This is a genomic window from Streptomyces rubellomurinus (assembly GCF_000961885.1).
Taxonomy (GTDB): Bacteria; Actinomycetota; Actinomycetes; order Streptomycetales; family Streptomycetaceae; genus Kitasatospora; species Kitasatospora rubellomurina.
The window spans coordinates 1-55,968 of the sequence record NZ_JZKH01000024.1; the positions used below are offsets into that span (position 1 = coordinate 1).

Consider the following 55,968-nt stretch of genomic DNA (forward strand, 5'->3'; position numbering starts at 1 on the left):
CGCCGGCCGCGCCGCCGCCGGCGGGAGCCGGGGCGGTCGTCCCGCCGATGCCGCCCGGCGCGGGCGCCGTGCCGGCCGGAGCGGCCGGGGTGGTGGCCGCCGCCGAGGTCGGGGCGCCGGCCGGGGTGGTGGCCGCCGGCGGCTGGGTGGCGACGGTGTCGCCGTTGGACGCGTCGTCGTTGCAGGCGCTCAGGGAGAGCGCGCTGACGGCGGCCAGGGCGGCCACGGCCAGGGTGCGGCGGGTACTGCTGATGGGCTTCAAGATGACGTCCCCCGTTCAGGGGCCGCAGGATCGCGGCCCTTCCGAGGGAACTTTCTAGCGCAAACGGAGCGTTGTCCGCCACGGAGGGCGGGCCGAATCGACGTCGTCGTGACAAGTCTCTCGCCGCTCTGTCGCCGCTCCGTGACAAGGGATGCCGAGTCGTGATCCGCGAGGTAACGGCCGCCGGGGCGGCTCCGGCGAGTACGTGCGAGGCTGTCCGCCGTGACCGAGCAGACGACCGGACAGACCGATGGACAGGCCCCCGAACTGATGATCGCCCAGGCCGGGCGGGTGGCCGCCGAGCGCTTCCCCGACGCGCTCGCCGTCCTGCTGGCCGGCTCCGCCGCCACCGGCCGCGCCACCGCCACCAGCGACCTCGACCTCGCCGTCCTGGTCCCGGACGGCGGAGCCACCTACCGGGAGACGGTGCGGTACGAGGGCCGGCTGGTCGAGCTGTTCGTGCACACCGGGGCCGGGCTCGCCGAGCTGCGCGCCGCCGACGCCGCCTCCCGTCGGGCCGTCATCCAGAGCATGTACGCCACCGGCCTGCTGCTTTCCGACCCGCACGGCCACGGCGCCCGCGCCCGCGAGCAGGCGCTGGCCGACCTGCGCCAGGGCCCGCCCGCACTGGCCGCCGACACGGTGGAGACCATGCGGTACGGGCTCACCGACCTGCTGGACGACCTGGCGGACGCCCGCGACCCGTACGAGCGGCTGGCCGTCGCCGGCCACGTCCTCACCGCCGCCGCCGACCTGCTGTGCGACCACCGGCGGGCCTGGCTGGGCGGCGGCAAGTGGCTGCCGCGCCGGCTGCGGGAGGCGGACGGCGAGCTCGGCCCAGAGCTGCTGGCGGGTCACCGCCTGCTCTGCGAGACGGGCGCGGCGGGGCCGCTGTCCGCCGTCGCCCGCCGGGTGCTCGACCTGACGGGCGGCCCGCTGGCGGAGGGCTACCGGCGGGACTGGGGCGGGGCGATCGTCCGGACGGTCTAGCCGCCCGGAGCGGTCGGAGCAGGAAGTCGGCCCGGCCGACTTCCTGCTCCGGCTGGTCACCTGGCCGCCGCCACCGGATTGCGGCCGGGCGTCACGGCTTCTCACCTTGGGCTAGGAGCTGCGGCCCGGCAGCCGATCCCGAGGAGACCCGACCATGACCCGCTTGACCATCCCCGCCGCACTCGCGGCGCTGGTCCTCACCGCCGGTGGCACGACCGCCGGCGGCATGACCGCCGCGGCGCAGGCGCAGGCGCCGGCCGGTGCCGCCGCACCGGCCCCGGCCCGCCAGCCGTCCCCGAGGCACTTCGGGGTCCGGGGCCCCGACGTCCTCGTGCCGGCCCACGACAGCGCGATCGCCAGGGCCGAGTGCCCGGCAGGCTGGGAGCCCAGCGGGGGCGGCGGAGTGAGCGGGGAGCTGGGGATGTTCCTCAACGCCTCCTCCATCAACGGCTACCTCTGGGAGGTCAGTTACAGCAACGAGACCGGCACCCCGGCGTACGCCTCGGCGTACGTCGTCTGCAGCCAGTTGGTCCACGAGAGCTTCGACTCGCAGCGGATCTACCTGCCGCGCCACTCGCCGTGGACCGATGCCGTGACCGCGACCTGCCCCCAGGGCTACGTGCCGAGCGGGGGCGGTTTCTGGACCGACGCGGGGGACGCGCTCACGCTGGGGACGTATCCGACGTACACCGGTTGGCACACCAGGGGCGTCAGCGCCACCACCGATCCGCGGGAGCTCAGCTCGTTCGTGGTCTGTATCACCGGAGCGCCGCACGTCATCCACGCCGGCGCCGTGGTCGACCTGCCGCCGAACGGGGAGGCCATCGCCAGGGCGTTCTGCCCGGCCGGCGAGGAGGTGACCGGCGGTGGCGGCCGCGCCTCGTTCAACGGCACCGACCCCGACCATTACGCCCTCCTCATGTCGTCCTGGATCGGCTACGACGGCGGATGGGAAGTCACGGCCTACAACACCAGTGACATCGAGCACCGCAACCTCGTCGCGAACGTGATCTGCACGCCGGCCGTGCAGGTGGGGGTGCAGGGGGCGTCCTCCCGGCGGTGAGAGCCGGGCGCCGGGCCCGGTCCGGCGCCTGCCGGGCGGAGCGGGACGGCGGTACGCTGCGCCGCGGGAGTGTCGGAGTCGGGGTCGCCGGGGGTCCGGCGGCCGCGGGGGAGGGGGCGGCGCGATGAGGCACCTGATCGGGTTCCTGGTGTCCGGGGCGGGCATGATCGGCCTGCTCGTCGCCTCGAAGGGCGTGCGCGGCTGGGACAACTGGAGCCGCCGCCAGCGGATCGGCGCCGCCGTCTCCGGCGTGCTGATCCTGGTCGGCCTGATCGTCAAGGAGTAGCGGGCGGCCCGCTCCCGTGCCGCGTCAGGCCTGCTCGGCCGCCGGGCCGGTGGCGGGCAGGGCCCGGACGGAGCGGGCGATGTCGGAGCGGAGCCGGTCGAGGGCGCGCTCGGGGTCGCCGCCGGGGCCGTCGTCGGGGCCGAGGATCATGCGGCGGAGCTGGGGCATGGCGAGGCTCCAGCCGACCAGGCCGAGGGCGAGGAACAGGCGGGTGCGGGAGTCCTCGCCGCCGACCGCCCGGACCTTGTCCCGGTAGTGGCGGGTGCGGGCCTCCTCGCCGGGGACGGGCCGGTCGCCGAGTTCGAGGGCCTCCCACAGGAGCAGCCGCAGCGCCTCGGGGTGGGCGCGGTGGTGGTCGAAGAGGCGTTCGGCGTAGGCGGGCAGGTCGTCGTCGCCGGGCGGGACGGCCTCGGCGAGGTCGGCCATCAGGCGTTCGAGGACGGCGGCGAAGAGCTTGTCCTTGTCGCCGAAGTAGTCGTAGATGGCCCGCTTGTTGGCCCGGGCCTGGGCGGCGATGCGGTCGACGCGGGCGCCGGCGACGCCGTGGGCGGCGAATTCGGCGGTCGCCGCGGTGAGGATCCGCTCTTTGGTCGCCGTGGAGTCGTACGCCATGGGGCGATCGTAACGAACCGGTTCGTTGGGCGCGCGGTCGAGGTCGGTTGACGGCCGCGCGGGCGGTCTGCGACGCTCTCCACGGAAATCCGAACCATCTAGTTCGTTCGGTTGGAGTCACGCATGTCACGCACGCCCCGGACCGGGATCGATCCCCCGCCCGCACTCGCCACGACCGCCGCCACGACCGCCGCCCCGCCCGCCGGGCCGGACCGGCGGCTCCCGCTGCTGATGGCACTCGCCTGCGGCGTCGGCGTCGCCAACGTCTACTTCCCGCAGGCCCTCACCCCGCTTGTCGCCGACGCCTTCCGGATCGCCCCCGGCGCCGCCGCGAACGTCGCCACCCTCACCCAACTCGGCTACGCCGCCGGGATCTTCCTGCTCGTCCCGCTCGGCGACCGGCTGCCCCGCCGCCCGCTGGTCACCGCCCTGCTCGCCGTCACCGGCTGCGCGCTGCTGGCCGCCGGACTCGCCCCCACCACCGGCGTCCTCGCCGCCGCCGGCGCCGCGGTCGGCCTGGCCACCGTCGTCCCCCAGCTGCTGCTGCCCCTCGCGGCCGGCCTGGTCGCGCCCGACCGGCGCGGCGCCGTCATCGGCACCCTGCAGGGCGGCCTGATCGGCGGCATCCTGCTGGCCCGCACCTTCGGCGGCGTCCTCGGCGAACACCTCGGCTGGCGCGCCCCCTACCTGGCCGCCGCCGCCCTCACCGGACTGCTCGCCCTCGTCCTCGGCCTCGCCCTGCCCACCGTCCCGCCCGCCACCCGCGAGCGCTACCCGGCACTGCTCGCCGACACCCTGCGGATGCTGCGCACCGAACCCGGCCTGCGCCGCTCCGTGCTCCACCAGTCGACGCTCTTCGGCGGCTTCAGCGCCGCCTGGACGGCGCTCGCCCTGCTGCTCACCGGCCCGCGCTACGGCCTGGACGCCCAGGCGGTCGGCCTGCTCGCCCTGATCGGCGCGGCCAGCATGCTGTGCGCCCCGGCCGCCGGGCGCCTGGTCGACCGCAGCGGCCCGGACCGGGTCAACGGCCGCTGCACGGCGGCCACGCTCCTCGCCGCCGCCGTCCTCGCGGGCGGTGCGGTCGGCGGCGCGGCCGGGCTGGTGGCCCTCGCGCTCGGCCTGCTGCTGCTCGACGTGGCCGTGCAGTGCAGCCAGGTCGCCAACCAGGCCCGGATCTTCGCGCTGCGGCCGGAGGCCCGCAGCCGGCTCAACACCGCCTACATGACCTGCTCGTTCCTCGGCGGCAGCGCCGGCTCCTGGCTCGGCGTCCGCGCCTACGGCCGGCTCGGCTGGGCCGGGGTCTGCGGCCTCGTCGCCCTCGTCGCCCTCGTCGCCCTCGCCGCGGGCGCCGGCCTCGCCGCCCGCGGCCTCCGCTCCCTGTCGTCAACCACCACCTCGAAGGACCACTCATGACGTTCCCCGCCATGCCCCTCGCCGTCCTGCAGTTCTTCCGCGCCTCCCAGGAGGGCGACGCCGACGCCTGGGCGGACGCCTTCGCCGAGGACGGCGTCTTCCACGACCCGATCGGCACCGCCCCGATCACCGGGCGCACCGCGATCCGCGCGTTCATCGCCTCCGTCCTGCCGGGCTTCCGGCCGTTCCTGGGGCTGACGCCCGTCGAGGCGCACACCACCGGCCGCCACGTCGCGGTGATGTGGCGCGGCGCCGCCGTCGCGCTGGACGGCAGGCCCGTCAACTGGTCCGGCATCAACACCTACGAGTTGGACGACGCGGGCCTGATCCGGGAGGCCAAGGCGTACTTCAACCTCGGCGTCTTCCGGGCCCAGCTCGCCGACTGACCCGCCGCGCGCCGGGCGCTCCGGGGCGAGCGGCGGTCAGGGGAGCGTCAGGGTCCGGATCAGGGCAGGCCCGGAGGCGCGGATGCCCGGCGACCCCTATTGTCTGTGCGGCAGATGATCATGCCCTCAGGGGGAAGGCGAGCAGGTGTTCTGGAACAGGGCCGCGGCGGCGCGGACTTCGGACGTCGGCGTGGTGGACGGGGGCGACGTCGTCCGGCTGGACGGCGTGCGCAAGACGTACCGGCGCGGCGCCCAGGCGGTACCGGCGCTCGACGGGGTGGACCTCGGCTTCGCGCCGGGCAGCTTCACCGCGATCATGGGCCCGTCCGGCTCCGGCAAGTCGACGCTGCTGCAGTGCGCGGCCGGCCTCGACCGGGTCGACGAGGGCCGGGTGCTGCTCGACGGCGCGCCGCTGCACGAACTCTCCGAGCGGGCCCTGACCGAACTGCGGCGCGAGCACATGGGCTTCGTCTTCCAGTCCTTCAACCTGATACCGGCACTGACCGCACGCCAGAACGTCGAGCTGCCGCTGCGGTTGGCGGGAACGGCCGTCGACCCGGCGGTGATCGACCGGGGGCTGGCCGAGGTCGGCCTCGCCGAGCGCGGCGACCACCGGCCCGCCGAGCTGTCCGGCGGGCAGCAGCAGCGCGTCGCCATCGCGCGGGCCCTGGCGACCAGGCCCAAGGTCGTCTTCGCGGACGAGCCGACCGGCGCGCTCGACTCGGCGACGGCGCGCGAGGTGCTGGCGCTGCTGCGCGGTGTCGTCGAGCAGCACGGCCAGACGGTGGTCATGGTGACGCACGACCCGGTGGCCGCCTCGTACGCGCACCGGGTCGTCTTCCTCGCGGACGGCCGCGTCACGGGCGAGCTGGTCGAGCCGACCGCCGAGGGCGTGGCCCTGCGGATGGCCGCGCTGGAGCCCGGCCGGGGCGGGGCGCAGCCGTGCTGAGCCTCGCCCTGGCCACGCTGCGCCACCGTCTGACGGGCTTCGTCGGCGCGTTCCTGGCGCTCGCGCTCGGCACGACGATGATCGGCGTGATGGCGCTGACCCTGGGGGCCACCTTCGGGACGCCGCACCCGGGGCCGCAGCGGTTCCGGGCCGTCACGGGCTCGGTGGTCGCGCCGCAGGGCTTCGAGGGGCGTCCGATGACGGCGCCGGCGGTGCTGCCGCCCGAGGTGGTGGCGAAGGTGACGGCGGCGGGCGGGGCCGTGGCCGACCGCAGCTTCCCGGTGAACACCGCTGCCGGGGCGGCGACCGGGCACCCGTGGGCCTCGGCGGGCTTCGCGGGCTACCGCCTGGTGGACGGGCGGGCGCCGCAGGCCGCCGACGAGGTGGTGGTCGGGGGCGGTTCGGCGGAGTCGGTCGGGCGGCAGGTCCCGGTCGGTGCGGGTCAGTACCGGGTGGTGGGGGTGACGGACGGGCGCTGGTTCGAGAGCGCCGTCTTCTTCAGCGACGCGGAGGCGCAGCGGTTGTCGCCGGGCGTGAACGCCCTGGTCAGCGACCTGCCGGCCGGGCAGTTGTCCGCGCTGGTCGGGGATCGCGCCGTGGCGGTGCAGGGGGAGGACCTGACCCGGGTCGACCCCGACGACACCGGCGGCGCCCAGGCGTTGACCAGCGCCCAGGCCATGGCGGGCAGCACGGCCGGGCTCGCGGTGTGCGTCGCCGTCTTCGTGGTGATCGCGACCTTCGCCTTCGCCACCGAGCAGCGCCGCCGCGAGCTGGCGCTGCTGCGGCTGGTGGGCGCGGCGCCCCGGCAGGTGCGGCGGATGGTGCTCGGCGAGGCGCTGATCGTCGGGGTGGCGGCGGCGGTCGTGGGATGTGCGCTGGCGCCGCTGTGCGTGGTGCCGCTGCGGTCGTGGATGGTCGACCACGAGGTGGCGCCGTCCTGGTTCACGATTGCGTTCAACCCGCTGCCGTTGCTGGTCGCCTTCGTGATCGGGGTGGCGGCGGCGCTGGCGGGCTCGGCGGCGACGCTGGTGCGGGTCTCGCTGATCCGGCCGATCGAGGTGCTGCGGGAGAGCGCGGTCGAGCGGCGGGGGATGACGCCGGTCCGCTGGCTGCTGGGCGTGGGGATGCTGGTCGGGGCGGTGGTGACGGGGGTCGTCATCGCCCGGACGGAGCCGTACCTGGCGGCGAGTGCGCGCAAGTACCAGATGGTGCCGGTGCTGTACGTCGGGGCGGTCGCGCTGCTGGCGCCGGTGCTGCTCCGGCCGGTGACCGGGCTGCTGACCTGGCCGTTGCGGCGCTCGCGCAAGGCGGGGCCGCTGCTGGTGCGGGAGAACATCCTGACGGCGCGGCGGCGTACGGCCGCGACGGTGGCGCCGATCGTGGTCGCGGTCGGGCTGGCCGGGACGCTGCTGACGATGCAGAAGTCCGGGGACGCGGCGGTGCTGACGCGCCAGCAGCAGGAGGTGCACGCGGCGGACGTGGTCGTGCCCGGCGCGGGCGGGGCGGGGATCGACGCGCGGACGGTGGAACGGCTGGCGGCGGTGCCGGGGGTGCGGGTGACGCCGGTCGCGTCGATGAACATCCGGATCGGGAACGAGAAGGGGGAGCAGATCGACTCGTTGAGCACGTACGCGGTGCCGGCGGGGGCTCTCGGCTCCACCGTCACGCCGCCGGTGGTCGGCGGCTCGCTCGCTTCGGCGCCGGAGAACTTCCTGGTCATCGACGCGCACGCGGCCCAGTCGGACGACTTGGCAGTGGGGGACAAGGTGGTCACGCTGCTGCCCAGTGGCGAGCGGGTGCAGACGGTGATCGCGGCGGTGGTCGAGCGCGGGCTGCACGGTGATGACACGTACGTGTCGTCGGCGCTGGTCGGTTCACTGCCGTCGAGCCTGGTCTACCTGGATTCGGCGGCGGGGGCGCTCGACGACCAGCAGACGGCGGCGGTGCGGCGGGCGCTGGACGGCTCCGGGGCGAAGGTCGTCACGTACGACGCGTATCTGGAGGCCCAACGCGCGCGTGCGGCACGGCAGACGGACAACGCGGCGGTGGTGATCCTGGGCATCGCGCTGGCCTACGCGCTCATCGCGGTCGCCAACACCCTGGTCATGGCGATGGCGGGGAGGAAGCGGGAGTTCGCGCTGCTGGGCCTGGCGGGCGCGGTGCGCGGCCAGATCGTGAAGGTCGCGGCGGCGGAGTCGGCCGTGGCCGTGGTGGTCGGCACGGCCCTGGCGGCGGTGGCGACCGTGCTTGCGGCGGCAACGCAGTACGCGTCCCTGAGCGAACTCGTCCCCAGCGCCCGGACGGTCGTTCCGTGGACGCCCGTTCTGGCGACGGTCGCGCTGTGCGCCCTGGTCACCGTGGTCACGGCCTCGGGAGCGGCAGGCAGGACGACCCACCACCGGGCGATCGAAGCGGCGGGCACCCGCGAGTAGGGCCCGTCCTGGCTCTGCCGCCGGCGAATCTGCGGCGGGCAGAGAAGCGGCGTCCCGGGGCTCCGCAGCGGTGAGAGTGGACGTCGACGGCATTCCTGCCTCGACGAGACGAGGAGATCCGATGACTCCGCTCACCCCGCTGCGGCCCCGCGCCGCCGAGGGCGACACCGCGCCCTCCCCCTTCGACGACCACCTCGCCGCCCAGCTGCTGGCCCAGCGGATCGTCCTGCTCGGCACCCAGGTCGACGACGTGTCGGCCAACCGCGTCTGCGCGCAGCTGCTGCTGCTCTCGGCGGAGGACCCGCGCGGCGACATCAGCCTGTACATCAACAGCCCCGGCGGCTCGGTCAGCGCGGGCCTGGCCGTCTACGACACCATGAAGCTCATCCCCAACGACGTCTCCACCCTGGCGATGGGATTCGCCGCCAGCATGGGCCAGTTCCTGCTCACCGCGGGAGCGCCCGGCAAGCGGTTCGCGCTGCCGAACGCGCGGATCATGATGCACCAGCCCTCGGCGGGCATCGGCGGCACGGCGGCCGACATCGAGATCCAGGCGGAGAACCTGCAGTTCACCAAGCGGACGATCGAGCGGATCACCGCCGAGCACACCGGCCGGAGCGAGGAGACGATCGCCCGCGACGGCGACCGGGACCGCTGGTTCACGGCCGAGCAGGCCCGGGAGTACGGGATCGTGGACCGGGTGGTGGAGTCGGTCGCCGACATCCGCCCGGCCTCCTCGCGTCGACGGATCGGACTCTGACATGGGCTCCTACACCGTCCCGTACGTCATCGAGCGGACGCCGAGCGGCGAGCGCTCGTACGACGTCTTCAGCCGGCTGCTGAACGAGCGGATCATCTTCCTCGGCACCGAGATCGACGACGGCTTCGCCAACGTCGTCATCGCGCAGCTCCTGCACCTGGAGTCGGAGAACCCCGAGCGTGAGATCTCGATCTACCTCAACTCGCCCGGCGGATCCTTCACTTCCCTCATGGCGATCTACGACACGATGACCTTCGTGCAGTCGCCGATCTCCACGTTCTGCGTCGGCCAGGCGGCCTCGACGGCGGCGGTGCTGCTGGCCGGGGGCGATCCCGGGCGGCGGTTCGTGCTCCAGCACGCGCGGGTGCTGCTCGGCCAGCCGGCCAGCGGCGGGCGGCAGGGGACGGTGTCCGACCTGAGCCTCGCCGCCAAGGAGGTGGTCCGGATCCGGGCGCAGGTGGAGGAGGTGCTGTCCCGGCACACGCGGCACGACGTGGCGACGCTGCGGGCCGACATGAACCGGGACATGGTGCTCACCGCCGAGGAGGCCGTGGCGTACGGGCTCGCGGACGAGGTGCTGAGCCGGCGGGCCCTGTTCACCTGATCGGACAGCGGGTCAGGCGACGAGGCAGAGCCCGTCGTGGCGTGCCGTGGGCGCCGTGCGGCGGCGAACCGTCTCGTACCGGGTCAGCTCCTGCTGGGCGAGCGAGAGCAGGTCGCCGAGGCCGAGTCCGAGGGCCCGGGCGGCGGCCGCGAGGACCTCGGAGGAGGCCTCCTTGAGCCCGCGCTCCAGCTCGGACAGGTACGGCATCGAGATCCGGGCGGCCTCCGCGACGTCCTTCAACGTGCGCTCCTGGGCGAGCCGTTCGCGCCGCAGCGCGTCGCCGACGAGGTCGCGCCACAGGGGTTCCCTCGGCGACGGGGGTGCCTGGGGAACCCCGGCCGGGCGCGGCGGGGTCTGCGGGCGCAGCGGGATGACGCGGGCTTCTTTCGGCGCAGGCGCTTGAGTGCTCACCCCTTCAGATTCAGGGATGGGGGACGCCGGGGGAAGGCACCGGCGTTCTGCCCTGGGTGAAGTCTGCCCGGGCCGTCGTGATCCTGGTTCGCCCAGGAGGCAACCGCACACCCGTTCCCTGACGTTTTCACTGGTGTGAAGCTCACCGGCACCCCGTTCTTCGTCCTCGCGCTCCTCCTCGTCCCGCTCTCCGTGGGGCTCCTGATGTACCTGTGGAACCGGGTGCGGGGGCCGCGCGCCGCGCGCTTCGGCGTGCGGTTGCTCATGGTCGCGTTCACCCAGTTCACGGCCGTGACGCTGGTGTTCGTGATGGTCAACAACGACAACCAGCTGTACGGCAGCTGGGACGACCTGCTGGGCACGGGCAGCCATGTGCGCGCCGTGCCCGTCCCGCCGCCGACGGACGCGACGGCGGCGGCGAACGCGCCCGACCAGCCCAAGGTGGTCCAGCAGTTCACGTCCGTCGACGACAACGCCGTGCCGAAGGACGTGAAGCGGACCGAGCTGAAGGGGCGGGTCTCCGGCGTGGACGGCGAGGTGCTGGTCTGGACGCCGCCGCAGTACGACGATCCGGCGTACAAGGACAAGAAGTTCCCGGTGGTCGAGCTGCTGGTGGGCTTCCCCGGCTCGTCGAGCGCCTGGTTCGGCAGCATGAACGTCTCCAAGCAGCTGGCGCCGCTGATGAAGTCGGGGCAGGTCGCGCCGTTCATCCTGGTCTCCCCGCGGGTGGTGCTGCTCGGCTCGCACGTCGACACCGGTTGCGCGGACGTGCCGGGCAAGGTCAACGCCGAGACCTGGCTGGCCCGCGACGTGACGCAGATGGTGCTCGACAACTTCCGCGCCGAGCCGGGCGCCGACCACTGGGCGGTGGCCGGCTACTCGGCGGGCGGGCACTGCGCGATGCGGCTCGCGGTGGGGCACCCGAACCGGTACCACGCGGGTGTCAGCATGTCCGGCTACAACGACCCGATGGGCGAGTCGGACTCGCTGACCGCCAAGGACGCGCACCTGCGCGACGTGTCCAACCCCCTGCACATGCTCCAGCAGGCGCAGACGCCGCCGCCCGTCGCGCTGTACGTGACGGGGAAGAAGGGCGACGGCTTCGAGGACGCGCTGGCGCTGCAGAAGGCGGCGAAGGCGCCCACGGCCGTGACCCCGGTCGAGGTCAACGGCCCGCACCTGACGTCCACCTGGGAGCCGCTGGTGCCGTCCGTGTTCACCTGGCTGACCCAGACGGTCGGCAAGACGGGCTGAGCGGGTGCGGCGCCACCGGTCAGCGGTGGCGCCGCACCACTGGCGCGCTACGGCAGGGCGGCGTGCTCGGCCCGGCTGGCGGCGAGGCGCTGCGTGGCGAGCGTGCGGGCCCGGTCGGGATCGTTCCCGGTGATGCGGGCGAGGATGGCCGCGAGCGGCCTGATCCGGCCCGAGCTGCCCCAATGGCCCTCGGGGATCTCGGTGGGGAACACCCAGACCCGGCCGGGGTCGCGCGGCCAGGTGCCGTCCTCGGCGTCCAGGATCGCCTCGGTGACGTCGGCGATGACGCCGGCCCGGGTCTGCTCGGCGAACTGCCCCTCGGGCACGGAGGGGACGACCCGGTAGCGGGGCGCGTCGGCGGGCTCGCCGCCGACGTAGACGGCGGCGGGGCGGTGCAGGAACACCCAGGACACGGACCGGACGGTCGGGTCGGCGGGGTCGAAGCCCTCGTGGCGGATCAGGATCTCGGTGATGCGGTTGAGCAGCGCCGCCTCGGCCCGGGGCTGGAGCGCGCCGTCCGGGATGTACACGTCGAGCATCGGCATGGCTTGGTCTCCCAACTGACTTTTGTTTCTCAACTCAGGTCGCGGCCGAGCCTGCCCGTGCTGGGTTGAGATTGTCAACCCAGCGGGCGCGGGCTCGGTATCATCGGGGGCATGGCAGACCAGGCAGACCTCACGGAGGCGCGGGAGCAGCGCCGGATCGACCCGTCGAACTGCTCGATGGCGCGCGCCCTGTCCGTGGTCGGCGAGCGCTGGTCGCTGCTGATCGTGCGCGAGGCCGTCGACGGCGTCAGCCGCTTCGGCGACTTCCGGGCGCGGCTGGGGATCGCCAGCAACCTGCTCTCCACCCGGCTCGACGGCCTCGTGGCGGCGGGCGTCCTGCGGCGCGTCCCCTACCAGGAGCCCGGCGACCGCCAGCGCTTCGAGTACCGGCTCACCGAGAAGGGCCGGGACCTGCGCCCGACCCTGATGGCCCTGCTGGCCTGGGGCGACAAGTACCTCGCGGACGAGCAGGGCCCGCCGGTCGTCGTCCGGCACCGGGTCGCCGACCAAGCGCACGGCTGCGACGAGCCGGTCTCGCTCGTCCTGGAGTGCGCCGCCGGGCACACCCACCTGCCGACCGACGAGGTCTACCGGGCACCGGGGCCGGGCGCCCGCTTCCTGTGACCGCCCCGGGCCTGTGACCGCCCCGGGCCGGCGGGTCGGCTACCGGGCGGACGGCCGCTCGTAGCGGCTGAGCCACACGGGCGGCGCCTCGCCCCACTGCCCCGGGGCGTCGCCCCGGTGCGAGAACCCCTGTCCCTCGTAGTAGGCGCGCAGCGCGGGGTTGTGCGCCACGCAGTCCAGCCGCAGCGCGTCGGCCCCGTGCCGCGCGGCCCGCTCCCCGGCCCAGTCGAGGATCAGGCCGCCCAGGCCCCTCGCCCGCCGGCGCACGGCCAGCCGGTGCACGTAGCCGGCCTCGCCGCCGAGGTCCGTCCACAGGGCGTCGGACCAGTTCAGGGTGACCGTCCCGGAGAGCTCGCCGCCGACGCTCACCAGCCAGGTCTCGCCGCGCGCGATGTCACCGGCCACCCAGGCGGGGTCGAAGCGGGTCGGCCACTGGGTGGTGATGCCGCGCGCGTGCAGCCAGCCGCCCGCCTCGTCGAGGACGCCCAGCACCTCGTCGATCCGCTCGCCGGTCGCGGGCCGGAACGACACCGGGTCGCCGGCCCACTCGATCGCACTGCCCATCGTTCCCCACCACCTCCGCTACCCCGGCGTGAGGGCCGAGACGAGATCCCCCGCCGTCCAGCGTTCCAGCTCCTCGCCCGCCGCGTCCACCGGCCCCGGGTAGAGCCGGTACAGCGTGCCGGCCGCCTTCTCCGGTGCCGGGACATCCCCGTTCACCAGGGCGACGAAGGCGCGGCGCCCGGCGAGCAGGTCGGTGAGGGGGCCGGCGACGGCGCCGTCCGGGTCGCGCAGGGCCCGCAGCCGGGCCGCGAACTCCTCGACGGTCTCCGCCGCGCCGCGCCGCCAGCGCCGTGCGCCGTCCGCGCCGCGCACCGCGACCTCGTCCGTGCAGGCCGCGGCCCGGGCGCAGGCGACGTCCCACAGGGTGGCGCGGTTCTCGGGGGAGAAGTGGGCGAGCACGTCCCGGCTGAGCGCGCCGACCTCGGCCTGGTGCCGGTAGACGCTGTGGAAGCCGCCGTCCGCGCCGGTGTTGAGGTCCGTCCAGGTGTAGCGGCGGTCCGCCAGGTCGACGATCATCGGCACCGACACCTTGGCGTCCCCCTGCAGGTCGAGCCGCTGGCGCACCGCCCTCGGGTGGTAGTGCCGGCCGCCGGCGGGCGTCGCGCCGAGGTCCAGGAAGCCGGCGAACGCCTCGTCCAGGTCCTCGAAGGGGACGTCGTTGTAGCTGAAGACGATCACCACGGCGTACCGGGCGCCGCCCCGCTCCAGCCGGTCGAGGTCCAGGTCGACGAACTCCGTCGCCCCGTCCGGGGGCGGCGCCGTCGTGAAGTCCCCCGAGTGGACGGCCGCGCGCTCGCCGTGCACCAGGTTGGTGTAGTCGCACAGCCCGTGGAAGTTCCACCGCGCGTCGTACAGCGCGACCGACAGGTCGAGGTCCACCCGCAGGTGCTCCGGCTGCATCCAGTGCACGAACAGCCGCAGCCGGTCCCCGGGCGGCAGCGGCTGCCGGCTGCCGCGCGGCACGGACACCAGCGTCTTGGCCGCCGCCCGTTCGGCGAACGGCGCGACCAGGTCCACCAGGCCCTCGTCCAGCAGCGCCAGCTCGTACCGCTCGCCGCCCGCGGCGCCGCGGCGCAGCAGCTCGGCCTCGATCAACGCGCAGACGGGGTCGCTGAGTTCGGCCGGGACGACGGTGCCGTGGTCCTCCTTGGCGTGCGCCAGCGAGACCGTGCCGCGCGGGAAGTACAGCCGCCGCTCGCCCGCCGAACGGGCTCCGCGCAGCCGCCCGTACGCGCCGAGCAGCGGGCCCGGGGCGACCCGGGCGAGCGCGGCCGCGACCGTCTCCGCCAGGCCGTCCGGCAGCGGGGCGCCCGGTGCGGTGGCGGCGTGCACCCGCAGCACGTGGTGCAGCCGGCGGACCAGCTCGCCCGGGCGCGCGGCCAGCACGCGCACCGCGCCCGCCGCGTCCCCGGCGGCGAGCCGGGTCTCCACCCGCCCGGCGAAGCCCGTGAAGCCCAGCCGGGTGTGCTCCCCGGCCTCGACCACCCGCAGCGGTGCGGGCGGGTCGGCGAACTCCCGGCCCACCTCGTGGGTGCGCAGGTCCGTCTCGCGCAGCAGCACGAACGCGGCCGTCACCCGGGGGAAGCGGCTCCGGTGCTCGTACGGGTGCAGCAGCTCGCCCGCGCGCAGCCAGGCCGAGCGGTGGCGGCGCAGGTCCTCGAACAGGGTGGCCTGCGGCAGCGCCTCCAGGATCTCCAGCAGGCCCCGGCGCAGCGGCCGGGGGACGTTGCGCAGCCGCAGCCGGCGGGCGGTGGCGGGCAGCAGGTCGGGTTCGGCGCCGGACCACGACCACAGCAGCCGCAGCACGTCGGTGGCGGTGTCGATCCGCTCGGCGAGGACGGGCAGGGCGCCCGCGCCGTCGCGCCGCAGCAGGGCGGCGAGCACGGCGGCCTTGGTCTCGCGCAGCGGGATCCGCTCGGGCAGCCGCTGCGGCAGGTCGGCGGGGGCGTGCGCGAGCAGGGCGGCCAGGTCGTCGCGGTCCTGCGGGGAGAGCGGGGTGCGGCGGGCCAGCAGGCGGTGGAACTCGGCCATGGCGGCGGCCAGTTGGCTCGCCGAGACGAGGCGCAGCGGGCGCAGGGCCTGGTCGAGGCCGGACACCTCGGCGGCCTTGCGGCCGGCCGAGCTGTCCTCGCCGAGGTAGGTGCCGGCGCTCAGGCCGGTGCCGCACAGCGGGCACCGGGCGCCCCGGCCCTGCGCCTCCAGGCCGTCCAGGCAGGGCGCGCACAGCAGGTGCGCGCACGGGGCGAGCGCGCCGATCCCGGCCTCGGTGCTGCGCCGGCCGCAGTGCGCGCAGGTCTGGCGGGGCTGGTTGAGCAGCAGCGCCCGGATCCGGCGGCTGTAGAGGACGTGCGCGTGGTCCGGCACGGCGTCCGGGAAGCGGCGGAACAGCGGCAGGTGCTCGCGGTCCGCGCCGAGCAGGTGGTCGATCCGGGCGAGCAGCCCGTCGCCCAGCTCGGCCAGCCGGATCGGCGCCAACCGGGCCAGGGTGGCGCGCAGTTGGGTCGTCAGCAGGTATCCGCGCCCCACCAGGTCGGCGTCCAGGGCGACCAGGCCCCGGGTGCTCCACGGGTCGGCGGCGGGCAGCAGTTCCTCGGGGTCGACGGCGACGACGCCGCGCCGGCGGAGGAGGAACGAACCGAGATCGAGATCGACGCGGGCGTCGAAAGGAGGAGCCGTGATGGCTCGGGGCATGCGGTGAGATCCCCCCACGGAGGCGGAAAGGAGAAACAGGCGGAGAGGGGGCGCGCTACTGGGTTTTCGAGGAAGGGTGAGAAGGAAGCGCGCCGCGGAGCCGCCTGTTCGGCCACCGTAGCGGAAGCGTCCGCGGCTGCCCACCGAATTATTCTCGGGGCGTCAGGCCGTGGGATCCCAGAGGCCGGTGGCCTCGCCGCGGGCCAGGTGGTCGGCGTAGACGGCGGTCTTCCACGCGATCAGCGAGCGGCACTCCTCCAGTGCCCGGATCTGCTCGTCGACGCGCCGCCGGTGGGCGTCGAGCAGCCGCAGGCGCTCGGCTTCGTTGCCCGGGCCCTGCCGCACCAGCCCGGCGAAGCGGCGCAGGTCCGCGAGCGGCATCCCGGACTCGCGCAGCCGCACGCAGATCCCCAGCCACTCGACGTCCAGCGGGCGGTAGCGCCGCCGCCCGCCCGCGTCGCGGTCGACCGGGCCGACGAGCAGGCCCTCGCGCTCGTAGAAGCGCAGCGCGTCGATGCTCAGCCCGGTCCGCCGGGCGACCTCCCCGATGCCGAGGCCCGTGCCTGTCATGGGGTCAGCCTAGGCCGGGGCGCGGCGGGGTTGATCTGGACCGCACTCCAGCTCCTAGCGTCCCCGGCATGACCGATCGCACCGACCGCACCGACCGCACCGCCCAACAGCCGCTCGGCTCGCCGTTCACCGCCGCGAGCACCGCCCGGGACGTCCTGGCCGGCCTCGACCTCTCCGGCCGGACGGCCGTGGTGACCGGCGGATCCTCCGGCCTCGGCCTGGAGACCGTCCGGGCCCTCGCGGCCGCCGGGGCCCGCGTCCTCGTGCCCGCCCGCCGCCCCGATGTCGTGTGCGCCGAGGGGGTCGAGGTGCTGCCGATGGACCTCACCGACCCCGGCAGCGTGCGCGCCGCCGCCGCCCGGATCCGGGCGGGCGCCGACCGGCTCGACCTCCTGATCGCCGCGGCCGGCGTCATGGCCACCCCGGAACGGCACGTCGGGCCGGGCTGGGAGAGCCAGTTCGCGGCCAACTACCTCGGGCACTTCCTGCTGACCTGCGAGCTGTACCCGCTGCTGGCCGCGGCGGGCGGCGCGGGCGGCGCGCGCGTGGTGGCGTACAGCTCCGCCGGGCACGCGCTGACCGGCATTCGCCGGCACGACCCGCACTTCCGCACCGGCTACGACAGGTGGCTGGCGTACGGGCAGTCCAAGACCGCGAACGCGCTGTTCGCCGTCCACCTCGACACCCTCGGACGGGCCGATGGCGTCCGCGCGTTCTCGCTCCACCCGGGAAAGATCATCACCGGGCTGCAGCGCGAGCTGACCAGGCGCGAGCAGGTCGAGCTGGGCTGGGTGGACGAGCACGGCGCCGTGATCGGCGCCGGCTTCAAGACCCCCGCCCAGGGCGCCGCCACCGGCCTCTGGGCGGCGACCTCCCCGCTCCTGGCCGGGCGGGGCGGTTGCTACCTGGAGGACTGCGACATCGCTCCCCTCGTCGCCCCCGGCACCCCGATGGACGCCGGCGGCGTCCGCCCCCACGCCGTGGACCCCGCCGAGGCCACCCACCTGTGGTCCGTCTCCCTCGCCGCCACCGGCGCCACCCCACCCGGCCGGACGCCCTGACCCCGCGCGCAGGAAGTCGACCCGGCCGACTTCCTGCGCAGCAGGCCCGGCCGTCCGCCGCAGGCTCTTGGTGTCCTGGCGGCGACTGTCCCCGGTTGCGGATGCCCGCCGCGGCTCGGGCGGTCGGCCCTCGCCGGGGCTGTGGCGCGGGAGGTCGGGCGGGCCGACTTTTCCTTCCTCTCGGGGTGGCCGCGGGCGGTTGGGGGCGCCGCGCAGGAAGTCGGCCTGGTCGACTTCCTGTGGAGCTTGACTGCCCGCCGCAGTGCGGTTGCCGTCCGTCGCGAGGGGCGTGGCCCGATGGGTGTCGCGCAGGAAGTCGGATCGGCCGACTTCCTGTGCAGCAGGCCCGGCCGTCAGGCGAAGGACGGCCAGCGGGTGGTGGCCCAGGCGTGCCAGGTGGGCCAGCCGGGTGGGGGTGCGTCGGGCGCGCGGCCGTCGAGTTCGGTGGGGTCGGGCTCCTCGAAGCCGGCGCGGTCGCGCAGGATGTCGGCCTCGGTCATCGGGAGGGTCTGGTCCGGGGTGGTGGTCCAGCGGTGGGCGATGCGGGCGCTCTGGGTCTCGTGGTCGACGGGGAGGTACACCAGGTGGCAGGTCGCGCCGGCTGAGGCGGCCAGTGCGCGGATCGCGGAGCGCTCGTCGCGGGACCAGCAGCCGAAGTCGACCACCACGTCCGCCCCCGCGCGCAGGGCCTCCAGGCCGAGGGTGAGCAGCCGGCCTTCGAGGATGTCGCGCTTGCCGTCCACCTCCGCGCCGAACAGCGGGATCACCCACTCGTCGGGCGTGAGGCGGACGGCCCGGCGTTCGGCGGCGATGCGGCGGGCTTTGGTGGTCTTCCCGGCTCCGGGGAGGCCGATCATCAGGAACAACTCGGGCATATCCGGATGGTGGCAGCCGCCGCGGGCCGCCGGCGAGCGGTTTTCCCGGAGGAGCAGGAAGTCGGCCTGGCCGACTTCCCGCTCCGGCGCCGACCGCCGCGGGGGCCTCAGCAGGAGAGGTTGCCGCCGCCGACGTCGGTGCCGAGGGCGCCGACGAACCGCTTGTAGAGGTTGATCCGGTCGTTGCGCTGGTCCGGGTTCTTGCCGTCGCACTCCAGCGCGCCGTTGATGCTGCGGATGGTCTCGCCGAAGCCCTTCTTGTTGACCATGGCGTCGTGCGGGGTCATCCGGCCGGCGCCGTTCTGGGTGTCCCAGAACCACAGGGCGGTCTTCCAGGCGGTGGCCGGGTTCTTCTCGACCTGGTAGGGGTCGTGGAGCAGGTCGATGTGGAGGGCGTCGCCGGCGGCCTTGTAGTTGAAGTTCCAGCTGAGCTGCAGCGGGCCGCGCCCGTAGTAGGCGCTCCGGCCGGCGGGGCAGCCGTAGGGCTGGGAACTATCGCAGTAGTGCGGGTAGTTGGCGGTGTTCTGCTCGACGACGTACCGCAGCCCTCCGGTCTCGTGGCTGACGTTGGCGAGGAAGGCGGCGGCCTCGCGCTTGCGGGTGGCGGCGTCGCCGGTGGTGGCGAAGGCGGGGTAGGCGCCGAGCGCGTCGGTGAGGCCCTTGTACGTGTAGAAGGAGTTCCGGTTCGGGAACATCTTGTCGAACTGGGCCTCGCTGACCACGAAGGAGCCGGCGGCGGCCGCGGGGGCGCTCTGGCCGGTCAGGGCGAGGGTGCTCAGGACGGCGGCCGAGGCGACCGCGGCGAGGGTGCGGGAGAGCTTCATCGGTCCTCATTCGACAGGGGCGAGGGGGGAGGAGAACGCGGTGGTGCTTCGATGGCGAACCACCGCGACCATCGTCCCGGCAGGGACACTCGAACGTGAACCAGGAGAGGCCTAAACCACTCGTAAGGGTTGTATCCAGCACGGCAGTTGGGGCGGCCGCCGGGGTGATCATCCGCCTGTCGTACGCGCGGGATAGCCTCGTGCGCGCACCACCAGGCGAGAACGACGGGGGACGGGCCATGGGACACGCCGAGGACGAGGACGACCAGCGGCTGGCGGCGGAGGGCGAGGTCGCGGTCGCCCGGCTGGCGATCGACTCCGGCGAGCTCGACCACGCCGCCGACCACCTCGCCGACGCCATCGTCGCCGACCCCCAGCTGCCCGAACTGCACGAGGCACTGGCCGAGTTGTGCGCGGCGGCGGGCGGGCCGGCCGCGGCCCGCGAGCTGTTCCCGCTGGAGGGCCAGGTGTTCCTGGGCTCCGTCGTCTGCCGCGCCCACGTCGAGGCCGCCGCCGGGGACTGGGACAGCGCGGTGGGCCTGCTCGCCTCGGCGATCCAGTACGAGCCTTCCCGCCCCTGGGCGCACACCGCCTGGCTCGCCCGCGAGGACCTGCCCGCCCTGGTCGACCCGGACGCCGTCGCCCAGGCGGTGGCTCGCGCCGCCGGCCCGCTGCCGGACCCGCTGCCCGCCGAACTCGCCGACTCCGTACGCCCCTTCGAGGCGTTCGTGCAGGCCGTCGTGGCCCAGCACGCCGACCACCCGCTGCTGCTGGCGATGGCCTCCGGCCTGACCCGCCGCCTCGGCGCCACCGCCCGCGCCGTCGAACTCGCCGAGCGGGCGCACCGGCTGGCCCCCGGCTACCTGTCCTCCGTGATGCTCGGCAACGCGCTGCGCTCGGACGGCCGCCCCGAGCCGGCGCTCGCCGTCTGGGAGGCGGAGCTCGACCGCACCCCGCCCGAGCAGGACGACTCCAGCAGCTACCTCGCCGTCGACGTCGCCGAACTGTACGGCGCCCTCGGTCGCGCCGCCGAAGGCCTGCCCTGGCTGGACCGGGTGCTCGCCGCCGAACCCGACCACCCCAAGGCCGGCCCGGCCCGCTACGCGCTGTGCCACGCCCTCGACGGCGACCCGGCGCACCTGCTCGGCCTCGCCGACCACCACCGCGCCCACCCCGACCACGAGTACGCCCAGGAGCTGCTGGAACGGCTCAGCCACCGCGAGCCCTGGCTCGGCATGGTGGCCGGCACCACCGAGGCGACCGTCAACGTGCTGCGCCAGGTGCTCGCCGACGAGGACACCGGCCGCGACAGCGAGATCGACTGCACCGTCTCCGCCCTGGAGCCGCCCAGCTCGCTGCTGGCGCTCCACCTCGCGCTGCCGCGCTCCACCGTCGCGTACCAGCAGGTCCCCGAGCCCGACCCCCGGCTGCCGCTGACCGAGCCCACCACCCGGATCTGGGCCTGGGACGGCACCGAGCCGCGCCCGGCCGTCGCCGCGCCCGCGCCGGAGAGCGCCGAACTCGTCCGCGCCACCGCCGAGATCGTCTGGCCGACCGTCCCCGCCGCCTACGACCACGCCGTCCGGCTGGCCGGGCTGGCGCCGGCGGACCTGCTCGGCGTCCTCGTCCACCCGCCGATGCCGCGCGAGGACGACCTCGGCCGCGCCCTGCTCGCCCGCCAGCCCGAGGTCTGGGTGCGCGCCGTCCAGGCCTTCGCCTGCCTCGGCCTCGCCCACCACCGCACCGACCAGCCGTGGCCGGACTCCGAACGCCGCCGGCTGCTGCGCGACCTGCTGCTCGGGCCCGAGGACTGGGTGGTCGAGGCGGCCGGCTTCGCCCTGCTCGCGATCGGCTGGACGGACCCGGACACCCGCCCCGACATCGCGGAGTTGCTCCGGCAGCGGCTGCTCCACATCGCCGAGGCGCAGCGGAGCCGGGTGGTGACGATCCAGCGCTCGTTCGCCGGGCTGGTCCTGGCCGCGCCCTGGCTGGAGCCGGACGACCTCGCCCTGGCGCGCGAACTGCTGCGGCGCACCGAGCGCAAGACCGATCGGAAGACCGCGCGCGAGACCGAGCGCACGACCGAGCGCGAGGGCGGGGCGGCCGCGCCCCCGCAGGCCCCGGCCGAGCCCGAGCCAGTGAGCGAGCCCGAGCAGCCGAAGCCCCGCCCCGGCCTGCTGCGCCGCCTCTTCGGCAAGGGCTGACGCAGGCCCGGGCCGTGGCCGGAAGCCGTGGCCGGGAGCCGGGCCCGCTCAGTCCACGCCCGGCAGCGGCTCCTGGTCGACGTCGTACCGGGCGACCCGCTCGGCCGGGTCCCGGCACTCCGGCCCGAGCCGCAGGATCCGCGACTCCGGGTCGTGCAGCGGCCGGTGGCAGCGCCGGCAGGTGACCCGGTGGCGCACGGCCTGCTCTGTGTCGGTGCCGGGGATCGGTTCGGGATCGGTCATGGGCAGAGACGGTAGTCGTCGAACGCTCAGGCGTCCCGACCGTCGTACTCGGCGCGCGCCGCCTCGACGGCCGGCACCCGCCGCTCCGACCAGTGCGCGAGCGCCGCGACGAGCTCGGCGGCCTCCCGCCCGAGCGGGGTCAGGCTGTAGTCGACCCGGGGCGGGATCACCGGGTGCGCCTCGCGCAGCACGAAGCCGTCCCGCTCCAGCGTCTGCAGGGTCTGGGCGAGCATCTTCTCGCTGACTCCGGCGACCCGGCGGCGCAGCTCGCTGAACCGGTAGCCGCGCTCGTGCAGCGCGCCGAGCACGAGGACGCCCCAGCGGCTGGTGACGTGCTCCAGCACACCCCGGGAGGGGCACATCCGGTCGAAGACGGTCGCCGGCGGCAGTTCGCGGACCTCGGTGCTTACCTTCACATCAGTACCCTACTTCGAAGTGCGTACTTTCGAAAGGTTAGTGCCATCCCTAGGGTGAGTTCCGAGGTCAGGACAGGGACACCAGAAGGAGCACTGCCATGTACGTCGTCACCGGAGCCACCGGCCAGCTCGGCCGTCTCGTCGTCGAGGGGCTGCTGGCCACCGTCCCCGCGAGCGAGGTGGCGGTCGCCGTCCGCTCGGCCGAGAAGGCGGCGGACCTGGCCGCGCGCGGGGTGGCCGTGCGGGTGGTGGACTACGACCGGCCCGAGTCGCTGGCCGGCGCCTTCGCCGCCGGGGACCGGGTGCTGCTGATCTCGGGCAACGAGCTCGGCCGCCGGATCCCGCAGCACCGGGCCGTGGTCGAGGCCGCGGCGGCGGCCGGCGTGGCGCTGCTCGCCTACACCAGCATCCTGGGCGCGGCGACGTTCCGGCTGGCCGACGAGCACAAGGCGACGGAGGAGCTGGTCCGGGCCTCCGGGCTGCCGTACGTGCTGCTGCGCAACGGCTGGTACGCCGAGAACTACCTGGACGACGCGGCCGGGACGGTCGAGCGCGGTGTGGTGCTCGGCAGCGCGGGCGACGGCCGGGTGGCCGGCGCCCCGCGCCGGGACTACGCGGCCGCCGCCGTGGCCGTCCTGACCGGCGAGGGCCACGAGAACACGGTGTACGAGCTGAGCGGCGACACCGCGTGGAGCCTCGGCGAACTGGCCGCCGAGCTGGCGCAGGCCTCCGGCCGCCGGGTCGAGCACCGCAACGTCCCGGCGCCCGACCACCTGGCGGCCCTGGTCGGCGCCGGCCTGTCGGAGGGCTTCGCCGAGGTGCTGGTGGACGTGGACGCGGGCATCGCGCGCGGCGAGCTGGCCGGCACCCCGGGCGACCTGGCCCGGCTGATCGGCCGTCCGACCGTGCCGCTGGCGGTGTCCGTCCGGGCGGCCCTGGGCGCCTGAGCGAGCAGCCGGCGGATGCCTTGCGCAACCGTCTGACCTCGGGAAACGCCGAACCCGTCCAGCATTCAAGCAATGTCATGACCAAAATCCGAAAACGGAGATGACAGGCTGCCCTCCCGCCCGCTACCGTCGCCCTTCGACACACGCGCGCGCGGGAGGGCACTCGGCCATGCCACAGACGATCCAGCAGGACAGCGGCCGAGGCCTCTGGTACGGCATCGCGGCCTACGGCATCTGGGGGGTCTTCCCGCTGTTCTGGCCGCTGCTGGAGCCCAGCGCCGCCGACGACATCGTGGCCAACCGGATGGTCTGGTCGCTGATCGCCGTCGTCGGCATGCTGGCCGCCCAGCGGCACTGGGGCTGGATACGCCCGCTGCTGCGCCAGCCCCGCCGGCTCGCCATGCTGGCCGGTGCGGCCGCCGTGATCTCGGTCAACTGGGGCGTCTACATCTGGGCCGTCAACGCCGGACACGTGGTCGAGACCAGCCTCGGCTACTTCATCAACCCCTTGGTCACCATCGGCTTCGGCGTCCTGGTGCTCAAGGAGCGGCTGCGTGCCGCCCAGTGGACGGCGGTCGGCATCGGCGCCGTCGCCGTCGCGGTGCTGACCGTCGCCTTCGGGCAACTGCCGTGGATCGCGCTCATCCTGGCGCTCTCCTTCGCCACCTACGGGCTGCTGAAGAAGCAGGTCGGGCTGAGCGGGCTGGAGAGCCTGGCGGCGGAGAGCGCCTTCATGTTCCCCTTCGCCCTCGGCTACCTGGTCTACCTGGAGGTCACCGGACACGGCACCTTCGGGCACACCGTCCCCGGTTCGTACGGCTGGGGGCACTCGGCGCTGCTGATGCTCGGCGGGGTGATCACCGCGATCCCGCTGCTGTTCTTCGGCGCGGCCGCCGTCCGGGTGCCGCTGACCACGCTCGGGCTGCTGCAGTACCTGGCGCCGATCTTCCAGTTCCTGTGCGGCGTCCTGTGGTTCCACGAGTCGATGCCGCCCGCGCGCTGGGCCGGCTTCGCCCTGGTGTGGGCCGCGCTGGCGGTGCTCACCTGGGACGCGCTGCGCCAGATGCGGGTCGACCGGGCCGGACGGGCCGCCGCAGCGGCCCGGTCCGCCCAGCCCGTCGCAGCGGCTCAGCCCCTCCAGCCCGAGGCGGCGGAGGCCGGCGTCACGCGCTGATGTCCCGGCTGGTGAACCGGGCCCAGGCCGCCGAGCCGAACACGGCGACGTAGGCGGCCTGCAGCCCGAGGTCCTTCAGGATGTTGTCCCAGTACATCGGCGCCCGCAGCAGGTCGCCGAAGCTCATCCAGTAGTGCGGGAACAGGAACGGCCGGATCGCGTCCAGCTGCGGGAAGCCGTCCAGGATCTGCACGGTGATCACCAGGCCCACGGTCGCGGCCATCGCCGCGATGCCGCTGCCGGTGAGCGTCGAGACGAACAGCCCGATCGCCACCAGGCCGCTCAGCGAGAGCGCCACCACGGCGGCCACCAGCGCGGCCCGCGGCAGCGCGTCGACCAGGCCGATGGTGTCCCCGGAGATCAGCGTGACGTCGCCGAGCGGGAACAGCACCGCCCCGGCGGCCAGCGCCGACAGCGTGACGACCACGGTGCCGGCCAGGCAGAACACCAGGCCGGCGGTGAACTTGGCGGCCAGCAGCCTGGTCCGCCCGGCCGGGGCGACCAGCAGGTAGCGCAGCGTCCCGGCGGCGGACTCGCCCGCCACCGCGTCCCCGGCGACCACCCCGACCGTCATCGGCAGGAAGACCGGCAGCGCCACGGCCAGCGCGGTGAAGATCAGGAAGACGCCGTTCTGGGTGGTCTGCGCGATGAAGCTCGGGCCGCGCCCGTCGTGCGGGCTGTCCGTGTTGAGCTTGACCACCACGCCGATCAGGACCGGCAGCAGCGCCAGGATGCCGAGCAGCACCCGGGTGCGCAGCCGGCGGAACACCAGGCGCAGCTCGTTGCGGAACAGCGCGAGGTAGCCGGAGGCCGTCCCCCGGCCCCGCCCGGCCGGAACGGGCGGAGCCGCCGCCCGCGGCACCTCCGCCCGCGACACGTCAGCCCGCGACATCGAAGCCCTCCCCGGTCAGCGCCACGAAGGCGTCCTCCAACGTGCCCCGCTCCAGCCCGAACCCGTGCACCCGGACGCCGGCCGCCACCAGCGCCGCGCACAGCCCGGGCAGCACCTCCTCGCCGAGGGCGCCCAACTCGCCGCTCACCCGGCCGTCCTCGACCGCCGGCCCGGCGACCCGGTGGGCGGCCAGCACCTCGGCGGCCTTCGCCGTGTCGGGGGTGCGGACGACCAGCCGGCCCTGCGCCCGGGCGGCCAGCTCGGCGACGGTGCCCTGCACCACCAGCCGGCCCCGGGACATCACGGCGGCGTGGCTGCAGACCTGCTCGATCTCGTCCAGCAGGTGCGAGGAGAGGAACACCGTGGTGCCCTCGGCCGCGACCTCCCGCACCAGGGTCCGGATCTCCCGCATGCCCTGCGGGTCCAGCCCGTTGGTGGGCTCGTCCAGCACCAGCAGCTCGCGCGGCCGCAGCAGCGCGGAGGCCAGACCGAGCCGCTGCTTCATGCCGAGCGAGTAGGCGCGGGCCTTCTTGCCGGCGGCCGCGCTCAGGCCGACCCGCTCCAGCGCGGCCTCGACCCGCTGCCGGCGGGTGCGCGGGTCGGCGGTGGGGTCGGCGGCGTCGAAGCGGTCCAGGTTGTCCCGGCCGGTCAGGAAGCCGTACAGGGCCGGGCCCTCGATCAGCGCGCCGACCCGGGGCAGCACGGTGGCGACGGACTGCGGCATCGACGCGCCGAGCACGCTGGCGGTGCCGGAGGTGGGGGCGATCAGGCCCATCAGCATCCGGATGGTGGTGGTCTTGCCGGAGCCGTTGGGGCCGAGGAAGCCGAAGACGCTGCCGCGCGGCACGGTCAGGTCCAGCCCGTCGACGGCGAGTTGGCCGCCGCGGAAGCGCTTGGTCAGGCCGCGGGTGCGGATCACGTCGTCCGGACCGGCGGGGAGGGAGGGGGGCGGAGCGGACGGAGCGGGGGCCGGGCGCACCTCGGCGGCCCGACCCCCGACCGACTCCTCCGTAACGTCCCCCGTTACGGGAGTCCCGGTCATCCGTCAGTTCACCCCGGCGGCGTGCTGGAGGACCGGCAGGGTCACCGCGCCGGCGAAGACCCGGCCGTCGTCGGTGAGCAGCACGTTGACCACCTTGGTGCTGATCAGGGTGCCCCCGTCGACCGGCTTGCCGAGCGACTTGGCCAGGGTCTGCGGGTTGAACGGCTTGGCCTGGTGCTTGCCCTTGCCCTCGCCCTGGGGCGCCTCGGCACCGCCGGGCAGCTTGGTGGTGACGACCGCCGTCCAGCCCTCGCCGATCACCTGCGGGCGGTTGACCTCGGAGCCGTGCCCCTCGGCGCCGGCACCCTTCGCGCCGTCGCCCTTGGCCTCGGCACCCTTGGCTCCGTCACCCTTGGCGGCACCCTTCGGCTCGGCGCCGGCCGCGTGCTCGGTGACCTTGGCGCCCTTGGGCGCGGTGAAGTCGAAGGTCTTGGCGTCCGGCTTGGCGAAGGACACCTCGGTGAAGTGGACGTCCAGCACGGTGGATCCGCCGGTGGTCTTCACCACGACCGCGAGCGGCACGCCGTTGTCGGCGGCGACGGCGATCCGCACCTCGCCCAGCGTCGAGCCGGACTGGGTGGGCTTGACGCTCAGCTGGTAGGCGTCGTGCCCGGCGACCCGGGCCGTGCCGGCGACGCTGACCGTGGTGGAGCCGGCGCTCGCGGACAGGAACTGCTGGGCGGCCTCCTGCGGGGTGGTGGGCGCGCCGGCCAGTGGGGCGGCCGGGGCCTTCGGGAGCCCGCCGTGCTCGCCGTGCTCGCCGGGCCGTCCGGGCTGTCCGGTGAAGTGCTCGGCGCTGTTGGTGGCGCTCTCCCAGGCCCAGGCCTGGTCGCCGTTGTGGACGACGGTGTAGCCGGCCGAGTCCTCCAGCAGTTCGACCCGCTGGCGGTCCGGGCCGTCCACCGCGACCCGGACGGTGCGGTCGCCGCCGAGCAGGTCGAGCAGCTTGGCCTGCGGGTCCGCCGAGGCGGACGAGCCCCCGCCGTGCCCGCTCGCGGCGCCGAGGCCGCCGGCCGCGCCGAGCAGTGCGGTGGGCAGCCCGAGGTCGGTGGCGACGGAGACCGTCCCGGACAGGGACTGCGCGTCGGAGCCGAGCGCCTTGGCCACCACCTGCTCGGCCGTCAGCGACGGCAGGTCGGGCGGGGAGTCGGCGGCCAGCGCGGGCACCAGCCCGATCCCGGTGGCGATCGCCGCGGCCACCGCGATCGGCACCCCGGCCCGGACCAGCATGCGGCGCCGCGAGCGGTACGGCACGCCGCCGCTCTCCGCGTCCGCCGCCACCGCCGTGTCGTTCGTCATGGCGTCCTCAACTCCTCTGTGGGCATGAGCGATTGACTGTGCCGTCCCATTAGATGCCGCCGCCGGCGGGGCGTCATCGCCCTGCGGGGCCAGATCGGGGGTGAACCTCGCGGGTACACCGACCCTGAGACGGCTCAGGGTTGACCGGTCCCCGCGTACGCCCCCTGGCGTAGGGTCGCGCCATGGACGGAACCCCCGTGGACGCAAGCAACCCCCCGACCGCGAACGCGATGCGGCGTGCCCTGCGCCGCGCCCGGGACGGCGTCGCGCTCGACCTGGGCGAGGCCGCCGTGCTGCTCCAGGCCAGAGGCGAGGACCTGCGCGACCTCTGCGCGAGCGCCGCCCGGGTGCGCGACGCGGGCCTCGAAGCGGCCGGCCGACCCGGGGTCATCACCTACTCCAAGAGCGTCTTCATCCCGCTCACCCGGCTCTGCCGCGACAAGTGCCACTACTGCACCTTCGCCACCGTCCCGGGGAAGCTGCGCCGGGACGGGCACGGGCTGTTCATGTCCCCGGACGAGGTGCTGGAGGTGGCCCGGCGCGGCGCCGAACTCGGCTGCAAGGAAGCCCTGATCACGCTCGGCGACAAGCCCGAGGACCGCTGGCCGGAGGCCCGCGAGTGGCTGGACGCGCACGGCTACGACGACACCATCGCCTACGTGCGGGCCATGTCGATCCGCATCCTGGAGGAGACCGGCCTGCTGCCGCACCTCAACCCCGGGGTGCTGAGCTGGACGGACTTCCAGCGGCTCAAGCCCGTCTCCGCCTCGATGGGCATGATGCTGGAGACGACCGCGACCCGGCTGTGGAGCGAGCCCGGCGGCCCGCACTACGGCTCGCCGGACAAGGAACCGGCCGTCCGGCTGCGGGTGTTGGAGGACGCGGGCCGCAGCTCCGTCCCGTTCACCAGCGGCCTGCTGATCGGCATCGGCGAGACGTACCAGGAGCGCGCCGAGTCGCTGTTCGCGCTGCGCAAGGTCTCCCGTGCCTACCACGGCGTCCAGGAGCTGATCCTGCAGAACTTCCGGGCCAAGCCGGACACCGCGATGCGCGGCATGCCCGACGCCGAACTCGACGAGCTGGTCGCCACGGTGGCCGTCGCCCGGCACCTGCTCGGCCCCGCCGCCTGCCTGCAGGCGCCGCCGAACCTGGTGGACGGCGAGTACGGGCGGCTGATCGCGGCCGGCATCGACGACTGGGGCGGCGTCTCCCCGCTCACCCCCGACCACGTCAACCCCGAGCGCCCCTGGCCGCAGATCGACCGGCTCGCCGAGCGCTCCGCCGCGGCCGGCTTCGAGCTGCGCGAACGCCTCGCCGTCTACCCCGAGTACGTGCTGCGCGGCGAGCCCTGGCTGGACCCGCGGGTGCTCCCGCACGTCCGCGCCCTGGCCGACCCGGCCACCGGCCTGGCGAACCCGGACGCCCCCGTCCGCGGCCTGCCCTGGCAGGAGCCCGAGGACCTGCCGGAGTCGTACGGGCGCACCGACCTGCACGCGACCATCGACACCGAGGGCCGCACCGCCGACCGCCGGGCCGACTTCGAGGACGTGTACGGCGACTGGGAGGTGCTGCGCGAACAGGTGCTCGCCAAGGGCGCCCCCGAGCGGCTGGCCGGGGACCTGCGCGGGGCCCTGGCGACGGCCGCCGACGACCCGACCGCGCTCACCGACGACCAGGCGCTCGCCCTGTTCCACGCGGACGGCCCGGCGCTGGACGCGCTGTGCCGGATCGCCGACGACGTGCGCCGGGACACCGTCGGCGAGCAGGTCACCTACTGCGTCACCCGGAACATCAACTTCACCAACGTCTGCTACACCGGCTGCCGGTTCTGCGCGTTCGCCCAGCGCCGCACCGACGCCGACGCCTACACCCTGTCCCTGGAGCAGGTCGCCGACCGGGCCGCGCAGGCCTGGGAGGTGGGCGCCACCGAGGTCTGCATGCAGGGCGGCATCCACCCCGACCTGCCCGGCACGGCCTACTTCGACATCGCCCGCGCGGTGAAGGAGCGGGTGCCCGGCATCCACGTGCACGCCTTCTCCCCGATGGAGGTGGTCAACGGCGCGACCAGGACCGGCCTGTCGATCCGTGACTGGCTGCAGCGGGCCAAGGAGTCCGGCCTGGACACCATCCCCGGCACCGCCGCCGAGATCCTGGACGACGAGGTCCGCTGGGTGCTCACCAAGGGCAAGCTGCCCGCCGCCACCTGGGTCGAGGTCGTCACCACCGCGCACGAGCTGGGCATCCGCTCCTCGTCCACGATGATGTACGGGCACGTGGACACCCCGCGGCACTGGCTCGGCCACCTGCGGCTGCTCGCCGGGATCCAGCAGCGCACCGGCGGCTTCACCGAGTTCGTCACCCTGCCGTTCGTGCACACCAACGCGCCGGTCTACCTGGCCGGCATCGCCCGGCCCGGCCCGACCGCCCGGGACAACCGCGCGGTGGTCGCGATGGCCCGGCTGCTGCTGCACCCGCACATCCCCAACATCCAGACCAGCTGGGTCAAGCTGGGCGCCGAGGGCGCCGCCGAGATGCTGCGCTCGGGCGCCAACGACCTGGGCGGCACGCTGATGGAGGAGACCATCTCGCGGATGGCCGGCTCCGCGTACGGCAGCTACAAGTCGGTGCGCGACCTGCAGGCGATCGCCGAGGCGGCGGGCCGCCCGCACCGGCAGCGCACCACCACCTACGGCGAGGTGCCGGCCGAGCGGCAGGCCGCCGCCCGCGCCTCGGACGGGCACCTGCCGGAGCTGCTGCCCGTCCTCGACTGAGGCGGCGTCCCGGGCCCGGCCGTCCTCCGTAGGGGCGGCCGGGGCGGGGAGCCGAGTCGGCAGGGACGCCGCCGATTCGCTCGGGCCTTCGAATACAGTGCCAGGGCGCGTCGGCGGCCGAGGCCCCGCGCGCGGCGGCCCCCGACCCCGACGAAAGGCGCCCCGTCGTGATGCCACTGTGGTCACGCGCCCAGCAGCAGGACTTCCGCAGCCGGGTGCGGGGCTGTCTGCTCGGCGGTGCCATCGGCGACGCGCTCGGCGCCGGCGTCGAGTTCGAGCCGCTGGAGGACATCCTCGACCGGCACGGTCCGCAGGGGGTCACCGGCTACGTCCCCGCCTACGGCCGCACCGGCGCCGTGACGGACGACACCCAGCTCACCCTGTTCACGGTCGACGGCCTCATCCGCGCCCACATCCGGCGCGACACCGGCAGCTGGCACCCGCCCACCGACCTGCACCTGGCCTACCTGCGCTGGGCCGCCACCCAGCGCGACTGGGGCCCGGACGAGCGCCGCCCCGACCTCGGCTGGCTCGGCCGCGAGGAGTGGCTGTACGCCCGGCGCGCGCCCGGGCAGGGCTGCCTGTCCGGCCTCACCGGCGCGGAGGGCGAGCGGCTCGGCACGCTGGAGCACCCCAAGAACCCGCACTCCAAGGCCTGCGGCACGGTGGTGCGGGCGGCGCCGTTCGGGCTGCTCACCACCTGGGAGCCGGGCCTGGTCTTCCAGCTCGCGGTGGAGTGCTCGGTACTCACCCACGGCCACCCCACCGGCTACCTCGCGGCGGGCGCGTTCGCGGTGATCGTCCAGGCGGTGGCCCGCGGCGGCACCCTGGAGGAGGGCGTCCACCTCGCGCTGGCGCTGCTCTCCGAGCGGCAGGCGCACGAGGAGACCACGGCCGCGCTGCGGGCCGCGCTGGACGCGGTGCGGGCCGGCGAGCCGTCCGCCGCCCGGGTCGAGGCGCTGGGGGAGGGCTGGGTCGCCGAGGAGGCGCTGGCGATCGCGGTCTACTGCGCGCTGGTCGCCCACGACGTGCGCTCCGGCCTGCTGCTCGCCGTCAACCACTCCGGGGACAGCGACTCCACCGGCGCGATCTGCGGCAGCCTGCTCGGGGTGCTGCACGGCGACACCGCGCTGCCGCCGGGCCTGGTGGCCGGGCTGGAGGGGCGCGCCGCGATCCTCGAACTCGCCGACGACCTGGTGCTGGAGCTGGTGCACGGCGGCGAACTGCACGACCGGCAGAGCCCGGAGGGGGCGGTCTGGGCCGGGCGCTACCCGGTGGCGGGCTGAGAGCCGCGGACGGTCGAACACCCCCGGGACGACGACCCCCGGGACGGCGGTTGCCCGCGGTGGCGCCCGCCGCCGGGGGAGGCGACGGGCGCCACCGCGGGCAACTCCCGCACGGGACGCGCCGGTCGGGTCAGGCGGAGGCGAAGAGCCCGGTCGCCGCCGCCGACGCGAACGCGCGCCAGGCATCGGCGGAGAACCGCAGTTGCGGGCCCTGCGGGTCCTTCGAGTCGCGCACCGCGACCGCCCCGGCGGTCGGACCGGCGATCTCCACACAGGCGCCCTGGCCGCCGCTGTAACTGCTCTTGCGCCAGCGGGTGCCGTGCTCGGGGGAAGTGCTCATCGGTGGTATTCCTCTTCAATCTGGGCTATCAGCGTCCGGCTCTCCGCGACCCCGAGCGCCGCCGCCCTCAGGTAGTCGTAGAGACCGGTATAACGACGGACGTCCGTCTCTTTCTCGAGGTAGAGATCGCTCGTCACACCTTCGAAGTAGACGACCGTGGAATCGGCTGACTCGGGGAACTCCAGCAGGGAGAATGTCCCGGTCATGCCGGGGTGGGCGCCGTGCGAGAACGGGATCACCTGGATGGTGATGTTCTTGCGCTGGCTCAGCTCCAGCATGTGCTTCAGCTGCTGGGCCATCACCTCGCGGCTGCCGACCTCGCGGCGCAGCACCGCCTCGTCGACCACCGTCCACAGGCTGCCGAGCTGGTTCTCGCCGTTGACGCGCTCCTGGCGCTTCATCCGCACCTGCACCCGGCGCTGGACGGCGAACGCGTCGGTGTCCGGCTGGGTGCCCTCGACGACGGCGTGCGCGTACTGCTCGGTCTGCAGCAGGCCGGGGACGAAGGAGGACTCGTAGGCGCGGATCGAGGAGGCCTCGGCCTCCAGCCCGATGTAGACGCTGTAGGGGGTCGGCATGTCGTTGAAGTCGTGCCACCAGCCGCGCTGGCGCGACTCCTTGGCCATGTCCATCAGGCTGGAGCGCATCTGCTCGTCGGTCACGTTGTACACGTCGCAGAGGTCGCGGACGTCCCGCTGGCTGATGCTGCGGCGGCCGTTCTCCAGCCGACTGATCTTCGACTGGGAGACCATCAGCCGGCCGGCGACCTCCTCCGCCGTCATCCCGAGGCCCTCGCGGAGCCTGCGCAGCTCCGAACCGAGGCGCCGGCGGCGCACGGTGGGATTGATGTTCGCGGACACGTCGACCTCCGGCCGTACCTCTGGTGAACGTGGGAACGGCAGCCCTCGGAACACTTCGGACATTGGGACCAACCCCCCTGACTCGGAGCAGCATGTCACCTTGGGCCAGGTCGGCGCCCGGGAATCCCAGTAGCGCGGGGGGACGAACCATCGGAAAAGCGCTTCTGTGAGACAGCGGGTGCTCCCAGCTGGTAATGCGGCTCGGTGGCATCGGACCAGTGTTGCTACCTGCATGCTGTACCCCGGCGGCGGCGCGCTTGCCCCTGGCACGTGCGCGGGCCGACGTCCCGACGGACCTCCGGACGGACCGGGGGGAGCGGCGGCACGGCGTCGGCGCGGCGCCGGGACGGCGTCGGGGACGGCGGAGGGGCGGTCGCCGGGCGACTTGCGTCGCGGGCGACCGCCCCTCGGTGCGGTTCGCGGTGCTGCGTGGTGCTGGGGTGGAACCGGTTGCACGAGGGGGCGTTGAGCCTCCTCGGACGGCGCGGACGGGCTGCCGGGCGCCGCCGCGCGCGCCCCGTCCGGTGCGACCGGACCCGGTCCGGCCGGCGGGCCGGCGCAGTGGCGCGCCGGCGGACTGGCTGACTAGCGGACGCCGACCCGGGTGGCGGTGACCCGCCTGCCGGTGCTCCGGCCCGCCGCGCGGGCGCCGGAGCGGCCGGAGCCGGTCCCGGAACCCTGGGGTGAACGGTTCTGCTGGGTCGGCAGGCCGTTCTGCACGTCCATCACGGCGTGCGCGACCATCCCGCCCAACGGGTCGTAGCGGATCAGGTCGCGCAGCCGCGACCGTGAGGACCTGCCCTCGTTGCCCGGGTACAGGTGCTTGCCCAGGCCCACCGAGTGGGCCAGGGCCGCCAGTGCGGCCGTCCGCGGGTCCGGCGGCACGCCGGTGCGGATCGCGGTGTCCAGCCGCTGCTTGATCGCGGCGTTGGTGCAGTCGTCGGACGCCTGGTACCGGGTCGTCGGCAGGACGCCGCACACCTGGCCCGGCACGGCCGTGACCATGCCGCAGCGCTCCAGGTGCGCCAGGTAGGTCTGCCGCAGGCCCAGTCGCGGCCCGCCGATCCAGTGCGCCGCGCGGACCGGACTGCCGCGCCGGCGCAGCAGTTCCAGTGCGTGGTCGAGGGTCGGGTCACCGGTCGGCCGTGCGAGCACGACGGCGATCCGGTCACCCTCCGGTACGATCCGTCCGGCCAGGGACAGCTCGACGAGCTGCGCCCCGGCGAGTCCGAGGTCGAGGGTCTGCGGCTGCGCCGTGGTACCCGTGGTCGGGTCCAAGGCGAGCAGCAAGAGTTCCTCAGGAACAGTTCTGCGGCTCTTGCCCATCCAAGCCTCCCCGCGTGGATGAGAGACAGAGTGACGCCTCTCACACGGGCTTGTCGAGTACGCCTCCGAATCGTGACCTTGCGGTGAAGGCGCGGAACCGGTGGCCGCGGGCACGGCGTCTGACCGGTGAACAGGCCGCGGCGCGGCCGCGCGCGGACGATAAGCGCCGGTCGGGCGGGGTGTGCGCGGCCGGATCGGCCCTCGGTGGCGGAGACTGTACAGGTACACGGGGCGGGGCGTCGGCTTCCCGAAATCGGGTTCGCCGGTGCCCCGCCGGGCGTTGAGGAGGCTGGGATACGTGGGCGAGTCCCCCGACAGGGTGCTGAGGGACGGCGAGCGGGAGCGCGAGGGCGAACGGGACGGCGCCGGCGCGGCGGCCGTCGACACGCCCGCGAAGGCACCGGACCCGAAGGCTTCCGAGGCTGCCGACCCGAAGCCGTCCGGCGCGAAGGCCGCTGACGCGAAGGCCGCTGGCGCGAAGGCCGCCGACTCCGCGGAGCCTTCCGCCGGAGGGACCGGGGGCGGCTCGACCGTGCAGCTGCGTGTCCAGGATGCGGACGAGCGGACGGCGATGCTGCGGCTGCCCGTCGACAACCGGACCACCTCGCTCAGGCTGCCGGTGGACAACCGGACCACCGCGTTGCGGCTGCCGGCGGAGCTGCTGAAGCCCGCCGATGAGGAGACTTCCGCCGACGACGCGTCCGACGTGTCCGAGGCCTCCGAGACGTCCGAGGCGTCCGGGTCGGCGCCCCGGGCCGCGGGGGAGGAGCCGGGGAAGGCCGCGGAGAAGCCGTCCGGTGCCGACCCGCGTCTCGCCATCCGGACCAGCGCGCCGGTCGCCGAGCCGGAGGCCGAAGAGGACGCCGAGGATGCGGATGGCGGCGAGCCCGACACCGAGGACGCGCCCGCCGAGCCCGTCGCCCCCGTCGTGCTGACCAAGACCGGGCAGCCTGGTCAGCGCACCGGCGGTGCCGGGAAGCTGGAGAAGCCGGAGCCGCTGCGTCCGGCCGCCGTCCCCGCGGCGCTGCCGTCCGCCGCCGGGGCCGTCCCCGCCGGGACGGTTCCCGAGCCGCCGGAGCCCGGGCCGCTGCCGGAGCCGGAACCCGCGCCGAAGCCGCTGCCGAAGCCGGCCCCCGAGCCCGCGCCGAAGCCCGGCCCGGCCCCCACCCCGCTGCCCGAGCCCGACCCGCGCCCGGTGCCGCCCGTCCCGCCGCTGCCGGCGCCCGAGCCGCTGCCCTCGCCGGAGAACACCGCCGAGGCGATGGAGGTGCTGGCCACCCTCAACTCCCGTCCGGTGTCGCCGCTGCGCCGCGCGCTCAAGCGGATCACCATCTGGACGGTGTTCCTGGCCGTGGTGCTCGGCGCCGTCGTGGTGGCCCAGCTGCTGCGCCCGCTGCCGGACGCCAAGGTGCGGATGACGGCCGCCGGGAGCTACAGCTTCGCCGGGAACCCGCTGGACCTCGCCTGGCCGGCCAAGGGCCAGTCCGCGGCCGAGGTGGTCGGCGTCGGCAGCCTCGGCAGCTCGGGCCAGGAGACGCCGGCCTCGATCGCCAGCGTCACCAAGGTGATGAACGCCTACCTGATCCTGCAGAAGTGGCCCCTGAAGAAGGGGGACGCGGGCCAGAAGTTCACCGTCGACAAGCAGGCCGCGCAGGAGTCCGGCAACAGCGACGAGTCCCGGGTCACCCTGACCGAGGGCCAGGTGCTCACCGAGTACCAGGCGCTGGAGCTGCTGATGCTGCCCTCGGCCAACAACGTGGCCCGGCTGCTCGCCCGCCAGCACTCCGGCTCCGAGGAGGCGTTCGTCAAGCTGATGAACGAGACCGCGGCCAAGCTCGGCATGACCAACACCACCTACGCCGACCCGGCGGGCTTCAACGCGGAGACCAAGTCCACCGCCAAGGACCAGCTGAAGCTGGCCGAGCAGGTCATGCAGGACGAGATCTTCCGGCAGATCGTCTCCACCCCGGAGACCAACTTCAACAACACGAAGATCCTCAACACCAACAACCTGATCAACCCGAAGACCGGCGTGATCGGCGTCAAGACCGGCTCCAGCACCCCGGCCGGCGGCTGCCTGATGTGGGCCGCCTACAAGGACATCGGCGGCGTGAAGCGGCTGATCCTCGGCGTCACCCTCGGCCAGCAGGCCACCTCCTCCGCCCCGGGCGACGGCATCCTGCCGACCGTGCTGAAGGTCAGCGGCAAGCAGATCCAGGCCGCGCAGAACGGCCTGAACGGCCAGACCGTGGTGAAGAAGGGCGACGTCGTCGGCACGGTGGACGACGGCCTCGGCGGCAAGGTCCCGGTCGTCGCGACCAAGGACCTCGTCGTGGCGGGCTTCCCCGGCATCTCCGGCACCGTCACCCTGGACGCGGGCAAGCTCGGCCACCAGGAGAAGGCCGGCAAGGTGGTCGGCTCGCTGCGGGTCGGCTCGGGCGACGACAAGGTGGAGGTCCCGGTGGCCCTCCAGGCGGACCTCGACCCGCCGTCCATCCAGTCCCGGCTGCTCCGCACCCTCTAAGGCCTGAGCGACTGCAACGCGACGTGCCGCCGTCCCGGACCACCGGGCGGCGGCACGTCGCGTTTCAGCCGATCAACGGGCGTGCGGTTGCGGCCCGTTGTCGAGCGGCGCCTTGTCGAGCGGGACCGCTTCGACCGGCGGCACGGCCGGGCCGCCCTCCGCCTCCGGGTCGCCCTGCTCGATCCGGCCCAGCAGCCGGGCGACGGCGTCGGTGCGCTCGCGCAGCACCGCGACGCGGGCCGCCCGCTCGGCCTCGACGGGCTGCTCGGCGGGCAGCACCGGGATGCCGCGCTGCCGGGCCGTCGCGATCAGGCTCTCCGCGGCCGGGCCGACGACGACCAGGGCGGCGGCCGCGAAGGACCCGGCGTCCAGGGTGTGCTGGCGGCCGAGCAGGCCGCCGCGGTGGACGATCCGGGCCGGCACGGTCAGTTCGTCCAGGCGCTGCTCGACCGAGCCGCGTTCGAGGGCGGCGAGGACGACGGTGGCCAGCGCCTCCCCGGCCTTGGTGACGGCCCACTTGCGGCCGGGCACCGGCGGGAGGAACTCGCGGATCCGGTCCACGTCCCGTTCCAGCGAGCTGGTCGTCAGCACCTCGAAGGCGTTGCGGGTGCGGATCTCGACGACCTTGTCCCAGTCGATCTCCTGGCCGTCGAAGCCGACCTTCTCCGGCCCCAGGTGCACCGCGCCGTAGTCGTCGAGGAGCCCGAGCAGCTTGTGTGCCACCGCCGGTGTGCGGGGGTGGCGGCCGAGCAGCGTGCCCACCGAGAGCTTCCACGGCTCGACGGCGGGGACGGCCGGCGGGGCGACGGAGGTGAGGGCCGAGAGCGCCCACCGCCCGCCCGCCGCCGAGCGCCCGGCCCGCAGCACCGCGCGCCGTCCGGCGTCACCCAGTTCCGCCGCCGCTCCCACCAGCCGTCCCAGCCCGCCCGTCAGACCGCCTGTCAGCCCGCCCGTGCTCAACCGCCCGCCCCTCTCGCCGTGTCCGCTGTTCGCTGTTCGCTGTTCGCTGTCCGCTGTTCGCTGTCCGCTGTGCGCAGGCCCGCCATGCTACGGACCCGGCCCGGGTCAGCGGTCGGGGGCCAGCAGGTCGACGAGCTGGCCCAGGTTCTCCTCGAACAGCGGCTCCGGGTCGGCCATGGCGAAGTCGAGGTGACCGAACACCTCCAGGGCGATGAGCCCGTAGAGGCGGGTCCAGGCCTGGACGAAGCGGTGCAGGACGGGCAGCGGCAGGTCCTCGGTGAGGTGTTCGCGCAGGTCGTCGAACTGGGACCACCAGGCGGGGACGGTCCCCGTGGCGGGCTCGGCCGGGATCGCGCCCTCGCGCCACAGTTGCTCCAGCAGTCCCACGAAGACCTGCCCGAACCGCCAGCCCGCGTCGTGCGCCGGGTCCTCGGGGGCGGTCCCCGCGTCGGGGACGGGCTTGCCGAAGAGCAGGGTGAACTCGCTGCGGTGGCCGAGCGCCCAGTGGCGCAGGGCGCGGGCGGCGGCGGTGAACCGGTCGGCGGTGGGCGCGTCGGGGCGGGCGTCGCGGGCGGCTTCGAGCCCGGCGGCGAGGTCGCGGTAGAGGTCGGTGACGACGGCCTGGACCAGGGCACGGTGGTCGGGGAAGTACCGGCAGACGCCGGGCGCGGTCATGCCGACCTCGCGGGCGGTGGCGCGCAGGGTCAGCGCGGTCGGTCCGTCCTCGGCCAGCAGGTGCCGGGCGGCCCGCAGGATCTCCGCCGCGGTCTGCTCGCGCCGCAGCTCGCGGCGGCTGGGCGGCTGGTCGGGCATCCCGTCTCCCCTTGACTTTGTTAACACCGTCAGCATTAGCTTACACCGTTAGCACTTCTGGGCCGGCGCGGGACCCTCCCGCGCCTCCTCGGCCTGCCCGCACACGAAGGGACCCGCGGATGTACATGGTCATGCTCGGCTACTCGATCTCGCCGCAGTGGCTCGCCCTGCCCCGCACCGAGCGGCAGCGGCTCAAGGCCGCCCACCTCGCGCCGCTGATCGAGAAGTACGCGGACCGGGTGCGCGCCCGCTTCTTCGACGCCGAGGCCTTCTACACCCGGTTCAGCGACTTCGCGCTGTTCGAGACCGACGACCTGACGGCCTACTACCACCTGGTCGAGGAACTGCGCGACACCCCGCTGGTCGGCCAGGGCTACCTGACCTTCAAGGACGTCGTGCTCGGCATCGAGGACGGCCACGAGCACTTCGAACGCACCCTCGCCGCCTGAGCCCGCCCGATGCGCGGCCCGCCCGATGCCCGGCCTGCCCGGGCCCGGCGGATCGCCGCCCGCCCGGGTGGGTAGGGTCTCCCCAGCGCGAGGTGACGGAGGATCGGGGGCGGACGTGGGCGAGCAGCGGCGGGACCACGGCGCGCTGGAGGCCGAGGTGATGGCCGTCCTGTGGGCCGAGGGCCGGCCGATGACGGCCGGGCAGGTCCACGAGGCGCTGGGCGCCGCGGACCTGCACCCCAAGACGGTGCTCACGGTGCTCGGCCGGCTGCACACCAAGGGCCTGCTCGGCCGGGAGCGGACCGGCCGGGCGCACGCCTACGCGCCGAACCGGGGCCCGGCCGACGAGGTCGCCTCGCAGATGAACCAGGCGCTCGTCCGCGGCGCCGACCGCCTGGCGGTCCTGCAGCACTTCGTCGCCGGGCTCGACCCGGCGGACGAGCAGGCCCTGCGCGACCTGCTCGACACCCGGGACTGACCGAGCCGAGCGAGGAACCGACCGTGTACTTCACCGTCTACCTGGTGATCCTCGCCCCGGTCGCGCTGGCCGCGCTCGGGCCGGCGGTGTCGCGCCACCTCGCGCCCGCCGCCGCCGTGCGGGTGCTCACCGCCCTGCTGGCCGCCGCCGCCGCGGCCACCTGCTGGGGGCTGTTCGCGCTCGCCGCCGCCGGTCTGGCCAACCTCCCGCGGCCGCACGGGCGGTGGGGCGGCGACGGGCGGGCGCTGGCGGTGGCCGACCCGGTGCCGTGGGGGCTCGGCGTGCTGGCCGCGGCCCTCCTTGCCGTGGTCGCGGTGCGCCTGCTGACCGGGTGGCGGCGGCACGCGGCCCGGCGGCGGGCGCTCGGCGCGGTGCGCTCGGCCCCGGCCGCCGGGGACCTGCTGGTGCTGCCCGACGACCGGGCCGACGCCTACGCGCTGCCCGGCCGGCCGGGCCGGGTCGTGGTGACGGCCGGGCTGCTGCGCGCCCTCTCGGCGGAGGAGCGCGCCGTGCTGCTCGCCCACGAGCGCGCCCACCTGGCCTGCCGTCACGACCGCTACGCGGCGCTCGCGCAGGCCGCGGTGCTGGTCAATCCGCTGTTCGGGAGGCTGCGCGACGAGGTCGGGTACGGCGTCGAGCGCTGGGCCGACGAGCTCGCCGCGGAGGCGGTCGGCTCCCGCCGCCTCGCCGTCCGCTCGCTCGCCCGGGCGGCGCTGGCTGGCGCCTGCCGACCGGCCGGGCCGCCCGTCCTGGCCTATCTGCGGCACCGGATCGCGGACCGCGCGGCCGCGCTGCAGGGGGAGCGGCCGGTGAACCGCTGGCACCGGGTCTGGCCGGCCGCCGGCGCGCTGCTCGTGGTCGGCGCGGCTTCGGCGGACCTCGGTGTGGCCTTCGCGCGCTGCCTCGGCGCCGTCCTTTCCTCCTAGGACGTCCCGGTCCGGGTGCCTTCGTCCCCGGCGCCGCCACCGGCGGTTTGGTCGCACATCTTGTGCGATGTCATGTCCGGGGCCACACTTCCGAGTTGCGGACCACGCGCGTGCGTCCGCGTGCGCCCGAGCCGCACGCGCCGACCCGGGCGGGGAGGCCGTTCCGTTCTGCGTTAACTGTCTTAACTGACGTGGTTTTAACCATTCGTGACGTTTGACCCCCTTCCGTCGCCCGCCCCCGACCGGCGAAGCTTCGGACGGATTTCCGCCGGGAACCGCGCGACCGCGCGACCCCGCCCATGGGGAGGACCCACCATCGTGCCCAACAGGCAACGTCGACGGCTGCTGCTGCCCGCCGTCACCCTGACCGTGCTCGGACTGACCACCACCCAGGCCCTCGCCGCGCCTGCCGGGACGCCCAAGCCGGGCTCGCGCCAGGCCCAGCACCTCGCCGAGGTCGGGCAGCAGCACGCCCGCAAGGTCCAGGGCTCCGGCACCACCGCCGCTCCGCACGCCGCCTTCACCGCCCAGGCCGAGACCGCGGGCGACGGCGGCTCCGACGAGGCGGAGAACTCCGCCGAGGGCGTCGCGCAGTACACCGAGGCCCGCACCGCGCCCGGCGTCGTCGCCCCCGGCGCGTACGGCGCCGCCTGGTCGGCCCTGCAGTCCATGCCGCACACCGAGGGCGACTGGAAGCACGTCACCAAGCAGCCCTACAACGGGGACGACCCGCGCTACCGCGACGTCAACTCCAACTCCAGCGGCGGCGCCGGCTTCGTCACCGGCCGGATCACCGGCATCGCGGCCGACAGCGACGGCTACGTCTACGCGGGCGGCGCCAACGGCGGCGTGTTCCGCTCCCGCACCGGCGGCGGCAACTGGGAGCCGATCGCGGACAAGCTGCCCACGCTGTCCACCGGCACCCTGGGCCTCGACGGCGCCGGCCGCCTCTGGTACGCCACCGGCGAGTCCAACACCGGCGCCACCTCGTACGTCGGCACCGGCGTGTACGTGCTCGCCGACCCGAAGCACGGCACCTTCAAGCCCGGCGACCGCATCGGCGGCAACGAGCTGGAGTCCACGATCATCCACGCGCTGCGCTTCGGCGGCGGCAAGGTGTGGGCGGCCACCAGCCGCGGCGTCTGGAGCCACTCCGCCACCGACCTGACCGGCCCGTGGGTGCTGGAGTTCGCGCCCAACCCGGACTACCTGCCGGGCGGTTCGAAGGCCTCGGACCCGAGCGCGCCGTACAAGAACATTGCCAACGACATCGCGATCGACCCCAAGGACCCGTCCAAGGTCGTCCTGGCGGTCGGCTGGCGCGGCGGCGACACCTACAACGGCTTCTACAGCAAGGCCGCGGACGGCAGTTGGCAGCGGGTGGCCTCGCTCGGCGACCTGCCGACCGACGCCGCGAACGTTGGCAACGTCACCTTCGCCCGCTCGGCGGACGGCTCGCGCTACTACGCGATCGACCAGTCGCCGGACGTCATGGCGCACGACCCGGACACCGGCCTCAAGGGCGTCTACGTCTCCAAGTCCGGTTCCCCGTTCGGCCCGTGGACCCGGATCGCGGACAAGGACAAGCTGAAGAACTCCGGCTCCGCGCTCCAGGACCCGGGCTACCAGCCCGGCATCCAGGCCTGGTACAACCAGTCCCTGCAGGTCGACCCGGCCAACCCGGACCACGTCTACATGGGCCTGGAGGAGGTCTTCGAGACCACCGACGGCGGCGCCGACTGGTCGACCGTCGGCCCGTACTGGAACAACGGCTTCCCCTGCTGGAGCATCGACCCGACCAAGCAGACCGGCGACTGCTCGCCGACCACCCACTCCGACCAGCACGCCGTCGCCTTCGGCAGCTACCAGGGCAAGTCGAACGTCTACGTCGGCAACGACGGCGGCATCTACACCCGCCCGACCAACGGCCGGCTCGACCAGTGGGGCCACGGCAAGGACTGGAAGTCCCTCGCGGACGGCACCATCGACACCCTGCAGTACTACTCGGTCGGCGTCGGCAAGGACCCGGCGGACCGCTCCGGCAAGGGCGTCATCGTCAGCGGCGGCCTGCAGGACAACGGCGAGTCGATCCTGCGCGCCCACGACAAGGTGATGGGATCGAACTTCGGCGGCGACGGCGCCGACACCCTGGTCGACCCGGCCAACGGCTGCAACATCGCCGAGGAGTACGTCTACCTCGACATGTGGGTCACCCAGAACTGCGCCGTCAACGACGGCAGCTGGACGAAGGACCCGAGCAAGGCCACCTCCTTCGAGGTCGCGCCGCCCGACAAGGACACCAGCTCGGCCCGCTTCATCGCGCCGATCACCGCCGACCCGAAGGACGGCAACACCTGGGTCGCCGGCGGCCGGCACGTCTGGGTGCAGCACAAGGGCTATGCGATCCGCAGCGGCAGCGAGTGGACCTCCGCGTACGACCTCGGCGCGGGCCACGTCGCCACCGCCGTCGCCACCGTCAACGGCACCGTGTACGCGGGCTGGTGCGGCCCCTGCAACAACCAGGGCTTCAGCCGCGGCATCGCGGTCGGCAAGACCGACGGCACCGGGTGGCACCAGCTGAACCTGCCCGTCGACGGCACCCTGCCCAACCGCTACATCTCCTCCTTCGCCGTCGACGAGAAGGACGCCCAGCACGTCTTCGTCGCCTTCAACGGCTTCTCGCGGACCTGGACCGAGGGCCCCGGCGCCGGCATCGGCCACCTCTTCGAGACCCACGACGGCGGCGCGACCTGGACCGACGTCTCGGCCAACCTGCCCGACGTCCCCGCCACCTCGGTCAAGCTCCTGCCGAACGGCGGCCTCGCCCTCGGCAGCGACCTCGCCGCGTTCTACCGCGCCCCGGGCGAGAGCCGGTTCTCGGTCCTCGGCAAGGGCCTGCCCACCACCTCGGTGCAGCAGCTGAAGCTCGGCCCGGACGGCAAGCTCTACGCCGCCACCTTCGGGCGCGGCATCTGGGCGATCAACCCGCGCGCGCTCTCCGGTGACGACGACAGCCAGGGCGACGACAACCAGGGCTGACCGTTCCCACCCGCGACGACACCGGTGCCCGGCCCGCTCACCCCGAGCGGGCCGGGCACCGGCGCGTCCGGCCTCCTCGGCCTCCCCGGCTCCGCCCCCGGCCGACCCCGACGACCCCGTCGACCTCCAGCACCGCCCCCGCCCCGTCCCCGCCCACCCCTGAGCCCGCAAGATCACCGGTCAACCACCCCCGAGCCGCCCGACCCGCTACACTGAGCCCTCGGTGGCCACCTCCGGGCCGGCCACCCGGGGCCCGCGAGCGGACCCCCGCCTCAGTAGCTCAGGGGATAGAGCACGGCTCTCCTAAAGCCGGTGTCGCAGGTTCGATTCCTGTCTGGGGCACAACCGAGAACGCGACGAAGGCCCAGGTCAGCGGGATGATCCCGCCGACCCGGGCCTTCGCCGTTCCGGGCCGCCGGCCTCCCGCCGGCCCTCCGCCGGCCCTCCGGCGGTCAGCCCAGGACGTGCCGGGCGCGCGGCGCGGCGGGGGCGGCGCCGTAGACGACGAAGTCGGCGAGCAGGGTCTCGGACTCGCGGGCGGCGCGCAGGACCTGCGGGTCGAGGTCCACCAGGACGACCTCGCGCCGGTCGGCGCTCGCCTCCGCGATCAGCCGCCCGTCCGGGCCCCACACCGCGCTGGCGCCACAGGTGCGCCAGGCGCCGGTGGTGCCGATGTGGTTGGCGAGCAGCGCGTAGACGGTGTTGTCGAACGCCCGGGCCGGGAACCAGATCCGCGACTCGTGGTGGCCGTGACCGACGCTGAACAGGGCGCCGACCAGGTAGGCGTGGCAGCCGTCGAGCGCGGCCGCCCGGGCGTGCTCGGGGAAGCCGGAGTCGTAGCAGATGCCGAGGCCGAGCCGCCAGCCGTCCAGTTCCACGGTGCAGCCGGTCGTCCCGGGGCGGTAGTAGGCCTGCTCGGACTTGAACAGGAACTGCTTGTCGTAGCGGGTGACCAGGGTGCCGTCCGGGCCGAACACCAGGGCGGAGATCCGCAGTTCGTCCTCGTCCGTCCGGCACGCGGCGCCGACGACCGCGGCCGCCCCCGTCTCCCGGCAGGCCTCGGCGATCGGTGCCAGCCGCGGATCGCCGGGCTGGACGGCGTACTTCACCGGATCCGAGGTGATCAGCTCGGGCTCGTAGCCGGAGAGGAACTTCTCGGTGAAGAGCACCAGGCGGGCTCCGCCGGCGGCCGCTTCGCGGATCAGCGCCGCGGCCTCGGCGACGTTGGCGGCGATGTCCCCGGCCACGACCTCGGCCTGGACGGTGGCGATCCGCAACGGGCGTGCGGGGTGAGGCGCTTGGGAGACGGCGGCGGGCTGTGCGGCTTCCGGGGTGATGGGCATGCCCGGCAGGCTACCGGGCCTGCCAGGACCCCTGCTGACCGGCCGTCTCGTCGATCCGGTCGGCGGCCGCGTCCGGTGACTCGGTGTCCGCCACCGGCTGGACGGGCGGCGCGAGGACGCGCTGGACCCGGGGCCTGGTACGCCACTTGACCCTCCGTACGTCGCGGGCCAGCGCGCCCGGGCGCCACAGCTCGGTCGCGGTGGTGACGGCGCCGATCACCATCCCGGCGGCCAGCCAGCCGGCCAGCACGTCGCTGGGCCAGTGCACCCCGAGGGCGACCCTGGTCCAGCCGATGGTCAGCACCGTGGCGCCGGCCACCGCGACGGCGGCGGTCCGTCCGCGTCGGCCGACCCGATACCAGAGCAGCCCGACCAGGACGGCGCAGGTGATCGCCGAGGCCATCGCGTGCCCGGAGGGGAAGGCGGGGCCGCCGGCGTGCGAGACCGGGTCGGAGAACTCCGGCCGCCGCCGGTCGACGGCCAGCTTCAGGGCCCACTGGGCGCCCCAGCCGACCAGCGTCTGGGCGGCCACCCAGCCGGCCAGCACCCGGGCGCCGATCAGCCAGAGCCAGCCGGCGGCGATGCCGAGCAGAACACGCATGGTGACGGTGCCGCCGATGTCGGAGAGCGTCTGCACCGAGGCGGTCCAGATCCGGTGGTCCCGGGCGTGCAGGTGCAGTTCGCCGACCCACTGCTGGTCGAACCGGACGAGCGGGTGCCAGTGGCCGGTCACCAGGGCCGTCAGGAGCCCGAAGGCCCCGGCACATCCCAGCGCGACTCCCGCGTCCCGGAGGAGACGACGGTGACGCGCGGTGACGGACGCCCAGCGGTTGGTCAGGTGCATGCCTGACACCTTCCCAGTGTCCTGTGCCGATCGGGACCTGGAGTGATAGCGATTCGGCATCGTTTCTGGGGAGGACCTGCGTGCGCCGGGGTGTGCGCGTGGGCGCGAGCGCGGGTGGGAGCCGGGGGCGCACGGGAACGTCCGCGAACCACCGGGGGTTGACCGGATGGGGTGGCGGCGGCATGACGGCCGGGTGAACCCGGTGTGCGGGAAACGGTCGCCGCGATGGCACGGGAGGTGCCCGACCGGTCACCGAGCGTCCATGACCGGGGTGAAAACCAGCAGGATACTGCATCATCGGGAAGAATCTGAGTGACTTGGGAATGTTGTCCGGATTCTGTTCGTTGGATCGTTACGTGTGAGGCCCGGTGGGGCCCGCACTTCTTGCCCTCGGGGGCAGGCAGGCAGAGCTCGGCAACACCAGTCAAAGGGAGCAAGCATGGCCACCCGTGCCGTCGTTCGCGACAGGGCCGACCGGACTCGCGCGGCCCGCCCGACCAACCTCGAAGCCGACCGCGACCTGGTGGGCATGTACCTCGACGAGATCGCCAGGACGCCCCTGCTCGATGCCGCCGAGGAGGTCGAGCTCTCGCTGCGGATCGAGGCCGGCGTGTACGCCCAGCACCTGCTGGACGAGGACGAGCTGCCGAAGGGCGTCACCCGCGAGGAGCTGGAGGCGATAGCCGCCGACGCCGAGCGGGCCAAGGACGTCTTCATCCGCTCGAACCTCCGCCTCGTGGTCGCCGTCGCCCGCCGCTACCCGCGCAGCGGTCTCCCGCTGCTCGACCTCATCCAGGAGGGCAATGCGGGCCTGGTGCGCGCGGTCGAGAAGTTCGACTACGCGAAGGGCTTCAAGTTCTCCACGTACGCGACGTGGTGGATCCGCCAGGCGATCACCCGCTCGATCGCCGACCAGTCCCGCACGATCCGGCTGCCCGTGCACCTGGTGGAGGAGCTGGGCCGGATCCGCCGCGTCCAGCGGGAGAAGTCCAAGGAGCTGGGCCGCGAGGCCGAGCCGGCCGAGATCGCGGCCGAGCTGGACACCACCGAGGCCCGGATAAAGGACGTGCTGGACTGGGCGCGCGACCCGGTCAGCCTCAACATGTCCGTCGACGACGAGGGCGAGACCCAGTTCGGCGACCTGGTCGAGGACACCGGGGCGACGTCCCCCGAGGACGCCGTGATGGTCATGCTCCGCCGCGAGGAGCTGGACGACCTCATCGGGCGGCTGGACGACCGCACGGCCTCGATCATCCGCTCCCGCTACGGGATGGAGGACGGCCGCGAGCGCACCCTCACCGAGGTGGGCAAGCAGCACGGCCTCACCCGCGAGCGGATCCGGCAGATCGAGAAGCACGCGCTGGCCGAGCTGAAGAAGATTGCCGACCACGCGGGCTTCGAAGCCGCCTGACCAGGGCGGGTGCGAATCCCCCTGGCCCCGGGCCCGGGTGCGGAGCGCTCCGCACCCGGGCCCGCGCCGTGCGGCGGTGCTCGTAGGCTGGTGGGATCAGGCCCGGCGGGATCGGCAGGGCGGGATCGGCAGGGCGTGGCGCGGTGGACGACGGGGTGAACGGGATGAGCGAGCAGGAACAGGCGTCCGGGCAGCAGGTGCCGGACGAGCGGGAGGCTCAGGCCAAGGCCCGGGCGAAGGCGCGCCTGATCTTCGGCGACCCGCTGGACCAGCAGTCCCGGGACGACACCGACACCGGCTGGGGCGACCGCCCCGGGGCGGGGGAGAGCGGTGGACGGGGGCTGGACTGGTACCTGAGCCAGCGCCCGCCGCACCACGGCGGATAGGGCATGAACCTCCAGGTGCTCAGCGCTGGGCGACCAGCGCGTCACGGATCTCGGTGAGCAGTTCGACCTCCTTGGCCTCCGCCTCGGCCGCGGCCTCGGCGGGGCTCTGGCGCCTGGCGGCCATCCGGTTCATCGGCACGATCAGGACGAAGTAGACGACGGCCGCGGTGATCAGGAACTGCAGCACGGCACTGAGCACGGACCCCCACAGGATGAGGATCCCGCGCGTGACCTCTCCGGTGGCGCTCACCTCGCAGGGCCCCTTGAGGCAGGAACTGTAGGACGCGAGGTCCTTGCTCCCGAACACGCCGATGATCGGATTGATCACGCCCTTGACGAAGGCGTTGACGATGTTGGTGAAAGCCGCGCCGATGACCACGGCGACGGCGAGTTCGACGACGTTTCCACGCAGCAGGAATTCCTTGAAGCCTTTCATGCCGCCTCGAACGACGAAGTCGCCTCCCGGTCACGGGTGATCTTCCGAACCCGTGGATTGACAACCCGTTCGGCTCACCGCGCTCTCGATGGGAGGCGGCAGCCCGGCCCGCGCCGGCCCGGACGCGAGCGCCGCGGCGACCGCGAGCAGGACCAGTGCGAGCCCCAGGAGGAGCGCCGGCCCGGCCCGCCGCCGGACGGCGGCGCGCCAGCGGTGCCAGCCGCCGCACCCGCGCCGGATCGGCGGGAAGCTCGGCACCTCCCGCCGGGGCGGGACGGTCGGGGCGGGCAGGGGGACGGTGAAGCTGAGGGCGGTCATCGGGCACCTCCGGAACCGGTCGGTCGATCGCTGGTGCCCCCACGATGCGTGTTCCGCCCCCGGCGCGAAATCTTTTTCCCACCGCCTGTGGACAACCCGCCCCCACCCGAAACCCGGTTCCCCCGTACGGATCAATTCGGCCCGCCCGAGGTTTGGAGCCGAACGCGAAAAGGCCCGCCGCCCCGCGTGAAGCGGGAGCGACGGGCCTTTCCGAAATGCTCTCGGAGCGTTCTCGGAGCGCTCTCGGGGCGTCCTCGAAGCGCTCTCGAAGCGATCGAGACGCGTTCCGGATCCCTGTGGTCAGCTCGCGGTCGAAGCCGGGGCCGACGAGGCCGTCGAGGACGAGGTCGAGGACGACGAAGAAGAAGAGGACGCGGACGACGACGAAGAGGAGGTCGTCGACGACGTCGAGGACGAGGAGCCGGCGCCCACCGAGCTGCTGGAGGACGAGCGGCTGTCGGTCCGGTAGAAGCCCGAGCCCTTGAACACGACGCCGACCGCGGAGAAGACCTTGCGCAGTCGTCCCTGGCAGTCGGGGCACGTGGTCAGCGCCTCGTCGGTGAACTTCTGCACCGCCTCCAGGCCGTTGCCGCACTCGGTGCACTGGTACTGGTACGTGGGCACTTGCTTCCTCCTGGCACTCTCGCCTGATGAGTGCTAACGATGGTCAATGATGCGGTATTCCGCGGGATCAGTCCAGCGACCCCGGGTGTGAGATGGGCCCGCCCGGGTTCCGCCCCGCCGTCCGCTCAGCCCTCGACCGCCCCCACCAGGGCCCCGGCGCCGCCGCGCTCCGCGGAGCCCGCGACCACCCGGCTCGGCGTCCCCGGCGCCACCAGCAGGTGCCGCAGCGACACCAGCGCGACCAGCCCCAGCCCGGCGCCGACCACCGGCACCAGGAACCCGACCGAGGGCCCGTGCCCGTCGATCAGCTTGCCGGCCACCATCGAGCCGATCGCCAGACCCAGCCCGATCGCCCCGGTCAGCCAGGTGAAGGCCTCGGTCTTGGCGCCGTCCTGGACGAGCGTCTCGACCAGGGTGTAGCCGCTGATCAGGGTGGGTGCGATGGCCAGCCCGCAGACCAGTCCGGCGACGGTGAGGGCGACCAGGTTCGGCATCGCCCACAGCACCGAGGCACCCAGCACCAGCATCGAGTAGCTCATGACCATCCGCTGCTGGACGGTCCGCCGCCAGGCGATCACGCCGTACAGCACGCCGGCCAGCATCGAGCCGCCAGCGAAGATCCCGTACACGGTGCCGCCGGCGTCGTGCTGCCCGACCGAGTCGGCGAAGGCGTTCACCGAGACCTGCATCCCGCCGAACACCGTGCCGACGCCGAGGAACGCCGCGGCCAGCAGCCGCACGCCCGGCGAGGCGAGCGCGGAGGCGCGCCGCACCCCGGGCTCGGGGATGATCCGGGCGGGGGCGGTGCGCCGCTGCGCGGCGAAGGCGAGCCCGCCGACCAGGGTCAGCGAGGCCTCGGCGACCAGCGCGGCCGCCGGGTTGGCGAAGGCGGCGATGCCGGAGGCCAGGATCGGGCCGATCACGAAGGTGAACTCGTCCGTCACGGACTCGAAGGCGAAGGCGGTGCTGACCCGGGCCGCGGCGGCGTCGGACGGGCCGTCCGCGGTGAACCGGGCCACCCAGCGGGCCCGGACCATCGCGCCGATCTGCGGCACGCTGCCGCCCGCGGGGACGGCGGCCAGGAACAGGCTCCAGGCCGGCGCGTGGCCGAGCGCCAGCGCGATCAGCAGGCCGACCGAGGCGCCGTGCACCAGGACGGTCGGGACGAGCACCGCGGCCTGGCCGTACCGGTCGGCGAGCCGCCCGGTCTGCGGCCCGATCAGGGCCTGCGCGACGGCGGCGACGGCGGTGACCGTACCGGCCGTGCCGTACGAGCCGTGGGTCTTGGTGACCAGCAGCAGGATGCCCATGCTGAGCATCGCGTAGGGCAGCCGCGCGACGAGGGCGGGCGCCAGGAACCTCCAGGCACCAGGGGTGCGCAGCAGCGTCCCGTACCCGACGCGGGCGGGGGCCTGGGCTGCGGTGTCGGTGCTGTCCGCGATCTGCGCGGTGTCGTCGACCGTTCGGCGGGCCGTCACGGTCGGTCCTTCCTGCTGCCTGGTAGCGCGGCAGGGCATGGGGTGGCCCCGACGGCGCCGAGAGTCGTCCTCTCGCGCGTCGACCGGGGTAGATACCGGGTCGGCCCGGCCGGTGGGCCGGGGTCCGGACCGCGGCCGCCGAGCGGTCGCGCCAACTCTGCGTCAGGCAGATGCTGGGTGTGTTCTCACAGTAGTCGAACGGAGTATCCGTCCCAGCATACCGGTTACGCGCGTAGACCCGCCAGGTTCGCCGGGTGAACCGGCTCACCAGGCGAGACGACCCGGGCGACGACCAGGCGAGACGACCGGCCTCCGGCCCCGACCCTGCAGCCCGGCCCCGAGCCAGCCCCCCCGGCCCCGACCCGCAGCCCCGCACCCCCGGGCCGGGCCGAGCTCACTTCCCGTTCAGCCACCCCGCGAGCTTGCCGCCCTTGTCCACGGCCCGCAGCCGCCGCTCCGCCGCCTCGCCGACCTCGTCCGTGGTGACCACCAGCAGCTCGTCCCCGCCGCGCAGCATGGTCGCCTTGTCCGGCACGAAGGAGTTGCCCTCCCGCACGACCAGGGTGACGGCCGCCCCCTTGGGCAGCCGCAGCTCGCTGATCTCGACCCCGGACATCCTGGAGTCCGGCGCGAGCGAGACGGACAGCAGGTGCCCGTGCAGCTTCTCCAGCGGGGCGGACTCGATGTCGAGGTCCTGGCCCATCGCGCCCTCGGCGATCCGCAGCCGCTTGGCCACCCAGGGCAGGGTCGGCCCCTGGAGCAGGGTGAAGACGACGACCAGGATGAAGACGATGTTGAACACGTCGTCGGCCTGGTGCGCGCCCGACACCACCGGGATGGTGGCCAGCACGATGGGCACCGCCCCGCGCAGCCCGGCCCAGCTGAGCAGCGCCTGCTCGCGTATCGACACCCGGAACGGGGTGAGGGTGAGCACCACCGACAGCGGCCGGGCGAGGAACACCAGCACCGCGCCGATCACCAGCGCGGGGACCACCGCGTCGCCCATGCTCTCGGGCGCGGCGAGCAGCCCGAGCAGGACGAACATGCCGATCTGCCCGATCCAGGCCAGGCCGTCCGCGAAGCCGCGCACCGCCGGTCCGTGCGGCAGCTTGGAGTTCCCGAGGATCACGGCGCTGATGTAGACGGCGAGGAAGCCGGAGCCGTGCAGCAGCGAGCCGCCGGCGTAGGCGAGCACGGTCAGCGCCACCACGGCGATCGGGTACAGGCCCGAGGAGGGCAGCGCGACGTGCTTGACGGCGAACGCGCCCAGCTTGCCGACCGCGAGGCCGACGGCCGCGCCGATCGCCAGCTCGGCGACGATGGTGCCGAGCAGGACGTACCAGGTGCCGGGCTCGCCGGTGCTGGCGAAGGCGACGACGAGGATGACGACGGGCGCGTCGTTGAAGCCGGACTCGGCCTCCAGCAGGCCGGTGAGCCGGTGCGGCAGCGGCACCATCCGCAGCACCGAGAAGACGGCCGCGGCGTCGGTGGAGGAGACGATCGCGCCGAGCAGCAGCGAGGTCTGCCAGTCCAGGCCGACCAGCCAGTGCGCGCCGGCCGCGGTGACGAAGACGCTGACCCCGACGCCGACGGTGGCGAGCACGGTGGCGGCCGGCATCGCGGGTCTGACCTCGCGCCAGTTCGTCTTGAGGCCGCCCTCGGCCAGGATCACCACCAGGGCCGCGTAGCCGAGCACCTGGGTGAGCTCGGCGTTGTTGAAGGTGACGCCGATTCCGTTCTGGCCCAGCGCCACGCCGATCCCCAGGTAGATCAGCAGGCTGGGCAGCCCCGATCTGGTCGAGAACCGCACGGCGACCACCGCGACCAGCAGGATCACGGAGGATTCGAGCAGGAGCTGGTTCAGGTGGGCGACGTTCACGCAGGGGCACCTCGGGCAGGCAGGGGCGGACGGGGTGTCTGGGTGGTGCGGGGGGTGACCCGTTAAGAAGCCGTCAATGCTCCCCTTGCGGATCGTTACTCAGTCTAACATTTTGCCATATCTTTAGCTTGGTCCCCCGTTCACAGCGTCCGGCCGACTCGGCCTAATGTGGTGCCCTGTCACGGCCCCAGGCCCTGGACACGCCCGCCCGCCCCGAAGTCAGGACCGCAAGGACCCAGATGCCCCGCTTGAAGAAGTTCCGGCGCGCCCGTCTGATCGTGATCGTGCTGGTCGTGCTGCTGGTGGCCGGCGTCGGCTACGGCGGCTACCGCGGGGTCGCCGCGGTCCGCGCCTCCTTCCCGGAGGTCGACGGCAGCGTCAAGGTCGCGGGCCTGAGCGCGCCGGTCGACGTCAAGCGGGACGCCAACGGCATCCCGCAGCTCTACGCCGACACCGCCGAGGACCTCTTCCGCGCCCAGGGCTACGTCCAGGCGCAGGACCGGTTCTGGGAGATGGACGTCCGCCGCCACATCACCGCCGGCCGGCTGTCCGAGATGTTCGGCGACGGCCAGGTCGACACCGACGCCTTCATCCGCACCATGGGCTGGCGGCAGGTCGCGCAGAAGGAGTTCGACACCAAGCTGTCGCCCGAGACCAAGAAGTACCTGCAGGCCTACTCGGACGGCGTGAACGCCTGGCTCGGCGAGCACCCCGGCGGCGAGAAGGCCTCGCTGGAGTACGCGCTGCTCGGCATGGTCAACGACGGCTACAAGCCCGAGCAGTGGACCCCGGTCGACTCGGTGGCCTGGCTCAAGGCGATGGCCTGGAACCTCTCCGGGAACCTCCAGGAGGAGATCGACCGCTCGCTGCTGTCCCAGGACTTCACCCCGGACAAGATCGCCGAGCTGTACCCGGACTACCCGTACAGCCGCAACGGCACCATCGTGAAGACCGGCACCGTCAGCGGCGACACCTACCGCCCGGCGGACGGCCCCGCGCCGGCCGCCGGCACTCCCGGCGCCGGCACCGCCCAGGGCGCGGCCACCACCAAGGCGCTGCTGCAGGGCCTGACCGACCGGGTCGACAAGATGCCGCAGCTGCTCGGCCGCCCCGGCCAGGGCATCGGCTCCAACTCCTGGGTCGTCGCCGGCAGCCACACCACCACCGGCCGGCCGCTGCTCGCCAACGACCCGCACCTGGGCCCCGGCCTGCCCTCGGTCTGGTACCAGATGGGCCTGCACTGCCGGACGTCCTCCCCCGCCTGCCAGTTCGACGTCTCCGGCTTCACCTTCGCGGGCATGCCCGGCGTGGTCATCGGCCACAACAAGGACGTCGCCTGGGGCTTCACCAACCTCGGCGCCGACGTCACCGACCTCTACCTGGAGAAGGTCACCGGCCCGGACACGTACCAGGTCGACGGCAAGGACGAGAAGTTCGACCTCCGCAAGGAGACCATCAAGGTCGCCGGCGGCGAGGACCGCACCATCACCGTCCGCACCACCAGGACCGGTGCTCCGCTCATCTCCGACCAGAGCACCGAGCAGCAGAACGTCGGCAAGTACGCCCCCAACGGCAGCGCCGCCCCCGACCGCGGCACCACCGGTTACGGCGTCGCCCTGCAGTGGACGGCGCTCAACCCCGGCAAGACCATGGACGCCGTCTTCGAGCTCGACAAGGCCCGGAACTGGGACGAGTTCCGGGGCGCCGCCAAGGACTTCGCCGTCCCGGCGCAGAACCTGATCTACGCCGACGCCAAGCACATCGGCTACCAGGCCCCCGGCGACGTCCCGATCCGCGGCAAGGGCGACGGCACCATGCCCGCCCCCGGCTGGGACTCCGGCTACCAGTGGAAGGGCTCGATCCCCTTCAGCGCCCTGCCCTACAGCCTCGACCCGGCCGCGGGCTACATCGTCACCGCCAACCAGGCCGTGGTCGACCCGAGCTACAAGTACAACCTGACCAAGGACTGGGAGTACGGCACCCGCGCCAAGGAGATCACCGAGCAGATCGAGGGCCTGCTCAAGAACAACGGCAAGATCTCGCCGGACGACATGCAGAACCTCCAGCTGGACAACACCAGCATCATGGCCAAGACGCTCGTCCCGCTGCTGCTCAAGCAGCAGATCGACGACCCGTACGTGCGCGAGGCCCAGGACCTGCTGAAGGACTGGAACTACCACCAGGACGCCGACTCGGCCGCCGCCGCGTACTACAACGGCGTCTGGCGCAACCTGCTCACCCTCGCCTTCGGCCAGAAGTTCCCGGCCGACCTCCGGGCCAAGGGCGACTGCCTGCTGGTCCGCCAGCAGGGCGACCCGACCAAGCCGGACAGCGGCAGCCGGATCGTCACCGAGTGCGGCACCCGCGACCCGGGCAAGGCCCAGCCGGACGGCGGCGACCGCTGGACCGAGGTGGTCCGCCAGCAGCTCGACAAGCCCGACAGCAGCTGGTGGACGTACATCGACTCCGACCACAAGGAGCAGAAGGGCCTGGACAACCTGCTCAAGGAGGCGATGAAGAACGCCCGGCAGGACCTCACCTCGCTGCTGAGCAAGGACATCTCCACCTGGAGCTGGGGCCGGCTGCACAAGCTGGAGCTGAAGGAGCAGACCCTCGGCACCGACGACTCCTCGATCGCCTCCGGCGTCGTCCACAAGCTGCTCAACCGCGGCCCGTACCGCCTCTCCGGCGGCTCCGCCGCGGTCGACGCGGCCGGCTGGAACGCGGCCGCGGGCTACCAGGTGGACTGGATCCCGTCGATGCGGATGGTGGTCGACCTGAGCGACCTGGACTCCTCGCACTGGATCAACGTCGGCGGCGCCTCCGGCCACGCCTTCCACGCCAACTACAACGACCAGACCGATCTCTGGCTCAAGGGCAAGCTGCTGACCTGGGCGTTCACGCCCGACGCGGTCGAGAAGGCGACCAAGCACAAGCTGGTGCTCACCAACGGCTGAGCCCCCGTACGGCCGGCGGCCCCGCTCCCACCCGGGAGCGGGGCCGCCGCCGTTCCGGCCCGCCGGGCTTCCGGGCCGCTCAGTCCAGCCGGTGCACCCCGGACGGCGTGACCGCCAGGTCCACCGGCCGGTCGTGCGGCTCGGCCGGCACCCGCTCCAGCAGCTCGTGCCCGTACAGCAGCACCGCCAGCACCGGGTGCGCGCCGGACCGCTCCAGCCGGGCCAGCACCCGGTCGTAGCTGCCGCCGCCGCGCCCCAGCCGCAGCCCGCGCCGGTCCACCGCCAGACCTGGCAGCAGCACCACCGACGCCTCCGTCACCGCCGCCGGCCCCAGCCGCGGCCCCACCGGCTCCAGCAGCCCGCGCCCGGCCGGGGCGAGCTCCCCGGGCCCGCCGTACTCGGCCCAGTCCAGGTCGTTGTCCGGGAGCAGGACGGGCAGCAGCACCCGCACCCCGCGCGAGCGCAGCGCGTCCAGCAGCGGCCGCGTCCCCGGCTCGGCGCCCACCGAGACGTACGCCGCCACCGTCGCGCCCGGCCCGGCCAGCTCCCCGGCGTGCCCGGCCAGCGCGAGCGCCGCCGCGGCCCGCTCCCCGTCGCTCAGGGCCCGGCGTTCGGCGAGCAGCCGTGTCCTCAGCCCGTTCTTGTCGTTGTGCATCAGATCCTCCACGTCCGCAGAGCCTGACACGTGAAAGGGCGCCGCGATTGTCCACCCCGCTGCTGGTCCAGGCGCTGGCCGCGCTGAGCGCCCCCGCCCTGGCCGGCACCGCCGTGCTCGGCCTGCGCCTGCGCAGGGGCGCCGCCGAGGCCGCCGCCCGGCAGCGGCGCCAGCGCGAGCGGATCGCCGAACTGGAGGCCCGCTGCTCCGAGCTGGAGCGCACCGCCTCCTGCGACCCGCTCACCGGCGTGTGGAACTACCGCCACCTGCAGCTCACCCTCGACCGCGAGATCGAGCGCGCCCGCCGGGCCGAGCACAGCGAGCAGGCCGAGGGACCGCGCCCGCTCGCCGTGCTGATGCTGGAGATCGCCGGCTTCGGGGCCGTCGTCGCCGAGCACGGCCGGGCCCGGTCCGGCGCCGTGCTGCGCGACCTCGCCCAGCGGCTCGCGATGGAGATCCGCCGCTCCGACAC

The 55,968-nt window shown here is 74.1% G+C and carries 52 protein-coding genes, 1 tRNA gene and 1 pseudogene (1 of these 54 only partly in view); 27 read left to right on the plus strand and 27 right to left on the minus strand.

Annotated elements, in window-relative coordinates:
- Positions 1–262: pseudogene (locus VM95_RS13945) on the minus strand (hypothetical protein); the annotation flags it as partial.
- 222 nt (positions 263–484) lie between these two features.
- On the opposite strand from VM95_RS13945, the gene VM95_RS13950 reads away from it, so the two are divergent.
- From VM95_RS13950 to VM95_RS42555, 3 genes are all read left to right on the plus strand, one after another.
- Positions 485–1,252 carry a nucleotidyltransferase domain-containing protein gene (locus VM95_RS13950; RefSeq protein WP_244178761.1) on the plus strand — a complete coding sequence of 256 codons (768 nt, stop codon included), beginning with the start codon at positions 485–487 and terminating at the stop codon, positions 1,250–1,252.
- A 154-nt stretch (positions 1,253–1,406) separates the two neighbouring features.
- The gene (locus VM95_RS13955; protein ID WP_045696292.1) at positions 1,407–2,315 is read left to right on the plus strand and encodes a hypothetical protein; all 909 of its coding nucleotides are present in this window, start codon (positions 1,407–1,409) and stop codon (positions 2,313–2,315) included.
- Positions 2,316–2,439: 124 nt separating this feature from the next.
- The gene (locus VM95_RS42555) at positions 2,440–2,601 is read left to right on the plus strand and encodes a hypothetical protein (RefSeq protein ID WP_157882098.1); all 162 of its coding nucleotides are present in this window, start codon (positions 2,440–2,442) and stop codon (positions 2,599–2,601) included.
- A gap of 24 nt (positions 2,602–2,625) precedes the next feature.
- On the opposite strand, the gene VM95_RS13960 is transcribed toward VM95_RS42555, so the two are convergent.
- A complete protein-coding gene (locus tag VM95_RS13960) occupies positions 2,626–3,213 on the minus strand; it encodes a TetR/AcrR family transcriptional regulator (protein ID WP_045696295.1) in 588 nt (195 codons plus the stop codon).
- 123 nt (positions 3,214–3,336) lie between these two features.
- On the opposite strand from VM95_RS13960, the gene VM95_RS13965 reads away from it, so the two are divergent.
- The 6 genes from VM95_RS13965 (at position 3,337) to VM95_RS13990 (ending at position 9,757) form a co-directional block, all read left to right on the plus strand.
- Positions 3,337–4,626, plus strand: a complete 1,290-nt coding sequence (locus VM95_RS13965; RefSeq protein WP_045696298.1) for an MFS transporter — start codon at positions 3,337–3,339, stop codon at positions 4,624–4,626.
- Positions 4,623–5,012: a nuclear transport factor 2 family protein gene (locus VM95_RS13970; protein WP_045696301.1), complete on the plus strand. Its 390-nt coding sequence runs from the start codon at positions 4,623–4,625 to the stop codon at positions 5,010–5,012. The genes VM95_RS13965 and VM95_RS13970 overlap by 4 nt, the downstream gene beginning before the upstream one ends.
- A 145-nt stretch (positions 5,013–5,157) precedes the next feature.
- Entirely contained in the window at positions 5,158–5,961 is an 804-nt protein-coding gene (locus VM95_RS13975) for an ABC transporter ATP-binding protein (protein WP_425265305.1), read from the plus strand.
- On the plus strand, positions 5,955–8,393 hold the full coding sequence (locus tag VM95_RS13980; protein ID WP_052707361.1) for an FtsX-like permease family protein: 2,439 nt from the start codon (positions 5,955–5,957) through the stop codon (positions 8,391–8,393). Before VM95_RS13975 ends, VM95_RS13980 begins: the two co-directional genes overlap by 7 nt.
- Before the next feature lie 121 nt (positions 8,394–8,514).
- The gene (locus VM95_RS13985) at positions 8,515–9,153 is read left to right on the plus strand and encodes an ATP-dependent Clp protease proteolytic subunit (RefSeq protein WP_045696303.1); all 639 of its coding nucleotides are present in this window, start codon (positions 8,515–8,517) and stop codon (positions 9,151–9,153) included.
- Position 9,154: 1 nt separating this feature from the next.
- On the plus strand, positions 9,155–9,757 hold the full coding sequence (locus VM95_RS13990; protein ID WP_045696306.1) for a ClpP family protease: 603 nt from the start codon (positions 9,155–9,157) through the stop codon (positions 9,755–9,757).
- A 12-nt stretch (positions 9,758–9,769) separates the two neighbouring features.
- Here the strand turns inward: VM95_RS13990 and VM95_RS13995 are convergent, their stop codons facing one another.
- Positions 9,770–10,168, minus strand: coding sequence for a helix-turn-helix domain-containing protein (locus tag VM95_RS13995; RefSeq protein WP_045696308.1), 399 nt, complete (start codon positions 10,166–10,168; stop codon positions 9,770–9,772).
- 135 nt (positions 10,169–10,303) lie between these two features.
- Here VM95_RS13995 and VM95_RS14000 point away from each other — a divergent pair, with 135 nt between their 5' ends.
- Positions 10,304–11,422 (plus strand): alpha/beta hydrolase, encoded by a 1,119-nt coding sequence (locus tag VM95_RS14000; RefSeq protein ID WP_045696310.1) that lies wholly within the window; start codon positions 10,304–10,306, stop codon positions 11,420–11,422.
- 47 nt (positions 11,423–11,469) lie between these two features.
- On the opposite strand, the gene VM95_RS14005 is transcribed toward VM95_RS14000, so the two are convergent.
- Positions 11,470–11,967 (minus strand): tautomerase family protein, encoded by a 498-nt coding sequence (locus tag VM95_RS14005; RefSeq protein WP_045696311.1) that lies wholly within the window; start codon positions 11,965–11,967, stop codon positions 11,470–11,472.
- A 111-nt stretch (positions 11,968–12,078) separates the two neighbouring features.
- Between VM95_RS14005 and VM95_RS14010 the strand changes: the two genes are divergently transcribed.
- Positions 12,079–12,591, plus strand: a complete 513-nt coding sequence (locus VM95_RS14010) for a winged helix-turn-helix transcriptional regulator (protein WP_045696312.1) — start codon at positions 12,079–12,081, stop codon at positions 12,589–12,591.
- A gap of 39 nt (positions 12,592–12,630) precedes the next feature.
- On the opposite strand, the gene VM95_RS14015 is transcribed toward VM95_RS14010, so the two are convergent.
- From VM95_RS14015 to VM95_RS14025, 3 genes are all read right to left on the minus strand, one after another.
- Positions 12,631–13,155: a GNAT family N-acetyltransferase gene (locus VM95_RS14015; protein ID WP_045696315.1), complete on the minus strand. Its 525-nt coding sequence runs from the start codon at positions 13,153–13,155 to the stop codon at positions 12,631–12,633.
- An 18-nt stretch (positions 13,156–13,173) separates the two neighbouring features.
- Positions 13,174–15,846: an MXAN_6230/SCO0854 family RING domain-containing protein gene (locus VM95_RS14020; RefSeq protein WP_045696317.1), complete on the minus strand. Its 2,673-nt coding sequence runs from the start codon at positions 15,844–15,846 to the stop codon at positions 13,174–13,176.
- 162 nt (positions 15,847–16,008) lie between these two features.
- Positions 16,009–16,416, minus strand: a complete 408-nt coding sequence (locus VM95_RS14025) for a MerR family transcriptional regulator (protein WP_045696320.1) — start codon at positions 16,414–16,416, stop codon at positions 16,009–16,011.
- Between the two features lie 68 nt (positions 16,417–16,484).
- On the opposite strand from VM95_RS14025, the gene VM95_RS14030 reads away from it, so the two are divergent.
- A complete protein-coding gene (locus tag VM95_RS14030; RefSeq protein ID WP_045696322.1) occupies positions 16,485–17,477 on the plus strand; it encodes an oxidoreductase in 993 nt (330 codons plus the stop codon).
- A 353-nt stretch (positions 17,478–17,830) separates the two neighbouring features.
- Here VM95_RS14030 and VM95_RS14035 read toward each other — a convergent pair whose 3' ends face one another.
- Both VM95_RS14035 and VM95_RS14040 read right to left on the minus strand, forming a co-directional pair.
- The gene (locus VM95_RS14035) at positions 17,831–18,352 is read right to left on the minus strand and encodes a P-loop nucleotide/nucleoside kinase family protein (RefSeq protein ID WP_045696324.1); all 522 of its coding nucleotides are present in this window, start codon (positions 18,350–18,352) and stop codon (positions 17,831–17,833) included.
- A gap of 107 nt (positions 18,353–18,459) precedes the next feature.
- Complete coding sequence (locus VM95_RS14040) at positions 18,460–19,176, minus strand: chitinase (RefSeq protein ID WP_045696326.1); 717 nt, start codon at positions 19,174–19,176, stop codon at positions 18,460–18,462.
- A 239-nt stretch (positions 19,177–19,415) separates the two neighbouring features.
- On the opposite strand from VM95_RS14040, the gene VM95_RS14045 reads away from it, so the two are divergent.
- Positions 19,416–21,380, plus strand: coding sequence for a tetratricopeptide repeat protein (locus VM95_RS14045; RefSeq protein WP_052707362.1), 1,965 nt, complete (start codon positions 19,416–19,418; stop codon positions 21,378–21,380).
- A 48-nt stretch (positions 21,381–21,428) separates the two neighbouring features.
- On the opposite strand, the gene VM95_RS14050 is transcribed toward VM95_RS14045, so the two are convergent.
- Entirely contained in the window at positions 21,429–21,623 is a 195-nt protein-coding gene (locus VM95_RS14050; RefSeq protein ID WP_045696329.1) for a DUF6011 domain-containing protein, read from the minus strand.
- Positions 21,624–21,649: 26 nt separating this feature from the next.
- Positions 21,650–21,985 carry a winged helix-turn-helix transcriptional regulator gene (locus VM95_RS14055; protein WP_045696425.1) on the minus strand — a complete coding sequence of 112 codons (336 nt, stop codon included), beginning with the start codon at positions 21,983–21,985 and terminating at the stop codon, positions 21,650–21,652.
- 152 nt (positions 21,986–22,137) lie between these two features.
- Here VM95_RS14055 and VM95_RS14060 point away from each other — a divergent pair, with 152 nt between their 5' ends.
- Positions 22,138–22,986: an SDR family oxidoreductase gene (locus VM95_RS14060; RefSeq protein ID WP_045696331.1), complete on the plus strand. Its 849-nt coding sequence runs from the start codon at positions 22,138–22,140 to the stop codon at positions 22,984–22,986.
- Between the two features lie 169 nt (positions 22,987–23,155).
- Positions 23,156–24,160, plus strand: a complete 1,005-nt coding sequence (gene rarD, locus VM95_RS14065) for an EamA family transporter RarD (protein ID WP_045696333.1) — start codon at positions 23,156–23,158, stop codon at positions 24,158–24,160.
- Here rarD and VM95_RS14070 read toward each other — a convergent pair.
- Genes VM95_RS14070 through VM95_RS14080 form a run of 3 tightly spaced genes read right to left on the minus strand, consistent with a single transcriptional unit; the run spans position 24,150 to position 27,393 of the window.
- A complete protein-coding gene (locus tag VM95_RS14070) occupies positions 24,150–25,052 on the minus strand; it encodes an ABC transporter permease (protein ID WP_063773501.1) in 903 nt (300 codons plus the stop codon). The two genes, rarD and VM95_RS14070, sit on opposite strands and share 11 nt — an antisense overlap.
- On the minus strand, positions 25,039–26,094 hold the full coding sequence (locus VM95_RS14075; protein WP_045696335.1) for an ABC transporter ATP-binding protein: 1,056 nt from the start codon (positions 26,092–26,094) through the stop codon (positions 25,039–25,041). The genes VM95_RS14070 and VM95_RS14075 overlap by 14 nt, the downstream gene beginning before the upstream one ends.
- 3 nt (positions 26,095–26,097) lie before the next feature.
- Positions 26,098–27,393, minus strand: a complete 1,296-nt coding sequence (locus VM95_RS14080) for a LolA family protein (RefSeq protein ID WP_052707363.1) — start codon at positions 27,391–27,393, stop codon at positions 26,098–26,100.
- A gap of 182 nt (positions 27,394–27,575) precedes the next feature.
- Between VM95_RS14080 and VM95_RS14090 the strand changes: the two genes are divergently transcribed.
- Both VM95_RS14090 and VM95_RS14095 read left to right on the plus strand, forming a co-directional pair.
- Complete coding sequence (locus VM95_RS14090) at positions 27,576–30,164, plus strand: bifunctional FO biosynthesis protein CofGH (protein ID WP_045696337.1); 2,589 nt, start codon at positions 27,576–27,578, stop codon at positions 30,162–30,164.
- 170 nt (positions 30,165–30,334) lie between these two features.
- Entirely contained in the window at positions 30,335–31,450 is a 1,116-nt protein-coding gene (locus VM95_RS14095) for an ADP-ribosylglycohydrolase family protein (protein WP_045696339.1), read from the plus strand.
- 130 nt (positions 31,451–31,580) lie between these two features.
- Here VM95_RS14095 and VM95_RS14100 read toward each other — a convergent pair whose 3' ends face one another.
- The 3 genes from VM95_RS14100 to VM95_RS14110 form a co-directional block, all read right to left on the minus strand.
- On the minus strand, positions 31,581–31,790 hold the full coding sequence (locus tag VM95_RS14100; RefSeq protein ID WP_045696341.1) for a DUF397 domain-containing protein: 210 nt from the start codon (positions 31,788–31,790) through the stop codon (positions 31,581–31,583).
- Positions 31,787–32,650: a helix-turn-helix domain-containing protein gene (locus tag VM95_RS14105; protein ID WP_045696343.1), complete on the minus strand. Its 864-nt coding sequence runs from the start codon at positions 32,648–32,650 to the stop codon at positions 31,787–31,789. Before VM95_RS14105 ends, VM95_RS14100 begins: the two co-directional genes overlap by 4 nt.
- Positions 32,651–33,235: 585 nt before the next feature.
- The gene (locus tag VM95_RS14110) at positions 33,236–33,976 is read right to left on the minus strand and encodes a GOLPH3/VPS74 family protein (protein ID WP_045696345.1); all 741 of its coding nucleotides are present in this window, start codon (positions 33,974–33,976) and stop codon (positions 33,236–33,238) included.
- A 298-nt stretch (positions 33,977–34,274) separates the two neighbouring features.
- On the opposite strand from VM95_RS14110, the gene VM95_RS14115 reads away from it, so the two are divergent.
- Positions 34,275–36,500, plus strand: coding sequence for a serine hydrolase (locus tag VM95_RS14115; RefSeq protein WP_045696347.1), 2,226 nt, complete (start codon positions 34,275–34,277; stop codon positions 36,498–36,500).
- 72 nt (positions 36,501–36,572) lie between these two features.
- Here the strand turns inward: VM95_RS14115 and VM95_RS14120 are convergent, their stop codons facing one another.
- Positions 36,573–37,409: a hypothetical protein gene (locus VM95_RS14120; protein ID WP_045696349.1), complete on the minus strand. Its 837-nt coding sequence runs from the start codon at positions 37,407–37,409 to the stop codon at positions 36,573–36,575.
- A 156-nt stretch (positions 37,410–37,565) separates the two neighbouring features.
- Complete coding sequence (locus VM95_RS14125) at positions 37,566–38,273, minus strand: TetR/AcrR family transcriptional regulator (RefSeq protein ID WP_045696352.1); 708 nt, start codon at positions 38,271–38,273, stop codon at positions 37,566–37,568.
- A gap of 119 nt (positions 38,274–38,392) precedes the next feature.
- Here VM95_RS14125 and VM95_RS14130 point away from each other — a divergent pair, with 119 nt between their 5' ends.
- The 5 genes from VM95_RS14130 to VM95_RS14150 all read left to right on the plus strand — a co-directional run bounded on the left by VM95_RS14130 (position 38,393) and on the right by VM95_RS14150 (position 43,507).
- The gene (locus tag VM95_RS14130; protein ID WP_045696355.1) at positions 38,393–38,722 is read left to right on the plus strand and encodes a darcynin family protein; all 330 of its coding nucleotides are present in this window, start codon (positions 38,393–38,395) and stop codon (positions 38,720–38,722) included.
- Positions 38,723–38,837: 115 nt separating this feature from the next.
- On the plus strand, positions 38,838–39,200 hold the full coding sequence (locus tag VM95_RS14135; protein WP_045696357.1) for a BlaI/MecI/CopY family transcriptional regulator: 363 nt from the start codon (positions 38,838–38,840) through the stop codon (positions 39,198–39,200).
- Positions 39,201–39,223: 23 nt separating this feature from the next.
- A complete protein-coding gene (locus VM95_RS14140) occupies positions 39,224–40,126 on the plus strand; it encodes a M48 family metalloprotease (RefSeq protein ID WP_045696359.1) in 903 nt (300 codons plus the stop codon).
- A 318-nt stretch (positions 40,127–40,444) separates the two neighbouring features.
- Entirely contained in the window at positions 40,445–43,165 is a 2,721-nt protein-coding gene (locus VM95_RS14145; RefSeq protein WP_425265306.1) for a ligand-binding sensor domain-containing protein, read from the plus strand.
- Positions 43,166–43,434: 269 nt separating this feature from the next.
- Positions 43,435–43,507, plus strand: a tRNA-Arg gene (locus VM95_RS14150).
- 110 nt (positions 43,508–43,617) lie between these two features.
- Here VM95_RS14150 and VM95_RS14155 read toward each other — a convergent pair.
- Positions 43,618–44,508 (minus strand): carbon-nitrogen hydrolase family protein, encoded by an 891-nt coding sequence (locus VM95_RS14155; RefSeq protein WP_045696361.1) that lies wholly within the window; start codon positions 44,506–44,508, stop codon positions 43,618–43,620.
- Between the two features lie 10 nt (positions 44,509–44,518).
- Complete coding sequence (locus VM95_RS14160) at positions 44,519–45,352, minus strand: phosphatase PAP2 family protein (RefSeq protein WP_052707364.1); 834 nt, start codon at positions 45,350–45,352, stop codon at positions 44,519–44,521.
- 439 nt (positions 45,353–45,791) lie between these two features.
- Between VM95_RS14160 and VM95_RS14165 the strand changes: the two genes are divergently transcribed.
- Both VM95_RS14165 and VM95_RS14170 read left to right on the plus strand, forming a co-directional pair.
- Positions 45,792–46,763: a sigma-70 family RNA polymerase sigma factor gene (locus VM95_RS14165; RefSeq protein ID WP_045696363.1), complete on the plus strand. Its 972-nt coding sequence runs from the start codon at positions 45,792–45,794 to the stop codon at positions 46,761–46,763.
- A 164-nt stretch (positions 46,764–46,927) separates the two neighbouring features.
- A complete protein-coding gene (locus tag VM95_RS14170; protein ID WP_063773503.1) occupies positions 46,928–47,149 on the plus strand; it encodes a hypothetical protein in 222 nt (73 codons plus the stop codon).
- Between the two features lie 19 nt (positions 47,150–47,168).
- Here VM95_RS14170 and mscL read toward each other — a convergent pair whose 3' ends face one another.
- From mscL to VM95_RS14195, 5 genes are all read right to left on the minus strand, one after another.
- On the minus strand, positions 47,169–47,585 hold the full coding sequence (gene mscL, locus VM95_RS14175; RefSeq protein WP_045696365.1) for a large conductance mechanosensitive channel protein MscL: 417 nt from the start codon (positions 47,583–47,585) through the stop codon (positions 47,169–47,171).
- Positions 47,586–47,615: 30 nt separating this feature from the next.
- Entirely contained in the window at positions 47,616–47,903 is a 288-nt protein-coding gene (locus tag VM95_RS14180; RefSeq protein ID WP_045696367.1) for a hypothetical protein, read from the minus strand.
- Positions 47,904–48,203: 300 nt separating this feature from the next.
- Complete coding sequence (locus VM95_RS14185; RefSeq protein ID WP_045696369.1) at positions 48,204–48,527, minus strand: FmdB family zinc ribbon protein; 324 nt, start codon at positions 48,525–48,527, stop codon at positions 48,204–48,206.
- Positions 48,528–48,652: 125 nt separating this feature from the next.
- Positions 48,653–50,005, minus strand: a complete 1,353-nt coding sequence (locus tag VM95_RS14190) for an MFS transporter (RefSeq protein ID WP_425265308.1) — start codon at positions 50,003–50,005, stop codon at positions 48,653–48,655.
- Between the two features lie 394 nt (positions 50,006–50,399).
- Complete coding sequence (locus VM95_RS14195; protein WP_045696372.1) at positions 50,400–51,884, minus strand: potassium/proton antiporter; 1,485 nt, start codon at positions 51,882–51,884, stop codon at positions 50,400–50,402.
- Positions 51,885–52,123: 239 nt separating this feature from the next.
- Here VM95_RS14195 and VM95_RS14200 point away from each other — a divergent pair, with 239 nt between their 5' ends.
- Entirely contained in the window at positions 52,124–54,841 is a 2,718-nt protein-coding gene (locus VM95_RS14200; protein ID WP_045696375.1) for a penicillin acylase family protein, read from the plus strand.
- 79 nt (positions 54,842–54,920) lie between these two features.
- Here the strand turns inward: VM95_RS14200 and VM95_RS14205 are convergent, their stop codons facing one another.
- Positions 54,921–55,496 (minus strand): 5-formyltetrahydrofolate cyclo-ligase, encoded by a 576-nt coding sequence (locus VM95_RS14205; protein WP_045696377.1) that lies wholly within the window; start codon positions 55,494–55,496, stop codon positions 54,921–54,923.
- Between the two features lie 47 nt (positions 55,497–55,543).
- Here VM95_RS14205 and VM95_RS14210 point away from each other — a divergent pair, with 47 nt between their 5' ends.
- Positions 55,544–55,968 carry the beginning of a GGDEF domain-containing protein gene (locus VM95_RS14210; RefSeq protein ID WP_052707365.1) on the plus strand. 490 nt of this gene lie beyond the right edge of the window, so 425 of the gene's 915 nt are visible here — the first part of the coding sequence; its start codon is at positions 55,544–55,546; its stop codon lies beyond the right edge, outside the window.

Bases quoted from the DNA above. Each gene is read 5' to 3' on its own strand.
- VM95_RS13955 (WP_045696292.1), top strand. From the start codon at position 1,407: ATGACCCGCTTGACCATCCCCGCCGCACTCGCGGCGCTGGTCCTCACC.
- VM95_RS42555 (WP_157882098.1), top strand. From the start codon at position 2,440: ATGAGGCACCTGATCGGGTTCCTGGTGTCCGGGGCGGGCATGATCGGC.
- VM95_RS13960 (WP_045696295.1), bottom strand. From the start codon at position 3,213: ATGGCGTACGACTCCACGGCGACCAAAGAGCGGATCCTCACCGCGGCG.
- VM95_RS13965 (WP_045696298.1), top strand. From the start codon at position 3,337: ATGTCACGCACGCCCCGGACCGGGATCGATCCCCCGCCCGCACTCGCC.
- VM95_RS13970 (WP_045696301.1), top strand. From the start codon at position 4,623: ATGACGTTCCCCGCCATGCCCCTCGCCGTCCTGCAGTTCTTCCGCGCC.
- VM95_RS13985 (WP_045696303.1), top strand. From the start codon at position 8,515: ATGACTCCGCTCACCCCGCTGCGGCCCCGCGCCGCCGAGGGCGACACC.
- VM95_RS13990 (WP_045696306.1), top strand. From the start codon at position 9,155: ATGGGCTCCTACACCGTCCCGTACGTCATCGAGCGGACGCCGAGCGGC.
- VM95_RS14005 (WP_045696311.1), bottom strand. From the start codon at position 11,967: ATGCCGATGCTCGACGTGTACATCCCGGACGGCGCGCTCCAGCCCCGG.
- VM95_RS14010 (WP_045696312.1), top strand. From the start codon at position 12,079: ATGGCAGACCAGGCAGACCTCACGGAGGCGCGGGAGCAGCGCCGGATC.
- VM95_RS14015 (WP_045696315.1), bottom strand. From the start codon at position 13,155: ATGGGCAGTGCGATCGAGTGGGCCGGCGACCCGGTGTCGTTCCGGCCC.
- VM95_RS14020 (WP_045696317.1), bottom strand. From the start codon at position 15,846: ATGCCCCGAGCCATCACGGCTCCTCCTTTCGACGCCCGCGTCGATCTC.
- VM95_RS14025 (WP_045696320.1), bottom strand. From the start codon at position 16,416: ATGACAGGCACGGGCCTCGGCATCGGGGAGGTCGCCCGGCGGACCGGG.
- VM95_RS14030 (WP_045696322.1), top strand. From the start codon at position 16,485: ATGACCGATCGCACCGACCGCACCGACCGCACCGCCCAACAGCCGCTC.
- VM95_RS14035 (WP_045696324.1), bottom strand. From the start codon at position 18,352: ATGCCCGAGTTGTTCCTGATGATCGGCCTCCCCGGAGCCGGGAAGACC.
- VM95_RS14040 (WP_045696326.1), bottom strand. From the start codon at position 19,176: ATGAAGCTCTCCCGCACCCTCGCCGCGGTCGCCTCGGCCGCCGTCCTG.
- VM95_RS14045 (WP_052707362.1), top strand. From the start codon at position 19,416: ATGGGACACGCCGAGGACGAGGACGACCAGCGGCTGGCGGCGGAGGGC.
- VM95_RS14050 (WP_045696329.1), bottom strand. From the start codon at position 21,623: ATGACCGATCCCGAACCGATCCCCGGCACCGACACAGAGCAGGCCGTG.
- VM95_RS14055 (WP_045696425.1), bottom strand. From the start codon at position 21,985: ATGTGCCCCTCCCGGGGTGTGCTGGAGCACGTCACCAGCCGCTGGGGC.
- VM95_RS14060 (WP_045696331.1), top strand. From the start codon at position 22,138: ATGTACGTCGTCACCGGAGCCACCGGCCAGCTCGGCCGTCTCGTCGTC.
- rarD (WP_045696333.1), top strand. From the start codon at position 23,156: ATGCCACAGACGATCCAGCAGGACAGCGGCCGAGGCCTCTGGTACGGC.
- VM95_RS14070 (WP_063773501.1), bottom strand. From the start codon at position 25,052: ATGTCGCGGGCTGACGTGTCGCGGGCGGAGGTGCCGCGGGCGGCGGCT.
- VM95_RS14075 (WP_045696335.1), bottom strand. From the start codon at position 26,094: ATGACCGGGACTCCCGTAACGGGGGACGTTACGGAGGAGTCGGTCGGG.
- VM95_RS14080 (WP_052707363.1), bottom strand. From the start codon at position 27,393: ATGACGAACGACACGGCGGTGGCGGCGGACGCGGAGAGCGGCGGCGTG.
- VM95_RS14090 (WP_045696337.1), top strand. From the start codon at position 27,576: ATGGACGGAACCCCCGTGGACGCAAGCAACCCCCCGACCGCGAACGCG.
- VM95_RS14095 (WP_045696339.1), top strand. From the start codon at position 30,335: ATGCCACTGTGGTCACGCGCCCAGCAGCAGGACTTCCGCAGCCGGGTG.
- VM95_RS14100 (WP_045696341.1), bottom strand. From the start codon at position 31,790: ATGAGCACTTCCCCCGAGCACGGCACCCGCTGGCGCAAGAGCAGTTAC.
- VM95_RS14110 (WP_045696345.1), bottom strand. From the start codon at position 33,976: ATGGGCAAGAGCCGCAGAACTGTTCCTGAGGAACTCTTGCTGCTCGCC.
- VM95_RS14125 (WP_045696352.1), bottom strand. From the start codon at position 38,273: ATGCCCGACCAGCCGCCCAGCCGCCGCGAGCTGCGGCGCGAGCAGACC.
- VM95_RS14130 (WP_045696355.1), top strand. From the start codon at position 38,393: ATGTACATGGTCATGCTCGGCTACTCGATCTCGCCGCAGTGGCTCGCC.
- VM95_RS14155 (WP_045696361.1), bottom strand. From the start codon at position 44,508: ATGCCCATCACCCCGGAAGCCGCACAGCCCGCCGCCGTCTCCCAAGCG.
- VM95_RS14160 (WP_052707364.1), bottom strand. From the start codon at position 45,352: ATGCACCTGACCAACCGCTGGGCGTCCGTCACCGCGCGTCACCGTCGT.
- VM95_RS14165 (WP_045696363.1), top strand. From the start codon at position 45,792: ATGGCCACCCGTGCCGTCGTTCGCGACAGGGCCGACCGGACTCGCGCG.
- VM95_RS14170 (WP_063773503.1), top strand. From the start codon at position 46,928: ATGAGCGAGCAGGAACAGGCGTCCGGGCAGCAGGTGCCGGACGAGCGG.
- mscL (WP_045696365.1), bottom strand. From the start codon at position 47,585: ATGAAAGGCTTCAAGGAATTCCTGCTGCGTGGAAACGTCGTCGAACTC.
- VM95_RS14180 (WP_045696367.1), bottom strand. From the start codon at position 47,903: ATGACCGCCCTCAGCTTCACCGTCCCCCTGCCCGCCCCGACCGTCCCG.
- VM95_RS14200 (WP_045696375.1), top strand. From the start codon at position 52,124: ATGCCCCGCTTGAAGAAGTTCCGGCGCGCCCGTCTGATCGTGATCGTG.
- VM95_RS14205 (WP_045696377.1), bottom strand. From the start codon at position 55,496: ATGCACAACGACAAGAACGGGCTGAGGACACGGCTGCTCGCCGAACGC.